Genomic DNA, 57,056 nt, shown 5'->3' with positions numbered 1-57,056 from the left:
CCGATCACGACCCGAAGGAGCCCACATGTCTCGTCGAGCTCTCCTCCCGACTCCTCGCCTCGCCGGCGCCCTGGTCGCAGGCGCCGTGCTGATCGCCTCGGCGGTCGCAGGGCCGGCCAGGGCCCAGGCCACCACGCCCGTCGCCGACAACGAGGCCACCGTGCTGCGCATCGGCGGGTCCGCCGTGTCCGGTGCGAACAGCATCTCGGCGAACAGGACCCTGACGCCGGTCCGCCTGACGACGTCGGACCCCGCCACCTCCGTCGCTGACGGGACGACCCTCCACGGGCCGGTTCCCGAGGTCCGCACCAGTCGTTTCGTCCTGCCGGCCGTGCCGGCCGAAGAGGTCACGTTCCGCATCGACGGCGTCACGGTGGCGACGAGCGTCCCCCAGATGAGGCCCGCCTGGCTGCAGACCGACGCCGGCCAGGTTCCCGGCGCGCTGTTCACCGCCGGCGGCACGTCCTACCTGATCCCTCGGGTCCCGATCACCGGCGTGACCCGCACCGTGGCCCCGTCCACGGTCAACACCGCCCCCATCAACGGCCTGACCACCTACTGGTACGGCCTGCTGCCTGTGGGGGCCCAGCCCCGCATCGGCACCGCTTTCCGGCAGGCCACCTCGGGCACGACGGTCACGGGCTCGGGGACCGGTCAGCACACGGTCTACGACGCGGACGCCGTCCGCGGCAACGCCGACGCCCCAGCCGAGGAGCTCGTGCTGATCGGCCGACCCCCGACGACGATCAACACGTCCCGTCTCGACACCCCCGGCACCGAGGTCCTGGCCACGGTGACGCTGCGCAGCGGAGCCACGACGACCGTCCAGGGCATCCGCTACCGGACCGAGCGGAGCTACGGGCTGGGCGAGACGACCTGGGTCTTCGACCGCGCCGCACTCGCCGCCGCCGGCGCCACGATCACCGACGTGACCGGCGTCGTCTCGTTCACCGCGACCGACCACGACCTCACCTGGCAGGACCTCGGGTTCGACCTGGTCTGACCTGTCCTGACGTCATCGAGGGGGCCACCGCGAGGTGGCCCCCTCGAGTGGCGAGGCGACACCCCGATCGGATCGACCCGCACCGTGGTCGCCAGGCGTACGGGCCTGCCTCGGTCGCCGAGTTGTCCTGGGGGGCTCCGACCGGTAGGACTCGCGAGAGCCAGCCCACCAGGAAGGTCCCACCGTGATCACAGAAACCGGCCGCAGGCGTCCTACCGCGACGGCCCCCGGCGGCACGCTCGGCCGCCCCCGCGGGCGCTTGCGCACCAGGGTCGGGAGGGTGGCGACGTCGCTGACGGTGTTGCTGGTCCTCGTCGGCTGCGGCGTGCAGGAGAACGGGCTGCCGGAGGTCGCCGGCTCCCCGGCCGCGGCGGTGGAGGCTCCGCCGCGGCCCGAGCCGACCGTCACGGTGACCGCTTCGGTGGCCCCGGAACCGTCGGTCGCCGACGCGTCCGCTGCGGCCGCACCCGCTACGCCGGACCCACCCGACGACGCCGAGCCGGCCGAGGAGGCGGCGGCCGCCCCGCTGCCGGCGCCGGAGAACGCGGCGGACGAGCAGATCAGCCATTCCTTCCCGGGGGTGGGCGGTACGGTCCTGGAGGCCATGGACGCCGACGGTCTGGCGTTCGAGGCCAAGGGCTCGGGGGAGAACTCGTTCATCACCGCGGTCGGCGGCCGTGAGGCCGACGACTCGGCCCGGGAGTACTGGGCCCTGTACGTGAACGGCACCTACGCACAGCTCGGAGCCGGCAGCCAGCAGGCGTCGGCCGAGGACACGATCACCTGGCGACTGGAGAAGTACTGATGCGGAAGTACCTGGTGGTCGGAGCCGTCGCGCTCCTGGCCGTGCTGTGGCGGATGTACAACGCCGAGACGTACGCCATGCCCAACCTGGAGCTGGTCACGGCGACGGCCCTGGCCTCGGCGCTCCTGCTTCCCGCGAGCCGGGCGTGGATCGCCCCGCTCGCGGTCATCGCGGTGACCGACGCGCTCATCGGCAACAGCATGATCTTCCTGTTCACCTGGTCGGCCTGGCTGGTGACGGCCGCGTTCGCGCTCGGCCTGCGCCGCTTCAGCGGCAAGCGCATGGTGCTGGTCGGGACCGGGATGGGGACCATCGCGTCCACGTGGTTCTTCCTGTGGACCAACGGCGGCGTGTGGCTGATGGGCGACGGCACCATGTACGCACGCAGCTGGGAGGGTCTCATCCAGTGCTACGTGGCCGGCATCCCGTTCTACCGCAACATGCTTGTCGGCAACCTCGTCCTCGTGCCCGTGGTGCTGGGTTGCATCGAATGGCTGCGGCACCGCGGCCGGCTCAGCGGCGGCAGCGTCCGCCGCCAGGCCACCGAGGTGCTCACGCGTGGCGACCTGGACCGCGCGGCCTGATCACGTCCGCCACGCTGAACCCCACCGTCCTGCAGGTCGGTGGGGTTCAGCTGTATCCGGACGGGCGGCGGGGCGCTACGTTGTGCGGGCACCACCCCTTGTGCGGGGAAGTCGGTGAGATTCCGACGCTGTCCCGCAACCGTGAAGAGGCAGTCCCTCCAGCCGGGTTACCGCACCAGGGGCTCGCGGATCTGCTGCCGGTGGAGCAGCGGTGACCTCACGACCCGCAGAGAGACAACACCCCTGTGCGCAGAAGCATGTACGTGGTGAGCGGCAGCGTCATCACGCTGGCCCTCGCAGGCCTATCCGTCCCAGGCGCGGCGGCGGCTCCGGTCGGAGCCCCCTGCACCTCCCCCAACGGGGTGACCGTCGTGGTGGACTTCACCCAGTCCGGGGGTGGCAGCGACCAGCAGATCGGGTGCGCCCCGGCCGGCACGGACTTCTCCTCCTACCGTGCGGTGCTGGCCGCGGCCGGCTTCGACGTCGTCGGCGGCGACTTCCCCACCCGCATCGACGGGTTCCCCGTGACGCCGGACCCGACCTACAGCGAGTACTGGTCGTTCTTCGAGTCCGGGCCCGCGGCGACGTCCTGGACGATGGACCGGTCGCCCGGTGTCTCGCCCGGCAACGTCCTCGGCCTCAGCTACGACGTCGACGTCCCGGCGTGGAACGACCCGGCGTACCCCTCCTTCGTCTTCGACCCGCCCCGGATCACCCCGGCGGCGGCGGTCGCGTTCGACGGTGAGCCCGCCCCGGACCCGACCCCGGACCCCGCCCCGGAGACACCGGCTCCCGCGCCGTCGGCCAACAGCCTCACCCTGACGCCGGACGCGTTCGGCAGCTGGGCCACCGGCTACGAGGACTACGAGGTCGGTGCCGGCGTGGACGCCACCTGGCGGACCCCCGACAACGCGGTGGGCCCGTACGGCACCGACCTCGTGGTGCTGGGCGACAGCGGGTCCATCACGCTGACGTTCGACCAGGGCATCGAGAACGCAGCCGGTGAGGACTTCGGCGTCTTCGAGAACGGCTTCGGCACGGCCGCGTCGGCGTTCCTCGAGTTCGCCGAGGTCACCGCCATCGCCGCCGACGGGACCGAGTACGACTTCCCGTCGCTGACCACCCGCACCACCCCGGTCGGGCCGTACGAGACCGTCGCCCAGGCCGACTACCGAGGCCTGGCCGGCATCGCCCTCGGCGGGTTCGCCACCGGGTTCGACCTGACCTCGGCCGGCGTGCCCGCCGGTGGGTCCGTCACGGCGATCCGCCTCGACGACGTCCTCGGTGACGGCTCGGTGCTGGACAGCGCCGGCAACCCGGTCTACGACCCGACGCCAGGCGTGGGGTCGGCCGGGTTCGACCTGCGAGCCGTCGGCGTCCTCAACCCGGGCACGGGCGTCCCCTCCCCGGGCGACGGCGACGAGCAGACCGGTGACGTCGAGGTGCGCGTCGGCATCACCCAGCAGGCCAGCGGCGGTCTGGCCCTGTCGCTGTCCGGCAACGTGGCCGACCTCGGCGTCGCCACGTTGTCCCCGGACCTGACGGCCCTGGTCGCCGAGGGCGAGTTCCCGGTCGCGACGGTCGCGGACACCCGCACCATCAACCCCGGCTGGACCCTCACCGCGAGCTCCACCGACTTCACCGGCTTCACCACCATCCCCGGTGCGGTGCTCGGCATCACCCCCGAGGTCGTGTCGGCGGACGAGAGCGTGAGCGTCACCCCGGGCCCGGCGGTTCCGGCCGGGACCGGCTTCACCGCAGGGACGACCCTCGCGACGGCTCCGGCCGGCCGCGGGACCGGCACGGCGCGCGTCGGTGCGGACCTGCTCTTCGAGGCCCCGACGGCGACGCCTCCGGGCGCCTACGTGTCGACCGTCACCGTCACGGTGTTCTGACGCTGCCGCAGCACCTCAGGAGGGCCCACGGCTTCGGTCGTGGGCCCTCCGGCCGTCCGGAGGAGGACTGATGGTCAGCACGACGAGGGTGATCCTGGTCGCGCTCGCGATGGTGGCGCTGGCCGCGCCCGCCTCCGCCTCGGGCGTGACGGACGCGTCGGGGACGGAGCAGCCGGAGACGGAGCAGCCGGAGACGGGTCAGTCGTGGCTGATCAGCCCGGCGACCGAGGAGGGCGTGGTCGACGGCCGACCGTTCTACACCTACACGGTCGACCCGGGCGAGACCATCACGGACCACCTACGCATCAAGAGCCTCGCCGAGGCCACCCAGGTCCTGACGCTGTACCCGTCCGAGGCCGGCAACGCCGCCAACGGCGACCTGGTCCTGGCCGACCGCGAGACCGCGCCGGAGGGCCTGAGCGCGTGGACGTCGCTGGACGTGCAGGCCCTCGAGCTCCCGCCCGACGGCGAGCAGCTGGTCCGCTTCGAGATCCAGGTGCCCGGCGACGCCGAGCCGGGCGACTACACCCAGGGCATCGTCACCAGCCAGACCCAGCAGGTCGAGCAGGACGACGGCCAGCTGGTCAACCTCGACTCCCGGCTGGCGGCCCGCGTCTACGTGCGGGTCAACGGCGACCTGGCCCCCCAGGTGGAGTTCACCGGCCTGACCGACACCTACGAGCGCGCGTGGTGGAACCCGTTCGGCACGACCGAGCTGTCGTACTCGGTCCGCAACACCGGCAACGTGCGACTGCGGGCCAGCGACGCGGTGACGGCCGAGGGCCCGTTCGGCATCGACCTGGGCGGGCCGGCGTCCGGGCCGGAGATCCTGGACCTGCTACCCGGCTCCGAGGTGGTGTCCCAGCCGGTCGAGATACCCCGTGTCCTCGCACTGCTCCAGCTGACGCAGTCGGTCGAGCTCAGCCCCTACGCGGTGAACCAGGGCGACCTGCCTGTCGCCCCCGTCGAGGCGTCGTCCACACGGTGGGCGCCCTACTGGCCCGCCGTCGTGCTGCTGGCTCTCGGGCTGCTGACCTGGCTGGTGCGGTGGCGTCGACGACGCCGGCTCCCTGGGCCGCCAGCCTCACGCGAGCAAGCGACTGCCCGCACGCCGACAGCCACGGTCTCGTCGCCCGAGGCGTCCCCCGACGAGGACGAGCGGCCGCCGCGGAGCGGTTAGGGACCGATGGGGTGCGGCGGTGCCGGGTCGCCCGCGACTTCGAGCAGACCGACCGCCAAGGCCCGTTCGAGTCCGTCGAGGAGCAGGTCGAGGCCGAGCTCGAAAGAGCTCTCGTTGCTCGGGTGCTCCAGGTGCCAGTGCACGTGCGCCACCAGCTCCGGGTAGGTGTCGAGGCCGGGTCGCGTCAGGAAGTCCGCCGCCGCGTGCTCGAGGTCCCGACCTAGCCCGCTGGTCTGGGCCGCGAAGGTCACCGCCTGCACGGCATGGCCCAGGACGTGGTTCTGGATGATGTGGAAGGCGCGGTCCAGCAGCGACGGCGGGAACCCAGCGGCCCGCAGGGTCGCGAGCGAGGCGTCCATCTGTCCCATCCGTGCCGGGCCGACACCCGAGGTCTGCGTGACCCAGAGCATCGCGGCCCACGGGTGCCGCAACAGCGCCGCGTGGGTCTCGACCGCACGGTGGCGCAGCTGCTCCTTCCACGGGGCGTCGAGCGGCGGGTCGTCGACCTCCGCGGCCACCTGGTCCGCGAGCGCGTCCAGCAGGTCCGACTTGTTGGCCACGTGGTGGTACAGCGCCATCGCCTCGACCCCGAGCTCGGCGCCGAGGCGCCGCATGGTCAACCGGTCGAGGCCGGCGGTGTCGGCGACGGTCATGGCGGCTCGCAGCACCCTCTGACGGGACAACGGGGTCCGGGCATTGACAGTCACGGTCGCCGATCGTACTTTACAACGTACGTTCTTACGACGTAAAGGAGAAGCAGGATGAAGGCTCTGGTGCAGGCTCGGTACGGCTGGCCGACCGATGTCCTCGACCTGGAGGACGAGCCGGAGCCGTCGGTGGGCGAGCACGACGTCCTGATCCGGGTGGAGGCGGCCTCGGTCAACGCGGCGGACTGGCACCTGGTCCGAGGGTTGCCGCTGTTCGTGCGTGCCGGGATGGGCCTGCGCCGTCCCCGGCAGACGAGGGTCGGCTCCGACGCGGCCGGGCGGGTGGAGGCCGTCGGGCGTGCGGTCACGCGCTTCGCGCCCGGGGACGACGTGGTGGCCTGGGGCGTCGGGGCGTTCGCCGAGCTCATGGTCACCAGCGAGGAGCACGTGGTGCGTCGCCCCGAGGGCCTCGACGCCGTGGCCGCGGCCACGATCCCGCTGGCCGGGACCACCGCCCTGCAAGGGCTCCGGGACAAGGCCCGGGTCGGCGAGGGCAGCCGCGTCCTCGTCACCGGGGCCTCCGGGGGTGTGGGCTCGTTCGCCGTCCAGCTCGCCGTCAGGGCCGGCGCCACGGTGACAGCGAGCTGCAGCACGGGCAACGTCGACATGGTCCGCTCGCTCGGGGCCGAGCGCGCCCTGGACTACACCCGCGACCGCGTGCCCGGACCTGGACCCTTCGACACCGTGCTCCACCTCGCCGGGCCCACCTCGGTGCGCGAGATGTTCCGCTCCCTGACCCCGCAGGGCAGCCTGGTCATGGCCAACGGGGAGGGCGGGCGTTGGCTCGGCCCGCTGCCCGCCATGGGCCGCGCCGCCGCCAGGTCGGCCGTGTCGTCCCGGCGTGCCGCGTGCTACGTCGCGAGGACGACCCGCGACGACGTGCAAGAGCTGGTCGACCTGGCCGCCGCCGGGACGCTGCGCACCGTGATCGGCCGGACCTACGACCTGTCGCAGGCGGCCGAGGCCGTGGCCCACGTCGCCGAGGGGCACCCCCGCGGCAAGGTCGTGGTCACCGTCTGATGCGCGGACCTGCCGCAGCGCGCAGCCGACGGTTCAGACGCGCGACGCGTCGCTGCGACGTCGCGGCCAGACGTTCTCGACCTGGGCGTCCTCCTCCGGGGTGGCGGGTCGGAACGGCGGGTCGGTCGGGGCGGGCAGGGCGTGGCTGTCCTGGCCGCGGGTGCGCCACAGGCTCGCGCCGACGGCGCCGGCGATGAGGAGGGCGATGACCGACAGGGAGATCTCGGTGGGGATCTTGTAGACGTCGACCTGCAGGGCCATCTTGATGCCGACCCAGACCAGCACCAGCGCCAGGCCCAGCTTGAGGTAGACGAAGCGGTGCATCAGGTCGGCGAGCAGGAAGTACATCGCGCGCAGGCCCAGCAGCGCGAACGCGTTGGCCGTGAACACGAGGAACGGCTCCGACGTCACCGCGAAGATGGCGGGGATGGAGTCGACCGCGAAGATGACGTCGGTGACCTCGACCATCACCAGGACCAGCAGCAGCGGGGTGGCCAGCAGCACGCCTCCGCGGCGGACCAGGAAGCGCTGCCCGTGGAAGGTGTCGGTCATCGGGACCGCCCGCCGGAACCAGCGGACGACCCGGGACTGCGAGGGGTCGATGTGGCTGTTGCGGGTGCGGATCATCTGCACTCCGGTCCACAGCAGGAACGCGGCGAACACGTAGAGGACCGCGGAGAACGTGTCGATGATCGCGGCGCCGGCGGCGATGAACGCGCCGCGCAGCACCAGCGCCCCGACCACGCCGAGGAACAGGACCCGGTGCTGCAGCTCCCGCGGGACGGCGAAGAACGTGAAGATGATCGCCCAGACGAACACGTTGTCCACGGCCAGGGACTTCTCGATCAGGTAGCCGGCGAAGTACTGCTGGCCCAGCTCTGCGCCGTAGACCTGCCAGATGCCGACGCCGAAACCGACGCCGATCGCCACCCAGATCGCGGACCACGCGGCGGCCTCGCGGACACCGATGACGTGGGCGTGACGGTGGGCGAAGAGGTCGACGGCGAGCATGGCGACGATGCCGGCGAGCACGGCGAACCACAGCCACAGGGGGACGTCCATCACGGGGGAACCTTCCGGTCGAAGCTGACCGAAGGTCTCCCCCGACCGCGAGTGACGCGGCCCACCGCGCCGAGCGCCGGGAGGCGCTGTACTGACGACACGGATGAGGTGGGGTACTCCCCTTCACGAACCCGGCGATGATGCGGGAGCCCGCCAGGTGCTGTCAAGAGCTATGCCGGCGGTGTCCGTTCGCCGTTGAGGCGTCCCCCCCTGTGACCAGCACTCTCACCACTACGCCGAGGCGTCCAGACAGCGACGAGAGTCAGCGGCACGGATGGCAGCGATGAGGCACCGGAGGTGTTCAGGTGCCTGCCGACGTTCGTGGGGCCAGGACGACCTCACCCTTCCGTGCCGTACGCAGCGTGGTCAGGTCGGCATGCGTGATGCGGCCTTCGAGCGGTACATCGCCGCATCCGCTCGGCGCAGCGCGTCGTCAAGGTCCTCCTCGGGAGCCACCACGACGGACCCGGTGCTCGCGCGGACCGTCACCGGCCTGCCGTCGGCCATGACCGTGACCGGCAGCATGGACGCGAGCCGGGCTTCCAGCCGGTGCATGACCAACGGTCCCTCGACCGGGGCACAGAGGACCACGAACTCGTCACCACCCATGCGGCACACCGTGTCGTCGTCCCGCATGACCCCCCGCAACCGTCGACCCGTCTCGACCAGGACGCGGTCGCCGACATCGTGGCCGTAGGTGTCGTTGACCGTCTTGAAGTCGTCGAGGTCGACGTACAGCAGGCCTACCCCGCTGCCGTCGCGTTCCTGGCGGCGCTGTGCCTCGTCCAGTTCCTCGCTCAACGCTCGGCGGTTGGCCAGTCCCGTCAGCGGGTCCTCCGTCGCAGCGGCGCGCAGCTCCTGCTCGAGGGCATGCCGGGCCGTGAGGTCGACGACCTGGACGATGAGGTGCAGAGGCGTGCCATCGTTGTCGCGCACCACCGCCACGGACAGCTGGCAGGAGAGCCAGCCCCCGGACACGTGAGGCAGACGGCGATCGATCACATGTCGTTCGCGAGATCCCGACAACCACGTGGCGAGCAAATCGCCGTCGTGGTCCCGCTCGTCGGGATGCGCGGCCCACTGCAGCCCGTCGGCCATCAGGTGCGCCTCGGTGACCCCGAGCAGGTCGCACAGAGCGGTGTTGGCCTCGAGCAGGCTGCCGTCCGGGCGCAGGATCGCGATACCGATCGGTGCGTGGTCGAACGTCAGGCGCAGGGACCGCTCGGCGACCGTCAGTCGGTGACGTGCCTCCTGCTGCTCCGTGATGTCGTCGACCGTGACAACGGTGCCTATGGCGCCGCCGCTCAGGACGACGGGGGCGGCCCGGGTCCGGTACCAGGCGTACCCCCCGGTCGGCAGCCCGTAGCCTTGAATCGCCTCCCGTTCCGCTACGTCGCGGATCGCCGACACGACCGGAAGCGCTGCCACCTCGTGCGGTCGGCCGGCCTCATCCACTACCTGCACATGGTCCATCAGGCTGCTGGGCGAGCTGTAGATGGCATCCACCCCGACTCCCAGCCGCTGGAGGAAGCGCTCGCCACCGGGGTTGATGTGCAGCAACGTGCCGTCCGGCGCGCGCAGCATCACCGCGATCGGCAGCCCGTCCAGGATGGTCACCAGGTGGGCGTGCTGCGACTCGCTCGTGCTGATCACCGAACGGGAACCTCCACAGCCCTACATCGACAACGACGCGATGTCCTTGAGCGAGACCGTAGCGATGGCTGCGACAGCGGTCACGGCTCGGGTGCCCGCCCCCAGCGACTGGGTTCGCGGCGGGCCAGGTTGTAGGTGTTCTGCGGATGCTGACGTTCGGCAGGTCGCCCAGGGCGGCCGCAGCCTGGTCAGGAAGGACGCGCAGCGCTGCAGGTCCACCGGCACCTGCGACGCGACCGGCCCGCACCAGTGCGTCTACGGCCCGTCGTTGCGCGTCGGTCAGCGGGGTCACGGCCATGGCAGGTCCCCCACGACCGGAACGAGAGCACCCGAGCGAACCTGGGTGAGGAAGCCGCTGGATGCCTCCAGCTCCTGCGGGGTCATGATCGTGGGGTTGACCTCGCGGTGGACCTGGTCGGACACGCGCCGGCAGGCGTCGTAGACCGCCATCACCTCAGGAGTGCCGACAACCATCTACGTCGACGTCCGTCGGTGCCGCCCCACGCTCCCCGCAGAGACGCCCCGCGAAGAAAGCGAACAGGAGACGGACGCCACGCCGGGCGCGTCAGACAGCTTGGCTCAGGAATCCAGGACGTCGGCGCAGGGGCGCTGCACTGAATATCCTGACGTCGTGGTGCGACGGTGGTCTCAGGCGACAGCGCAACAGTCTTGGATGACGGGACATCTGCGAGCCCTGCACCAGGAGCCCGAGGTTGGGCTCCTGCTTCCAGACACCCATGCCTACCTCGCCGATGCGATCCGGACGCTGGGGCTCGAGCCAGAAGTTCATCCCGCTGCCGGGATCAGCGTCGAGGTACCAGGCACCACCGCGGGACGGCCCGTGGTGCTGCGCGCAGACATGGACGCACTGCCAATCACGGAGCGCAGCGGCGTCGGCCACCCGTCACGTCGCGATGGAGCGATGCACGCCTGCGGGCACGACCTCCACATGGCGATGCTGCTCGGGGCGCTCGCCTGTCTGGTGGAGGAGCCACCCGCACGGCGGACGGTAGTGGTTTTCCAGCCGGGCGAGGAGACGGATCGTGGGGCGGTCCAGACCCTTGCGCGGCACGCCACCCTGGCGCTCGACGACGCGGAGGCCTTCGCCATCCACGTCCACGCGACGTTGCCGCCGCACTCTGTGCACCTGCGCCCCGGGACCTTCATGGCCTTTGGGGACTGGTTCCAGGTCGACTATCGCGGCCCCGGCGCCCACGCGAGCCAACCCCATCTGGCGGGCAACCCGATCGTGGCAGCAAGCGACCTGGTCAGACGGCTGGGGACGTCCGTAGACGACCTCGCTCGCACAGAGCACCTCGTCGCCACCGTCACCGAGTCGCTGATCGGCAACACCGTCAACGTCATCCCCACCGACGGTCGGCTGCGCGGCACACTCCGATCCCTCTCGGCTGGCCGACGTGATGCCCTGATTGCCCAGCTCGAGCACCTGGCACGCACCACCGCCACCGCGTACGGCATCGAGGCCCGTGTGTCGATCACGGAGGGCTACCCCTCGGTAGTCAACGACCCGGACTACGTCAACCGGGTCCGGCTCGCGGTCGGGGACCGCGCCGAGGTCGTCGAGATGCGCGAGCCGTCCATGGTGATCGAGGACTTCGCCTACTTCCTACAGCGCTGGCCAGGGGCGATGGTCTACCTGGGCGCCCAGGTCCCGGGCCGCGACGCCTTCAACCACGCCGCAGACGCCGTCTTCGACTCTGAGGTCCTGCAGACAGGTGCCGCACTCCACCTGCTGGCCGCCGACGGTCTGCCCGCGGCCTGACCCCGCCAGGACGAACTCGTCGCCGCTCAGGGACCGCGTGGAGAATCCTGGGCCCCCGGGCCGACGAGTTGCCCACCGTCCACGCGGATCCGTGCCCCCGGGTGGACGGTGCTGGCGGCAGCCACGGTGTTGGCCGAGCGCACCGCGTCGACCAGGCCGGTGCCGCGAGCGAGCTCCCGGGCGAGACAGCCGCAGAACACGTCCCCGGCACCGCTGGCGTCGCGAGTCGCCGTGAGTATCCCCGGCACGCTGACCGGCGTGGCCCCCGGCTCGAAGCAGAGCGCGCCCTCGGCGCCGAGCGTGACCACGACGCTACCGGTGTGACCGAGTGCCGCGACGCAGTCCGCGACCTCGGCTGCGTTCGTCGGCTGGTCCCGTCCGGCCAGGCGTCCGAGCTCACTTCGGTTGGGCACGAGTACGTCGACGAGGGACAGGGTCTTCCGGACAACCTCGGGGTCCACGGGCATCGGCGCCGGGTTGAGCACGACGAGGGCATCACCGGCCGCTCGGGCGGCCGCTGTCACTGCTTCAAAGGGCACCTCCAGCTGCAGCAGCAGCACCGTGGGCTCTGCAGCGGCCACCGCCTCGGAGACCTGCTGGGCGGTCAGCGAGTTGTTGGCTCCCGGGTCGACGACGATGGTGTTCTCGCCCTCGGTGTCGACGGTGATGACGGCGATGCCGGTACCGACGTCGTCCCTCACCGCGACCGCAGTCACGTCGACCCCGACGGTGCGCAGTGCGGCAAGCGACTTCTTCCCCGGCTCGTCGTCACCGACTGCCCCCACCATGGCGACCCGCGCCCCGAGGACCGCGGCGGCCGCGGCCTGGTTCGCTCCCTTTCCGCCTGGTGAGGTGAGGCGCGGACTTCGAGTCAGGGTGGTCTCGCCGGGCGAGGGCAGTGCGGGAACCGTCAGAGTGGTGTCGTCATTGAGGGACCCCACCACGCATACGAGCCCGGTCATGCCGATCCGAGACGGTCCAGCGCGGCCAGGACCAGGTCCCAGTAGCGCTCGGCGTCGAGCTCCATGGCGACCGAGGCATTGGGCGCGTGGTCGGGCAGCCGGTCGAACAGGTCGACGACCGTGGTTCCACGGGTCCAGGTCCCCTTGAGCTCCACGCCCAAGAAGCAGTCGCGCCAGCGGATCACGTCAGGGTCCAGCAGCGCCGCGATGGTGCACGGGTCGTGCACCGGTGGGGCCGCGAACTCCCAGATGCGCTCGTAGGAGTCACCAAAGAATCCCATCCACGCCGCACACGTCCGGCCCACGTCGTGCGGCATCGCTGCCATGCGCGCCACGACCGCGGGGGTGGCGAGGGCCTGGTGGGTCAGGTTGAGTCCGACCATCCGCACGGGGACGCCGGCTCTGAGCACCACGTCGAGCGCCTCGGGATCGGCGAAGGTGTTGAACTCCGCTGTGGGGGTGTGGTTGCCCCGCTCGGTCGAGCCACCCATGAAGACGATCTGACGGATGTGCGCCGTGAGACCGGGCTCCTCCGACAGGAGAATCCCGAGGTTGGTCATGGGCCCGGTCACCACGACTGTGACCGGGTCGGGAGAGTCCACCAGCATGCGCCGCAGCAACTCGGTGGCCGGCTCGTCGACCGGTTGGACAGTCGGCTCCGGGAGCTCGGGACCGTCGAGTCCGCTGACCCCGTGTACGTAGTTGCCCAGCTCGGTCTCCCCGCGCATCGGCCCTGCGGCACCTGCGGCCACGGGAATGTCCTCGCGGCCCGCCAGCGCGAGAACCCGTTGGGCGTTGCGGGTGGCGTCCTCGACCGCGCAGTTGCCGAAGCAGGTGGTGATCCCCAGCAGACGCACGCTCGGCGATCCCAGGGCGAGGAGGATGGCGACGGCGTCGTCGTGCCCTGGGTCGCAGTCGAGCAGGATCGGGGTGGGCGCGATGCCGCTCATCGTGCGACCAGCCAGCGCAGCATCCCACCGACGAGCGGGGCGAAGCCGTCCCAGGCCAGGAAGTCCTCCGGGCACCAGTGGGGGCCGATGTCGGAGGTCCAGACGAGCGACCGGCCCTCCCCGACCTCGCGAGTGGCGATGAGAACGTCGCCTCCTACGGATGCGACGACTGTGGCGTCCTCGCGGGGCCGGACGAGGTTGTAGCCGAGCAGCGTCGGTGCGGAGGCGACCGCCTCACGCCAACCCGCCGCCACGGGGTGGGTGGGCTCTTCGAGGGCAATGGGAGCGCCCTGGGGCGCTTCGACCCGGTCGTCGGATTCGAGCATCGTCACCGGGAGGACGTCCGCCACCGCGGTTCTGGCGAAGTTGGCGCGGGCCTGGAAGCCGGTGAAGCTGAGGTAACCGCCCGCCATCATCAGGCCGCCGCCCCTCTTGGTCCACTCGGCGAGTGCGAGCAGGGGGTTGTCCATGCGGCGTCCCTCGAGGAACACCTCCGGGGGGAGGAGGAAGCTGTTGGCGCCGATGTCCGACAGGATGACGGCGTCGTACGCGGACAACGACTCGACCGTGCGGGGGAAGGAGCCCGGAACGTCGTGGGCGTACATCTGCTCGACCTCGATGCCTTCGCTCGCGGCGGCTGCGATGAAGGCGTCCGCCCCGGTGTGGAACGTGGTGCTCGAGAACTGGTCGAACCCCTTCACGTGGGTTGCGGTCGAGATCCAGCTTTCGCCAGCCAGCAGGACGCGGGTCACGGTGTCTCCTCGGTGTGGTGTGTACCGCCGCCGAAGAGGCGGCGCGGGTTGTCAGTGATCAGCGACATGACCTGTTGCTCGCTCAGGCCGTGCCGGCGCAGACGAGGGGCGAAGTACTGCAGGACGTGCGCGTAGCCCGGTCCGCCGTGGCGGCGAAGGAGCGACTTGACGAAGACGTCCTGGCTCAGGAGCAGCTGCTCGGCGTAGCCCAGGTCGATCAGACGCACGAGGTGCGTGGCGTTCTCCGCGTCGGAGGGGCACTGCACTCCCTGATCGGCGTAGTAGACGTCCATTCCGAGCATGTCGTACTGGACCCAGGCGCCTCGGTCCATCACGGCCCGTTGGTAGTCGAGGTCCGGTCCCGACGGGCCCATGTGGCACAGCACGAGCCTGGAGAGGTCCGCACCCACGCTCTCGGCGAGGTCGAGGACGGTGTGAGCGAGACGGAACCAGCCGGGCAGGTGCACCTGCACCGGCAGCCCGCACTCGACCTGAGCCGCCAGAGCACCCCGCAGTCCCACTTGCTCGGCGACGGTGAAACCGGCGCTCACGCCGATCTCGCCGATGATGCCGGGCCGCACACCGTCCTCTCCGTCGCGGATGTCGGCCAGGATGCGGTCAGTCACTCCGTCGGGCCCGAGTGACACGAGGTCGACCGGGTGGGAGGCCTCGAGGTAGAACCCCGTGCCCGCCACTATGTGCACGCCCGTGCGCTCCGAGATCCGCCTCAGGCCGGCCAGGTCACGGCCGATCCCCCAGCCCGTGGTCTCGACGACGGTGCGGCCACCCAGTGCGACGAAGCGGCTCAGCTCGTCGCAGGCCACCTCGACGTCGTCCAGCCTCAGGTTCGCCCGGCTGCCAAAGGGGTCGTGGCGCAGGTCCCAGAGCACCGACTCCTCGACGGGAGCGTCGGCGAAGCCGTCAGGATCGAGCCCGACGGACGGGCTCCGACTCCACCACGACGAGACGTCGTTGAGCAGGTGCTCGTGGGTGAGGGTGATTCCGAGGTCATCGACGCCGATCGCCCCGCGCACCGTCTGGACGGTCGTCACCGGCTCACCCCGGTTGCCCGGAGATGCGGCCGAAGAGCTTGGCGTTGAGCAGGATCGCGACGATGAGAATCAGGCCCTGGGTGATAGGCACCCAGTAGACGTCCACCCGTAGCAGGACCAGCCCGTTGCTGATCACGCCGAGCGTCACCGCACCTATGGCCGAGCCGATGATGGATCCCTTGCCGCCCATCAGGGCCGTACCGCCGAGCACGACGGCGGTGATGACCTCCAGCTCGAAGAGAGTTCCGGAGTTCGCCGACCCGCTGGCCAGACGGCTGGCGGTCATCACGCCCGCCAGTCCCGCCGCCAGTCCGGTCAGCGTGAGCACGGCGAGCTGGATCCGTCGCACGTCGACCCCGGCGCGACGCAGCGACTCGGCGTTCGAGCCGACCGCGACCACGTACCGACCGAAGCGTGTGTGGTTGAAGACGTACCACCCCACGGCTACGACTACCAGCGCGATCCAGGTGGGCGTGTAGAGCCCCGCGAATTTGCCGTTCCCGATCGGCAGCAGGACCTCGGACGTGATGGGCGTGCTGTACCCGTCGGTGATGAGCAGCGCGAGACCTCGCACCGCGGTGAGAGCGGCCAGGGTGACGATGAAGGACTGGAGCTTCCCGTACGCCGTCAGCGCCCCGTTGATCATTCCGATTCCGAGCCCGAGCACCAGTACGAGCGCGAGCGCCACGAAGGGGTTGCGGCTCTCGGCGACGATGGCCAGGGCGGCCGCGGTAAGCCCCACGATCGATCCGACGGAGAGGTCGATGTTCCCGGTCGTGATGACGAAGGTCATCGCGACCGCGACGACGACAGTCGGGGCGATCTGCCGCGCGACGTTGACGAGATTGCTGGACGTTAGGAAGGCGTCCGTCTGCACGCTGAAAAAGACGAAGAGAACAGCAAGGACGGCCGATATCGACAGCACCCCGAAATTCTGGGACACGAAAGATTGGCTGGCACCACGCCGGGCGGCTGCACCGGTAGGGGCGGTCTGGGTGCTCACGTCGTCACTTGCCCATCATGGCGGTCACGAGACCGCCGAGGTCGGTCTCGGAAGGCTTCATCTGTCGGTGGTTGACGCCTTCGTAGAGGACCACGAACTGGTCGGCCACCTCGAAGAGGTCCTGAAGACGGTGAGTGATCAGCACGACACTGACCCCCCGGGCAGAGACGTCGCGAATCAGCTGAAGAGTCATCTCGACCTCACGCGCCGCGAGAGCGGCGGTCGGCTCGTCCAACACGAGCACCTTTGGCTCGAACGTGACAGCACGGGCGATCGCAATGGCCTGACGCTGTCCACCGGACATGTTGGCCACCAGCTGCTTGGTATCACTGATTCGAATGTGAAGGGTGGCGAGATCCCGCGCGGCTTCTTCATGCATTCGTTTCTGATCAAGCCGTCGGGTGAAGGGACGGTAGATCTCGCGGCCCAGGAAGAGGTTCCCGGCAACGTCGACGTCGTTGCAAAGCGCGAGGTCTTGATAGACCATCTCGATGCCCGCGGCCCGAGCCGCCCGCGGGCCGGAGCCCGCTATCGCCGCCCCGTCGACACGAACTTCCCCCTCGTCCGGGATGACAGCCCCGGCGAGCATCTTCATGAGGGTCGACTTGCCGGCGCCGTTGTCTCCGACCAATCCAACGACCTCACCCCGCCCGACGGTGAGGTCGACACCACGCAGCACGTCGAGCGCCCCGTAGCGCTTGCGGATGCCTATCATCTCGACGCGCGGCGTCGAGATGTCCCGGGACTCAGAGGTCACTCGAAGATCTCGCGGTACTCGTCGACGTTCTCCGAGGTGACGATGGCGATGGGCACATCGATGAAACCGGCCGGCTCCTCGCCGTCGAGGAGGGCGGCAAGCTCGTTGACGGCCTCCACGCCCTCCTGGCGCGGGTCCTGCTGCACGACAGCAGTGACTAGCCCGCTGTCGATACCCGCGATGACCTCTGCGGTCAGGTCCCAGCCGATGACCTTGTTGTCGCCGGTGGGATCGAGTGCGGCAACGGCTCCCACAGTGGCCGGTTCGCCTGTGGTGTAAACGAAATCGAGGTCGGGCTGGGCTGTCACCAAGTTCTGGGCGGCTGTGGCAGCCTGCTCCTGCACGTTCTCACCGTCGACCGCCTGGGTGAAGGTCGACCCCGATCCGTCCACGACCGCTCGGAAACTGTCCTCGCGCTGGTTCTGGATGAACGAGCTGCGGGCGTTCACCACGCCGTAGCTGGCCCCCTCGGCAAGCCCCTGGTCGACGACCCACTGACCCGCTTCCGCTCCGGCAGCCTCGTTGTCGACCCCGACGAAGGTGTCGACAGCCCCCTCCTCGAGCTCGGCATCGATGGCAACGGTCCGGATCCCCTGCGCGGTGGCCTGCTCCAGGGCAGGAAGCACGCCGTTGACGTCGATGGCCACCACGATGAGGCCGGTTACGCCTTGGGACACGAAGTTCTCGATGTCGCTGCTCTGCTTGGCTGAGTCGTTGTTGGCGTTGGCGATCTGCAGCTCGCACCCCGCCTCCTCGGCGGCCTCTTCCGCACCCTCGTTCATCTGGGTGAAGAAGGTGGCGGTCTGGTTGATCTGCGTCATGCCGATCACACACCCGTCGGCGGGCTCGCTGGTGCCGTCGGCGGCGGCAGCACCCGATTCACTGGTGTCGTCGGCGGCGTCGGCCGGCTCGTTGCCCGTGCTGCATGCGGCGAGCGTGAGGGTGGCGGCGGCCGCCCAGGCGGCCACGCGGAAGTGTCGGGTCATGGGGTCCTCGCTTCGTGGGAAATCGATTGCCGGGTTGGTGGGTGACTGTAGACACAGCACACCCGCTTAGTCGAGACTTAGCGGGAAATCGATGTCCGACCTTCACCGACCTGACAGGAGGCCGTCGTGCCGTCGACCCGCTCGGCCACGATGGCTGACGTCGCGCGGCTAGCAGGCGTGTCGGTGGCGACCGTCTCCCGGACCCTTAGCGGCACGCGGGCCGTGGACCCGGCCATGCAGCGCAGGGTGACGGAGGCCGCTGAGCAGTTGGGCTACCACGTCAACCTCGTCGGTCGGGCTCTGCGTCAGACCCGCACGTCGACCGTCGGGCTTGTCGTGCCCGACCTGGACAACCCGTACTTCTCCGCGCTGGCCCAGCAGCTGTCCCGCGCCTTCTCCGACCCCGGGATCGACCTGCTGGTGTTCAGCGCCGACGGGTCCTTGGAGATCGAAGCTCGAGGGGTCCGATCGTTCCTGGGCCGCCAGGTCGACGCGCTCGTGCTCATCCCCGTGCACGAGCAGCGCAGCGAGCCGACCGTCACCGCTGCGTCAGCCGCCGTGCACACCATCCAGCTCGACCGCCGAGTTCAGGGGACCGCGGCCTCTTACGTCGGCGTCAGCAACCGGGCGGGGATGCAACTCGTTTGCGATCATGTCGCCACCGCTGTCGACGTCAGCTCGCACCCAGTCGTCTACGTCGGCGCCACGCCGGACTCATCCTCCGCCCACGAACGCCTGGACGGGATGCGTCGCTGTTTCTCCCCTGAGGTTCCAACTCTGCTCGGCGACTTCTCCGCGGCCTGGGGTCGCGAGGCGGCGGCCCGCATCCTCGCTGACGGCTGGACCGGCGCCACGGTCGTCACCGCGGCCGACGTCATCGCACTGGGCGTCCTGACACACCTGCTTCACGAGGGCCGCTCAGTTCCCGCCGAGTTCCGTGTGGTCGGCTTCGACGGGATCGGAGCCGCGGCGTTCGCCCACCCGTCACTGACCACGGTCCGTCAGCCTGTTGAGGAGATGGCGCGCTCGATCCGATCGCTTGTGGAATCTGACGACGAGCCGTCGTCGCGGTGGTTCGAACCCGACTTGGTGATTGGGGCGAGCAGTCCTTCCTGAGCCGGTCCCGGCGACCCGCCGCAGACCACTCGGTCACCCGAGTTTGCCATCCGGAGGGTTGCCGACGCGGGTCATCGTGGTACTCGTGGTGGAGGTTGGTCTCGCGTTCCGTCCGCTGGTCCGTCGGGGCTGACGCGAGGCGGACGATCGACCCGGACGCGGGTGTTCCACCACCCCCCTCCCGTCCGCCACCCTGGCGTTCCCGTCAGTCCGGGTGGCGGACGTCCGGGCGAGCTCGGCATCGTGTCGGTGGCGGCGAGCTTCGCGTTCAAGGGCGGACCCACTGACCCTCGCGCGCAACGCCTTCCGGCTGCAGGGGGACGCCGGCTGCAACCTGGACGTCGCTACCTCAGCGATGCTCGCCCCCGTTGCGGCAGCTCCGGCCCGACGGCCGAACGAACCGAGGGCGTCAGCCTCGCCGTGGTCGCACTGCGCGGAGTGCTCAGCGCGGCCGGCATCCGCCTGGACGAACCCCGCACCGTGCTGGTCGAGGCGGGCGAGACCTGACAGTCGACGCCCCCGACCGGGCTACGTGCTTGTGGACAACTCACGAGACGGGTTGCCATGCCGGTTCGTCCAGCGCATCGTGTCCAGCGGAGGGCGTGGGATTCGAACCCACGAAACGTTGGTTAAACGTTCAACGGTTTTCAAGACCGTCTCCATCGGCCGCTCGGACAGCCCTCCAGAGGCCCAGTGTGCCGGATGCGTCAGGTCGGGGCAGGACCGTCGGGTTCGGCGACAGGCACCCCATGGCCGTCGTCGGCCACCGACGACGACGCTGGGGGTATGCCCGGTGTACTCCCAGCGCGCGAACCGTGCGTCAGAGGTGGGTGAAGGTCCAGGTCGTGGTCGTGCGCCCGACCTGGCCCGGGCGCAGGACCGCGGACGGGAAGCCGGGCTGGTTGGGTGCGTCCGGTGGCAGCTGGGTCTCCAGCGCGACCCCGGCGCCCTGCCGCAGCAGGCGTCCCGACCGCCCGACGGTCGTCCCGTCGAAGAAGTTGCCGGTGTAGACCTGGACGCCGGGGAGGTCGCTGCGGACCTGCAGGGCGCGGCCGGTGCCCGGGTGCTCGAGACGGGCCATCAACCGGAGCGCGGCGTCCGCGCCCTCGGCGGCAGCCGCACCGGCCTCCGCGCCCTCGACGTCGCCAGTACCGACGTCGCCAGCACCGACGTCACCAGCGCCGACGTCACCGCGCCACCCGTCGACCCGGTAGTCCAGGTCGATGCCCTTGGCCGCGGTGATCAGCGGGTGGACCGACCGGACGACGTCACGCAGCGGCCGTGCCGCCCTCAGGTCGAGCGGGGTGCCGTCGACGGGCAGCAGGCGCCCGGTGGGCAGCAGCTCGGGGTCGACCTCGGTGACGGAGGAGGCCGGGACCTGCAGCAGGTGGGCGTCCACCCCGTCGCCGCCCTCGCCCGAGAGGTCGAAGTGGCTGTGGTTGGTCAGGTTGACCACCGTCGGGGCGTCGCAGCGGTACTCGTAGCCGATGGAGACGACCGGACCGACGACACGGTAGGTGAGGAGCACGTCGAGCGTCCCGGGGAACCCCTGGTCGCCGTCCGGGCTGCTCAGCGACAACACCACCTCCGCCCCCGACGCCCGCACGGTCCGCCAGACCCGGCGGTCGAACCCGTCAGGGCCGCCGTGCAGCGCGGCGCCACCGTCGTTGGCGGGCACCTCGTGACGCGTGCCGTCCAGGGTGAACGTCCCGCCGCGGATGCGGTTGGCGTACCGCCCCACCGTCGCGCCCATGAAGTCGCGCTCGGCCACGTAGTCCGGCAGGCCCCCGTGGCCGAGCACGACGTCCTCCGGGCCGCGGCCGTCCAGCAGCCGAAGCCGGTGCACCGCGGCCCCGTACGTGCTCACGTGCAGACGGACGGGGCCCTCGCCGAGGACGTGCTCCTGCACCCCATGCGGGACCGTGGTCACGATCAGCGGACACCGGCCGAGTAGGCGGCCGCGTTCCAGCGCAGCTCCTGCGCGAACCCCCGCGGGGTCGTGGCGTCGTCGATGACCAGCAGCTCGGTGCGGGCGATCTCGGACAGGTCGTGCAGCTCGTCGGCGCCGACCGCGGTGGACAGCACCGTGTGGTGCGGGCCGCCGGCCATGATCCACGCCTCGGCCGAGGTGCCCAGGTCGGGGGCGGGTTCCCACACGGCGCACGCCACGGGCAGCGAGCGCAGCGGCTCGTCCGGCTCGACGAGCTCGATCTGGTTGGCCACCAGGCGGAACCGGTCGCCCATGTCGGCCATGCCGACGACCACGCCGGGGCCGGTGACGGCGGAGAACACCATCCGGACCGGGTCCTCGCGACCACCGATGCCCAGCGGGTGGATCTCGACCCGAGGGGTGCCGGCGGCGATGGACGGGCAGACCTCGAGCATGTGCGCACCGAGGATCCGGGGCCGGCCCGGGCCCAGGTGGTACGTGTAGTCCTCCATGAACGACGTCCCACCGGGCAGGCCCTCGCCGGCGACCTTGAGGATGCGCAGCAGGGCCGCGGTCTTCCAGTCGCCCTCGCCCGCGAAGCCGTAGCCGTCGGCCATCAGCCGCTGCACGGCCATGCCGGGCAGCTGGCGCAGCGAGGCCAGGTCCTCGAAGTTGGACGTGAACGCGTGCGCGCCGGTCTCGGTCAGCATCCGCCGCAGACCCAGCTCGATCTGCGCGGAGTACCGCAACGACTCGTGACGCTCACCACCACGACGGAGCTCGGGGACGACGTCGTAGGTCTCCTCGTACTCCTCGACCAGCAGGTCGACGTCGGAGTCGGCGCTGTCGTGGACCGCGGTGGCCAGGTCGGTGACGGCGTAGCCGTTGACCGTGACGCCCCAGCGCCACTGCGCCTCGGTGCGGTCCCCCTCGGTGACCGCGACGTCGCGCATGGTGTCGCCGAACCGGGCCAGGCGCAGCGAGCGGGCCTCGGCCCAGCCGCGGGCCGCGCGGGCCCAGGCCCCGATGCGTGACTGCACCCGGGGGTCGCTGACGTGCCCGGCGACGGTCTTGCGGACCACGCCCATCCGGGTCTGGATGTAGCCGAACTCCCGGTCGCCGTGCGCGGCCTGGTTGAGGTTCATGAAGTCCATGTCGATCGTCTGCCACGGCAGCGCGACGTTGGCCTGGGTGTGCAGGTGCAGCAGCGGTGTGCGCAGCGCGTCGAGGCCCGCGATCCACATCCGGGCCGGGCTGAACGTGTGCATCCAGGCGATGACGCCGACGCAGGCCCGGTCGGCGTTGGCCGCGAGCGCCATCCGCTCGATGGCGTCGGCGTCGGTCAGCACGGGCTTCCAGACGACCCTCACCCCCACGGCCCCGCTGGCCTCCAGCGCCTCGGAGATGGTGCGGGACTGCTCGGCGACCTGGTCCAGGGTCTCCGGGCCGTACAGGCCCTGGCTCCCGGTCAGGAACCAGACCTCTCGGTCCGGGGTCTGCAGCGGCGTGCTCATCGGTGGTCCTCCTGGTGGGTGCCTGACGGCTGCCCGTAGACGTTCTGGTAGCGCTCGTACAGCCGGTCGACGTCGGCCGGGTCGATGGGCACGGTAGGGCCGAGCACGCGGGCCAGGTGGACGGTACGCGCCACGTCCTCGCACATGACCGCGGCCTTGACCGCCTCCCGCGCGTCGGCACCGATGCTGAACACCCCGTGGTTCTGCATCAGGACCGCGGGCGAGCGGTGCCCGGACAGCGTGTCCACGATGCCGCGCCCGATGGAGTCGTCGCCGATCAGCGCGAACGGGCCCACCGGGATGTCCCCGCCGAACTCGTCGGCCATGGCGGTCAGCACGCACGGGACGGGCTCGGCCCGGGCGGCCCAGGCCGCGGCGTAGGTGGAGTGGGTGTGCACCACCCCGCCGACCTCGGGCATGTGGCGGTAGACGTAGGCGTGGGCGGCGGTGTCGCTGGACGGGCTCAGGTCGCCCTCGACGACGCGACCGTGCAGGTCGGTGACGATCATCGACTCGGGCGTCAGGTCGTCGTAGGACACCCCCGACGGCTTGATGACCATCAGGTCCTCACCGGGCACCCGGGCCGACACGTTGCCGGCGGTCCAGACCACCAGCTCGTAGCGGACCAGCTCGGCGTGCAGGTCCGACACCCGCCGACGCAGGGTGGCGACGGCCTCCGCCGCACGGTCGGGCACCACCGTCGGGACCGTCGCCCCGCCGCTCACCGGGCCACCGCCCGGGCCCGGATGGCGCGCAACCGCTTCATGACGTCGTCGCCGCCGCGCCCGAAGTGGTCGTGCAGGCCGCGGTACTGCTCGTACAGCTCGTCGTAGGCGTCGGCGCACGCCGCGTCGGGCTCGTAGGCGTTGCGCACCACCTTGCCCATGGCCGCCGAGGCCGCGTGCACGTCGGCGTAGGCACCCGCGGCCACGGCGGCGTGGATGGCCGAGCCCAGCGCCGGACCCTGCTCCGCGTCGAGCAGGCTGAGCGAGCGGCGGGTCACGTCGGAGTAGATCTGCATCAGCAGCCGGTTCTTGATCAGACCCCCGGCCACGACGAGCTCGGTGACCTCCACCCCCGAGGACTCGAACGCCTCGACGATGGTCCGGGTGCCGAACGCCGTGGCCTCCAGCAGCGCGCGGTAGGTGTCCTCCGGGCGGGTCTGCAGCGTCTGGCCGAGCACCACCCCGGACAGCGAGTGGTCCACCAGGGTGGAGCGGTTGCCGTTGTGCCAGTCCAGCGCGACGAGGCCGTGCTGGCCCACCTGCTGCCGCGCGGCCAGCGCCGTCAGGTGCTCGTGCAGGTCGAGCCCGGCCTCGCGCGCCGCGACGGCGTAGTCCTCCGGAACCGACGTACGGACGAACCAGCCGAAGATGTCGCCGACGCCGCTCTGCCCGGCCTCGTAGCCGTAGGCCCCTGCCGTGATGCCCCCGTCGACGACACCGCACATGCCGGGCACCTCGGCGAGCACGTCGGAGTTCATGACGTGGCAGGTGGAGGTGCCCATGATGAGCGTCATCTGACCGTTGCCGACCGACGCGGCCGCCGGCGGGGTGACGTGGGCGTCGACGTTGCCGACCGCCACCGCGATGCCCTCGGGCAGCCCGGTCCAGGCCGCGGCCGCGGCGGTCAGCCCGCCGACCCGGTCGCCGAGCTGGCCGATCGGGGCCTCGACCTTGTCGGCCACGAAGTCGGCGAAGTCCGGGTTCAGCGCGGCCAGGTACTCCCGCGACGGGTACCGCCCGTCCTGGTGGATGGCCTTGTAGCCGGTGGTGCACGCGTTGCGGACGTAGCGTCCCGACAGCTGCCAGACGATCCAGTCCGCCGCCTCGACCCAGTGCGCGGTCCGGTCGTAGACCTCGCGGTCCTCCTCCAGCAGCTCCAGGCCCTTGGCGAACTCCCACTCGCTGGAGATCTTGCCGCCGTAGCGGTTGATCCACGGCTCCCCGCGTTCGTGGGCCAGGGCGTTGATGCGGTCGGCGTGGGGCTGGGCGGCGTGGTGCTTCCACAGCTTGACGTAGGCGTGCGGCCGGTCGGCCAGGTCGGGCAGCTCGCACAGCGGGGTGCCGTCGGCGAGCGTGGGCAGCACGGTGCAGGCGGTGAAGTCGGTGGCGATGCCGATCACCCGGGACGGGTCCACGCCGCTGTCGGCGAGCGCCTTGGGCACGGCCTGACGCAGCACGTCGACGTAGTCCGACGGCACCTGCAGCGCCCAGTCCGGCGGCAGCGCCGCCCCCGTCGCGACCAGCTCGTCCTCCATCACGGCGTGGGCGTACGGCGTGACGGCGGTGCCCAGCTGGGCGCCGTCGGACACCCGGACGACGACGGCGCGCCCGCTGAGGGTGCCGTAGTCGACCCCGACGACGTAGGTCTCCTGGTCGGTACCCGTGGGTTGGTCGGTCATGGTGGCTGGTTCCTTCCGGTGCCGGTGATGGTGGGGTCGTGCTCGCGTCGTCCCGGCTAGCGCCGGCCGAGGCTCAGCGTGCGCTGGAGGACGACGAAGGCGAGCAGCAGGGCCCCGATGACGATGCGCGTCCACCAGGAGCTCAGGGTGCCCTCGAACGTGATGATGGTCTGGATCAGGCCGAGCTCGAGGACACCGAGCACCGAACCCAGGACGTACCCGCTGCCCCCGACGAGCAGCGTGCCACCGATGACGACCGCGGCGATGGCGTCCAGCTCGAGGCCGACACCCATCAGCGAGTAGCCCGAGCGGGAGGACGCGGCGAACAGGAACCCGCCGATCCCGGAGCAGGTGCCGCTGATGACGTAGACGGCGACCTTGGTCCGCGCGACGGCCAGGCCCATGAGCAGGGCCGAGCTCTCGCCGCCGCCGATGGCGTAGACCGTGCGCCCGAACCGGGTCAGGTGCAGGACGACCACGGCGACCGCGACCACCGCCAGCGCGATGATCACGCTCGGGGTGATGGCCCAGCCGTCCCCGAACGTGTACCGGGTGCCGGAGATCGAGACGATGGTCTCGTTCGTGATCGGGATGGCCGACAGGCTGATGACGTAGCAGAGACCGCGGGCCAGGAACATCGCCGCCAACGTCGCGATGAACGGCTGCACCTCGAAGTAGTGGACCATCACGCCGACCACGAGGCCGATGAACGAGCCGACGAGGACGACCAGCGGGATGACCACGAGGGCCGGCCAGCCGGCCTGGAACAGGTAGGCCGCGAGGATGCCCGACAGCGCGGCGACCGCCCCGACCGACAGGTCGATGCCGCCGGTCAGGATGACGAACGTCATGCCGACCGCGATGACGATGAGGAACGCGTTGTTGATGAACAGGTTCGACATGACCGCGCCGGACAGGAAGTTGTCGTAGCGCAGCCCGCCGATCAGCAGCATGGCGCCGAACACCAGCAGCGCGCCGGCCAGCGGGACGTAGCGGCGGTCGAGGCCGGGACGACGACGGAGGAACGCCGCTGCGGTCGGGCGCCTGCCGCCCCCGGCGCCGCCGTCGGCCGCGCCGGGACGGGTCCCGGGGGTGACGTGCTGGGTGACCATCAGGCCTTCACCTCGACTGCTGCGGGGGCGGGGGGACGGCGTCCGGGGTGGAGCCGGTCCCGCACCAGCGGCGCCTGCATGAGCACGACCGCGATGACGACGACGGCCTTGAACAGGGGGGTGACCGACGGCGGGACGCCGAGCACGGTGACGGTGATGGTGAGGGTCTGGATGACGAGGACCCCGACCAGCGTGCCGGACAGCGAGAACTTGCCGCCGGCCAGCGAGGTGCCGCCGATGACGACGGCCAGGATCGCGTCCAGCTCGATGAAGAGCCCGGCGTTGTTGGCGTCGGCCGCCATCGTGTTGGCGCTGATCATCAGGCCCGCGAGACCGGCGAAGGTGCCGGCGAGGGCGTAGACGAGCCAGATGATGCCGCGCGACCGCAGCCCCGCCAGGCGGCTGGCGGCCGGGTTGATGCCGACGGCCTCGATGAGCATGCCGAGCGCCGTCCGCCGGGTGAGCACCGCGACGACGACGAGGACGAGGACCGCGAACACCACCGACACGGGCAGCCCCAGCAGGTAGCCGGCGCCGATGTAGCGGTACGGCTCGCTGTTGAGGGTGGTGATCTGCCCGCCCGTGATCAGCATGGCCACCCCGCGACCGGCGGTCATCAGGACCAGCGTGGCGATGATGGGCTGGATCCCCACGACCGAGACCAGGAACCCGTTCCAGGTCCCCAGCACGAACGACAGCGCGACGGCGATGCTCACCCCCACCATGACGGTGACCGGCGAGGAGGGGTCGGGCGAGGACGCGATGAAGGACGTCGCCACCGCCCCGGAGATCGCCACGACCGCGCCGACGGACAGGTCGATGCCGCGGGTCGCGATCACCAGCGTCATGCCGAGCGCCACGAGCAGCAGCGGGGCGCCGTTGCGCAGGATGTCGATGCCCGCCCCGTACAGCTGGCCGTCCCGCACGGTGACCGCCAGGAAGCTGGGGGCACGCAGCGTGTTGGCCACCAGCAGGCCGACCAGGGCCGCGAGCGGCCAGAACAACCGGTGCCGGGTCAGGGCGACGACGGTGCTCATGCGGGCACCTCCGTCCCGGCGATCAGCTGGACCACGTCGTCGGCCGTGATGCCGTCGTTGGCGACCTCGGCCACCTTGCGCCGGTCACGCATGACGGTGATCCGGTGGCTGAGGCGGACGACCTCCTCCAGCTCGGCGGAGATGAAGACCACGGACATCCCTTCGGCGGCCAGGTTCGCGACCAGGCGCTGGATCTCGGCCTTGGCCCCGACGTCGATCCCGCGGGTCGGCTCGTCGAGGACCAGCAGGCGGGGCTCGGTCGCGAGCCAGCGGGCGAGCAGCACCTTCTGCTGGTTGCCGCCGGACAGGTTCTTGACCTGCGCCTCGGGGTCGGCCGGCCGGATGCCGAGGGCCTCGACGTAGCGGGCCACGACCTCGTCGGCCACCTTGCGGGGGATGCGCCGGGCCCACCCCCGTTCGGCCTGCATGGCCAGCACGATGTTCTCCCGGACGGTGAGGTCCCCGACGATGCCCTCCGTCTTGCGGCTCTCCGAGCTGAACGCGATGTCCTCGCCCAGGGCCACCCGGGGGGTGCGCAGCCGGACGGGGCGACCCTGCACGGTCGTGGTGCCGGAGTCGGGTCGGTCGGCGCCGGTCAGCAGGCGGGCCAGCTCGGTGCGGCCCGAGCCCAGCAGCCCGGCCAGGCCCACGATCTCGCCCGGGTGCACCTCGAGGTCGAACGGCTCCACCGAGCCCTTGCGACCGACCCCGACGGCGCGCAGGAACGGCTCGCCGCGGTCACGGACCTCGCTGCGCTTGGGCGCCTCCTGCAGCTGCTCGAGCACCTCCAGCGACGTGCCGATCATCTTGGACACCAGCTCCAGGCGGGGCAGCTCGGCCGTCCGGTACTCCCCGACCAGGCGGCCGTTGCGCAGGATGGTCATCCGGTCGCTGATCGCGTAGACCTGCTCGAGGAAGTGCGAGACGAACAGGATCGCGACGCCGCGGTCGCGCAGCGTGCGCATCACGGCGAACAGCTGCTGCACCTCGTCGGCGTCCAGGCTCGAGGTCGGCTCGTCGAGGACGAGAAGACGGGCGTCGACGACCATGGCCCGGGCGATGGCCACGAGCTGCTGCACCGCCAGGGAGTGCGACGACAGGGACGAGGCGGGGTCGATGTCCAGGTTGAGGGCCGCGAGGTGCTCCCTGGACCGGGCCCGGGTGGTGCGCCAGTCGACGAAGGGGCCGCGGCGGGCCTCGTGGCCGAGCATGATGTTCTCGGCCACCGACAGGTTCTCGCAGAGGTTGACCTCCTGGTAGACCGTGCTGATGCCGGCCGCCTGGGCCTGCGCCGGGGAGGTGAACACCTGCTCCTTCGTCCCGACGAGGATGGTCCCCGCGCTGAGACGGTTGACCCCGGTCAGCGCCTTGATCAGCGTCGACTTCCCGGCGCCGTTCTCGCCCATGAGCGCGTGCACCTCACCCGGGTGCAGCGTCAGGTCGACCTCCTGCAGGGCCTTGACCCCGGGGAACTCGACCGAGATGCCGCTCATCCGGACCACCGGTGCCCGGTCCGACGTCGTCGTCATGCCAGCCTTCTCTCGCCCGGTCGCGCCCCTGCCCGCCGGGGCGGAGGACGGGGGGTGGATCCCCCGGGGTGCGGCGGTGCATCACCGCACCCCGGGGTGACTCGGTGACCGGTCGGTGACCGGTCGGCCGGATCAGTACTGCCGGTCCGGGAGGGCCTCGATCGCGGCCTCCTGGTCGAACTCCTGGTCCTCGACGACGATCCGCTTCTCGACCTCCTCGCCGGCGACGACCGACTGGATGATCTCGGCCAGGTCCGGCCCGAGCAGCGGGTTGCACTCGACGATGAAGCTGATCTTGCCGTCGGCCAGCGCCTGCATCCCGTCACGCACCGCGTCGATGGTGACGATCTGGATGTCCTCGCCCGGCACCAGGCCGGCGGCCTCGATGGCCTCGATGGCCCCGAGGCCCATGTCGTCGTTGTGGGCGAAGAGGACGTCGATCTGGTCCTCGGACTGCAGGAAGCCCTCCATCACCTGGCGACCCTCGGCACGGGTGAAGTTGCCCGTCTGCGAGGCCGAGATGGTGACGTTGGGGTTGTCGGCGATCGCCGCCTCGAACCCCTCCTTGCGGTCGTTGGCCGGCGCCGAACCGGTCGTCCCCTGGAGCTCGACGACGTTGATGGGCTCGGTGCCGAGGTTCTCCGACACCCAGGCCCCGGCGCGCCGGCCCTCCTCGACGAAGTCCGAGCCGATGAAGGACACGTACAGGTCCTCGTCGGGGGTGTCGACCGCACGGTCGGTGAGGACGACCGGGATCTCGGCGGCCGCGGCCTCCTCGAGGACGGCGTCCCAGCCGGTCTCGACGACGGGCGAGAAGGCGATGACGTCGACGTCCTGCGCGATGTAGCTGCGGATGGCCTGGATCTGGTTCTCCTGCCGCTGCTGGGCGTCGGAGAAGCTGAGCTCGAAGCCGTTCTCCTCGGTCAGGGTCTCCTGGATCGAGGCGGTGTTGGCGGCGCGCCAGCCGCTCTCCGCGCCGACCTGCGAGAAGCCGACGGAGATGAGCTCGCCCTCCGCCGGGGCGTCACCGCCGCCCCCGGCCGCGGCGGAGCCGTCGTCGGTGGACCCGCCGCCGTCGCCGCACGCCGACAGGGCCAGCAACATGGCGCCGACCAGGGCACCCGTCCTGATGGTCCGCGGACCAGTGATGCGCTTCATGCACTCCTCCTCGAGATGCGTCCCGACCTCGGTGCCGGGGGACGGAACGGCTCTGGAGGACCCGGTCCGCGGTTGAGGTGATGTTAGCGTTAACACACATTCACTCGTCAAGACCCGACCCATGACGGACGGGTGTCGTCGAGCAGGGTCCGGCGCGACGTCCTCAGGTGCGGGCGGGCGGTGGGGCCGTGCTGGACCGCACCACCAGCACGGGGCGGATCAGCTCACGCGCGTGCACCTCGGGCTCGGCGCCGAGCGCGAGGAGCATCGAGGCCAGCGAACGCCGGCCGAGCTCGTCGAACGGCTGCCGCACCGTGGTCAGCGGAGGCATGAAGTGGGCCGCGCCCTGCACGTCGTCGACCCCCACCACCGACAGCTGCTCCGGCACCCGCACCCCGGCCTCCGCGCACGCGTGCAGCAGGCCCAGGGCCAGCTGGTCGTTCCCGGCGAACACCGCCGTCGGCCCGTCACCGCGCAGGACGGCCGCCGCGATGGCCCGCCCCTCCTCGTACCCCCGGTCGGCACCCCAGTCGCAGCGCAGCACCTCCGGGGCGGGCGCCCCGGCCTCGCGCAGGGTCTCGGCCCAGCCGACCTCCCGCTCGCGGGCGTCGAACCAGTCCGCCGGGCCGGCCAGGTGCGTGACCGTCCGGTGACCGAGGCCGAGCAGGTGCTCGGTGGCGAGGCGCGCGGCCAGGCGCTGGTCGACCGACACGCTGACGGTGGCGGCCCCGGGCGGGTGGGCGTCGGTGGTCTCGTGCGGCTCGCCGTCGGGCCGGGCGGAGATCATCACCACCGGCAGCGGCGCCCGGAACGCGTCCACGGCCTCGGCCACGGCGTCCTGCGGGGCGATGACGACGATGCCCTCGACCCCCTGGCTCATGAAGTGCTCGAGCACCCCGTCCATGGTGTCGGGGTCGAACTGGCGCAGCGTGGCCACGCTGACGAAGAACCCGGCCTGCCGGGCCGCCTCCTCCAGCGCCACCAGGGTGCTGATGGGCCCGTACAGCGCGGACCCCGTCGTGAGCACGCCGATCGTGCCGGTGCGGCGGGTGACCAGGGCCCGGGCGGCGCTGTTGCGCCGGTACCCGAGCTCGCGCACCGCGTCCAGGACCCGCTGCCGCGTCTCGGGCCGGACGCTGGGGTGGGAGTTGAGCACCCGGGAGACGGTCTGGTGGGAGACGCTCGCCACCACGGCCACGTCGGCCATCGACGGCGGGCGACGGGCCAGGTCCACCGGTCGAGGCTACTGGAACCCGACCCGCCGGCCTCCGGGATACCGTCGCCGCCATGACTGACGCGACGCTGCGGTTCGGCCTCTTCGTCCCCCAGGGCTGGCGCCTCGACCTGGTCGGGATCGACCCGGCGCAGCAGTGGGACGCCATGCGCGCCCTGGCCCTGCGCGCCGACTCCGGCCCGTGGGAGTCGCTGTGGGTCTACGACCACTTCCACACCGTGCCGGAGCCGACGCAGGAGGCCACCCACGAGGCCTGGACCCTGATGTCGGCGTTCGCGGCCGTCACCGACCGGGTGCGGCTGGGGCAGATGTGCTCGTGCATGGGCTACCGCAACCCCGCCTACCTGGCCAAGGTCGCCGCGACGATCGACGTGATCTCGGGCGGGCGGGTCGAGATGGGCATCGGCGCCGGTTGGTACGAGCACGAGTGGCGCGCCTACGGCTACGGGTTCCCCGGCGCGGGCGAGCGCCTCGCGATGCTGCGCGAGGGTGTCGAGATCATGCGCCAGCTGTGGACCGAGGGCACGTCCACCTACGCGGGTGAGCACTACCGCACCGACGGCGCGCTGTGCCGGCCGCTGCCGCTGCAGGAGGGCGGGATCCCGCTGTGGGTCGCCGGCGGCGGGGAGAGGAAGACCCTGCGGATCGCGGCCGAGCACGCGCAGTACACCAACTTCGACGGGACGCTCGAGGGCTTCACGCACAAGTCCGAGGTGCTCGCGGGCCACTGCCGGGACCTGGGCCGGGACTTCGGGAGCATCACGCGCAGCGCCAACTACAACGTCGTCATCGGCCGGGACGAGACCGAGGTGGCCGACCGCCTGGCGCAGCGACGCTCGCGGCTGCAGGGCCTCGTCCCGCCGGAGGCCCTGGAACGAGAGGTGGCCTCGAACGCACCCGACCTGCCGGCGGTGGGCACGCCGGAGCAGGTGGTGGAGAAGCTGCGCCCGCTCGTGGCGGCCGGCATGACGTACCCGATCCTCTACTTCCCCGAGGCGGCGTACGACACGAGCGGGATCGAGCTGTTCGAGCGCGAGGTCGTCCCCGCCCTCCGCGACTGAGCCCGAACTGGACAAACCGGGTCGAGTCGTCACGGTTCAACCGCCGCTCGGGTGAGTTGTGTAACGATCCGGTATCGACTGACCGATCGTTCGTGAAGTCCCGATAGAACTCCGTCCAGTGGCCCGCTCGGGGGTCGCCCGTCGGCGGAGGACCCATGCAGCTCAGCCCGTCCCACCAACGTCAGGCCCGTCGAGGGGCGGCCGTGGTCGCCGCCGCGCTGTCCACCGTGCTGCTGGCCACCCTCGCCGCCCCGGCCAACGCCCAGGGCACCGAGGTCGAGACCCCGGTGCTCACCGTCGCCGACGGGGTCACGCAGCCGGTCTTCGGCTACGACGACGCCATCCGCGAGAAGGTGTTCGTCACCTCCGACGTCGACAGCGACTCCGACGGCGTCCTCGACGTCGTGGCCTTCGACATCATGCGCCCGGCCGCGACCGAGGACGGGCACCTGGCGCCGGTCATCATGGACGCCAGCCCGTACTACGCCACCGTCGGCCGCGGCAACGAGGCCGAGCGGAAGGTCGACAGCGACGGTGACGGGCTGCTGGACCAGTGGCCGCTGTACTACGACAACTACTTCGTCCCCCGCGGCTACGCCGTGATGCTGCTGGACATGATCGGCACCGGCAGCAGCACCGGCTGCCCCACCACGGGCGGGGTCGCCGACAACGTGTCGGCGGTCGCGGCCATCGACTGGCTGAACGGGCGCCGACCCGGCCGGGACGCCGACGGCAACGCCGTCGTCGCCGACTGGCACAACGGCAGCACCGGCATGATCGGCAAGTCCTACGACGGCACGCTGGCCAACGCCGCGGCCGCCACGGGCGTCGAGGGCCTGGAGACGGTCGTCCCGATCTCGGCCATCTCGAACTGGTACCTGTACTCGCGCAGCAACGGCATCCGGTTCAACACCAACTACCCGGGCAGCCTGTCCAACACCGTCACCACACCCTCGCGACGGGCCTACTGCGCGCCCGTCCGCACCTGGCTCAACGAGAACGACGGCGACGAGTCGGGGGACTACACCCCGTTCTGGCACGAGCGGAACTACCTGCCCGACGCCGACAAGGTCACGGCCAGCGTCTTCGTCGTCCACGGCATCAACGACTGGAACGTCAAGACCGACCACCTGATCCAGTGGTGGGACCTGCTGGCCGAGAACGACGTCGAGCGCAAGCTGTGGCTGACCGGTACCGGGCACATCGACCCGTTCGACTTCCGCCGCGAGGAGTGGGTCGACACCCTGCACCGCTGGTTCGACCACGAGCTGTTCGACATCGACAACGGCATCATGGACGAGCCGATGGTCGACATCGAGCGCAACCCCGACGAGTGGGAGACCCACCCGACCTGGCCGCTGGCCGACGCCGCCCCGGTCGACGTGTTCCTCAGGCCCGGCGCCGACAACGGCACCGGCTCGCTCGGCACCACCCCCGGCCGCGGTGCCGCGTGGTCCACCTTCACCGACCGCCCGAGCACGTCGCGCAACCAGGCCATCGCCCCGCCCGCGGCGGCCGAGCCCAACCGGCTCGTCTACCGCTCCGCGCCGCTGACCGCACCGCTCCACATCTCGGGCAGCCCGTACGTCACGCTGCAGGCCAAGGTGAACGACGTCGACACCAACTTCGCGGCGGTCCTCGTCGACTACGGCACCCGGGAGCGGTTCAGCACCTCCGGCGACGGCATCCGCACCCTGGGCGCCGACTCGGAGACGTGCTGGGGCCTGTCGAGCGCGGCGGACGACGCCTGCTACCGCGAGACCGAGAAGACCCTGGCCAGCAACCCGCAGGAGATGGTCACCCAGGGCATCCAGGACGCCCTGAACCTGGACAGCATCACCGAGGCCACCCCGCTCGTCCCCGGCGCCGAGAACCGGTTCGACTTCGAGCTGCTGCCCGAGGACTACGTGTTCGAGACCGGTCACCGGATCGGGGTCGTCCTGCTCGGCTCCTACAGCGGGTACTCGAGCGTCGCGGACCAGAACCGGGCCGAGATCTCGATCGGCGCCCCGCGCAGCAGCATCACGCTGCCCGTGGTCGGGGGCCGGGCTGCCGCCCGCGCCGCCGGCCTCCGCTGACCCTCCCCCCGAGGCGTCGCTCCCCTCGACGCCGCCCCTGCCGCCGGCCGGGCCCGCACGGGCCCGGCCGGTCACCAACCCACGGCCTGCCCCGGTGGATCGCGTCCACCCACCGGGGCAGGCCGTGCCTGCGCGGTGGCTCAGGCCTGCGGCAGGTCGACCCGGTCGGTGCGGGTGTAGACGGTGAACCGGCCCCCGCGGCTGAACCCCACCAGCGTCATGCCGGCGTCGTCGGCCAGCTCGACGGCCAGCGAGGACGGCGCGGACACCGCCAGCAGGGCCGGGATGCCCGCCAGCCGCGCCTTCTGCACCAGCTCGAAGGAGGCCCGGCCGCTGACCTGGAGGACGTGGCCGACCATCGGCACCCGCCCCTCCCGCAGCGCCCAGCCGACGACCTTGTCGACCGCGTTGTGCCGACCGACGTCCTCGCGGACGACGACGAGCTCGCCGTCGGGGTCCACGAGACCGGCCGCGTGCAGCCCCCCGGTGGAGTCGAAGGCGGCCTGACGTCCGCGCAGCCGGTCGGGCAGACCGGCGATCAGGGCGGGGTCCAGGCGACGAGGGTCGACGGACACGTCGAAGCGGGCGACCTTGTCGACGGCCTCCAACGACGCGCTGCCGCACACCCCGCACGCGGACGAGGTGTACACGTGGCGCTCCAGCGACGGGTCGGGCGGCGGCACGTGAGGCGCCAGCACCACGTCGACGGCGGCGTCGAGCGAGCGGACGGTGACGACGTCCTCCGCGGCGCCGATGACGCCCTCGCCGACCAGGAACCCCAGGGCCAGGTCGATGTCGTGGCCGGGGGTGCGCATCGTGACGGTGAACGGCTTGCCGGACAGCCGCACCTCCAGGGGCTCCTCGACGGCGAGGGAGTCGGGGCGCTGGGTCGTCACGCCCGTGGTGGTGTCGTGGCGCAGCACTCGGCGTCGGCTCGTCATGGGCACCCGGGAAGTATGCGGTCCCGATGTGTGGGTACCCATACCGCGGGACCCCGGCGTGCACGGATGACCGTTCGTCGCTCCTGGGGTACCGCTCGTCGCAACACCCCGCCGAGGAGGAACCAGAAATTGCTTGCTCGTTGAACAACTTGTACACAGTTCTGTCACCCTCGCCGGGTGACTCCGTACCTGTCAGCCCCCTCCCGAGGAGCAACGATGCTCGCAGTTCTCGACCGTGAGCGGACCGTCGCCGGTCCCGGGTTCAACCGGTGGCTCGTGCCGCCGGCGGCCCTCGCCGTCCACCTGTCGATCGGCCAGGTCTACGCGTTCAGCGTGTTCAACGCCCCGCTGGAGACCCGGTTCGGCGTCGAGGCCACCCCGATCGCCGTGATCTTCTCGATCGCCATCGTCATGCTCGGCCTGTCGGCCGCGTTCGGCGGGACCTGGGTGGAGCGCAACGGCCCCCGCAAGGCGATGGCCCTGTCGGCCGCCTGCTGGAGCGTCGGGTTCCTCGTCGCCGCCGTCGGCATCGCCACCGGCCAGCTCTGGCTGGTCTACCTGGGCTACGGCTTCCTGGGCGGCATCGGTCTGGGCATCGGCTACATCTCGCCGGTCTCCACGCTCATCAAGTGGTTCCCGGACCGCCCGGGCCTGGCCACCGGTCTGGCGATCATGGGCTTCGGCGGCGGTGCCCTCGTGGCGTCCCCGCTGAGCAACCGGTTGCTCGGGGTGTTCGCCGAGAACCCGGAGGACGCCCTGGTCTCGGTCTTCGTCGTCCTGGGCGTCACCTACGCCGTCCTGATGAGCCTCGGCGCCTACGTCGTCCGCGTCCCGGCGCCGGGCTGGAAGCCCGAGGGCTGGACCCCGCCGGCGGCCTCGGGCGCCAGCTCCATGAAGACCACGGCCAACGTCAGCGCGAAGAACGCCATCCGGACCCCGCAGTTCTACCTGCTGTGGGTCGTCCTGTTCTGCAACGTCACCGCCGGCATCGGCATCCTCGCCCAGGCCTCGCCCATGATCCAGTCGTTCTTCGGCTCGGTCGGACCGGCCGAGGCCGCCGGCTACGTCGGGCTGCTCAGCCTGGCCAACATGGCCGGGCGCATCGTCTGGTCGTCGACCTCCGACGTCATCGGCCGCAAGAACACGTACATCATGTACCTGGGCGTCGGCGCGGTCCTGTACCTGCTGGTGACCCTGTTCGGGACGCTGTCGCTGCCGGTGTTCGTGCTGCTCACCGTGGTCATCCTCAGCTTCTACGGCGGCGGCTTCGCCACCATCCCCGCGTACCTCAAGGACATGTTCGGCGGTTACCAGGTCGGTGCCATCCACGGCCGGCTGCTCACCGCCTGGTCCGCCGCCGGCATCGCCGGCCCGATCATCGTCAGCTCGATCATCGACCTGCAGACGCGTCGCGGCGCCGAGGGCGCGGACCTGTACACGCTGTCGCTGGCCATCATGGTCGGCGTCCTGGTCGTCGGGTTCGCCGCCAACCTGCTCGTGCGTCCGGTGTCCAGCCGCTTCCACGAGCCGTCCACCGCCGCCGAGCCCGCCCTCGCGGGCGAGCGCTGAGCCACAGGAGACCCGCATGAACGACGACACCACCATCGCGACCTCGTCGCGGCAGCACTCCAGCACGTCCGAGGCCGCCGAGCGGACCGCCGCCATCGCCCTCTGGGTGCTGGTCGGCGCGGCCCTGCTCTACGGCGTCGGCGAGACCTCGATCCGCGTCGCAGCCCTGTTCGGCTGACCACGCACTCGAGGCACGGACCCGTTCGGCACACCCAGCACCGACCAGAGGAGAGCCCGTGGCCACCAAGGCCCCCCGCGAGGACTTCGACGACAGCGACCTGACCGTCGAGGAGCGCAAGGACTACGCCGGCGGTGTGCCTGCGGTCGCCAAGTCGCTGCAGCTGTCGTGGCAGCAGATGGGCACCGTCCGCACCGGGCGGACCCTGCTGCGACTGAACCAGAAGCACGGCTTCGACTGCCCGGGCTGCGCGTGGCCGGACCCCAAGGACCGCTCGCCCGCGGAGTTCTGCGAGAACGGCGCCAAGGCCGTCGCCGAGGAGGCGACGCTGCGCCGGGTGACGCCGGAGTTCTTCGCCGAGCACTCGCTGGCCGACCTCGAGGACAAGACCGACTGGTGGCTCGGCCAGCAGGGCCGCATCACGCACCCGGTGGTGAAGCGCGAGGGAGCGACACACTACGAGCCCATCGGCTGGGACGAGGCGTTCGACCTCGTGGCCGAGCACCTCAAGGGCCTGGGCTCCCCCGACGAGGCCGTGTTCTACACCTCGGGCCGCACGTCCAACGAGGCCGCGTTCCTCTACCAGCTGCTGGTCCGCGGCTACGGCACCAACAACCTGCCCGACTGCTCCAACATGTGCCACGAGTCCTCCGGCTCCGCGCTCGGCGAGACGATCGGCGTCGGCAAGGGCTCGGTCATGCTCGAGGACATCCACCACTCCGACCTGATCGTCGTCGCGGGCCAGAACCCGGGCACCAACCACCCGCGCATGCTGACGGCGCTGGAGAAGGCCAAGAAGAACGGCGCGGTGATCGTCACGGTCAACCCGCTGCCCGAGGCCGGCCTGCTGAAGTTCAAGAACCCCCAGAAGCCGGTCAGCCTGCTGGCCGGGACCGAGCTCGCCGACGACTTCGTCCAGGTCCGCGTCGGCGGCGACATGGCGCTGTTCCAGGCCGTCGGCCGGCTCCTGCTCGACAAGGAGCGCGAGAACCCCGGCAGCGTCGTCGACCGCTCCTTCGTCGAGGCCCACACGGCCGGGTACGAGGAGTACGCGGCGCAGCTGTCCGAGCTGGACTGGGACGACGTGCTGAAGGCGACCGGCCTCAGCCGGGAGGTCATCCAGGGCCTGGCCGACCGGTTCGCCGCGTCCAAGAGCACCGTCGTGTGCTGGGCGATGGGCCTGACCCAGCACAAGCACTCCGTGAAGACGCTCCGCGAGATCGTCAACCTGCTGCTGATCCAGGGCAACATCGGCCGTCCGGGCTCGGGCGTCTGCCCCGTCCGCGGGCACAGCAACGTCCAGGGCGACCGCACCATGGGCATCTTCGAGCGCATGCCGAGCTCGTTCCACGACGCGCTCGACAAGGAGTTCGCGTTCGAGTCCCCGCGCGAGCACGGCCTGGACACGGTCGCGGCCATCGAGGCGATGCGCGACGGCAAGGCCCGGTTCTTCATGGGCATGGGCGGCAACTTCGTCCGGGCGACGCCGGACACCGACGTCACCGAGGCCGCCCTGCGCGGCTGCGAGCTCACCGTGCAGGTGTCGACCAAGCTGAACCGCTCGCACGTGGTCACCGGAGGCACCGCCCTCATCTTCCCGACCAAGGGCCGCACCGAGGTCGACGTGCAGCGTTCCGGCGAGCAGGTCGTCACCGTCGAGGACTCGATGAGCGCCGTGCACGCCACCCGCGGTCGCCTCAAGCCCGCCTCGGAGCACCTGCTGTCCGAGGTCGCGATCGTCTGCCGGCTGGCCCGGCGGGTCCTCGGTGGTCGGCTGGACGCGGACTGGCAGGCGTTCGAGGACGACTACCGGACCATCCGGGCGCGCATCGAGCGCGTGGTGTCCGGCTTCGACGACTACGAGGCCAAGATCGCCCAGCCCGGTGGGTTCGTCCTGCCGCACGCCGCGCGTGAGCGTCGCTGGAACACCAAGACCGGCAAGGCCATGTTCACGGCCAACGAGCTCGAGTACCCGCACGTGCCGGCCGGTCGTCTGCTGCTGCAGACCCTGCGCAGCCACGACCAGTTCAACACCACCATCTACGGCCTGGACGACCGCTACCGCGGCATCACCGACGGTCGCCGCGTCGTGTTCGTCAACCCGGACGACATCCGCGAGCTGGGTCTGGTGGACGGCCAGCACGTCGACATCGTCAGCGAGTTCACCGACCACGACCGGGTCGCCGAGAACTTCCGCGTCGTGGCCTACTCCACGGCCCGGGGCTGCGCGGCGGCGTACTACCCGGAGACCAACGTGCTGGTGCCGCTGGGCCACAAGGCCGACATCAGCGGGACCCCGGCGAGCAAGTCGCTCGTCATCCGGCTGGTCGGCCGGACCGACGCGCCGGTGCCGGTGGCGCGCTGAGCTCCCGGCAGGCAGCTGACGCCCCGGCCGGCCCCGGCGGGTCGGCCGGACCGACGCGCCGGTGCCGGGGGCGCGCTGAGCTCCCGGCAGGCAGCTGCCGCCCCGGCCGGCCCCGGCGGGTCGGCCGGACCGACGCGCCGGTGCCGGGGGCGCGCTGAGCTCCTGGCAGGCAGCGGACGCCCCGGCCGGCCCCGACGGGTCGGCCGGGGCGGCCGGGTGGACCAGGGCGGTCGGTAGGGTCGGTCCCGTGCCGACGGGCGGACGGGACCACGGCCCCGGGGCCTCGGTCGAGCAGGCCCGCGACCGGGCGCGCCGGCTGGGCGCGTCGCGGCTGTTGCCGGCGACCGAGTCCTCCGTCGCGGCCGCGCCCGGGTCCGTCCTGGCCGAGCCGCTGCTGGCCCGCTCCGACGTCCCGGCCGCGGACGCGTCCGCCATGGACGGGTTCGCGGTGGCAGGACCCGGTCCGTGGCGAGTGCGCGGCCGCGTGCTGGCCGGTGGCGTCCCCGCCGCCCCGGTCGCCGCCGGGGACGCCGTCGAGGTGGCCACCGGCGCCCTCGTCCCCCTCGGCACCGAGCGCGTGCTGCCCGTCGAGGTGGTCGAGACCGCCGCGGGTGTCCTACGGCTGGTGGAGGAGGCGCCCGGGCGCCGTCATGTCCGCCCCCGCGGTGAGGAGTGCTCGGCCGGTGAGGTGCTGCTCGAGGCCGGACGGCTGGTCACCGCGTCGGTGGCGGGCCTGGCCGCGAGCACGGGCACCGACTCCCTGCTGGTGCGCCGCCCCCCGCAGGTCCGCGCCCTGGTGACCGGCGACGAGATCCTCACCTCTGGGCTGCCGGTGCCCGGCCAGGTCCGCGACGCCGTGGGGCCGCTGCTGCCCGACGCGGTACGTGTCCTCGGTGGTCGTCTCGGCGGCCTGGACCGCTGCGGGGACGGTGCGGGCGAGCTGGACGCCGCCCTGGACGGCATGCTCCGCAGCGACGCCGACGTGCTGCTCACCTGCGGGATGGCCGGGTCCGGCCCCGCCGACCGGTTGCGGCCGTGGCTGGCGCAGGTCGGGGCACGGCTGGTGGTCGACGGGGTCGCGGTGAGGCCCGGGCACCCGCAGGTGCTGGCCGAGCTGCCCGACGGCCGCCCGCTCGTCGGGCTGCCCGGCAACCCGTTGGCCGCGGTCGCGGCCCTGCTGGTCCTGCTGCGTCCGCTGCTCGCCGGGATGACGGGCACGGCCGAGCTCCAGCCGGCCCGGGCGCTGCTGGTCGGCTGGGAGCAGCGCGGCCGCCCCGTCAGCTCGCTGGTGCCCGTGCGCCACACGGGGGCCGGCCAGGTCGAGCCGTCCGGCCCGGCCGGCCCGGCGCAGCTGCGCGGCCTGGCCGCCGCCGACGCCGTCGCCCTCGTGCCGGCCGCCTGGGACCCGTCGACCCCCGTCGAGCTCCTCCCCCGCCCCTGACGGTCTGCTCCGCGGGTGGGCTCGCCTGGCGGGCTTGACCGAGCACCGGCGCGGCCCCGGACAATGCCTGATGCGCTGGCCGACCCTGGGGCTGCTCGCCGGCATCGGTGGGCTGACCGGCTACCTCCTCCTCGGTGGCCCCCGGTTGTCCGCGGACGTGAAGGCGGTCATCGATCGGGTCGTCCGCAGCGGGGACGTGAGCGGGGTCGTGACCGGGGACACCGGGTTCGCCACCTCAGGACAGGTGCGGATCTGGTACGAGAGCATCCCGCCACCCGGACAGGAACGAGGCGTGGTGCTGCTCAGCTCCGCGATGGCCGGGGACGCCCTCTTCTGGCCACCGCCGTTCATCCGAGCCCTGAGCGGCGCGGGGTACCGGGTGATCCGCTACGACCACCGCGGCACGGGAGCCTCGGACTGGATGGCCGACTGGGACCGGGCGGCCCCGTACTCCCTGCTCGACATGGCCGGTGACGCGGTGGCCGTCCTCGACGCGTCGTCGGTGGACCGAGCCCACCTCGTGGGTCTCTCGCTCGGAGGCTTCGTGGCCCAGGAGGTCGCCATCGCCCACCCGGACCGGGTGGCCTCCCTGACCCTGCTGTCCACGGCAGCAGACCCGACCGACGCCACCTTGCCGGGGCCCCGGACCAGCTTCCTGCTCTCCTCCGGCCTGCGCGGGCTGCCGCTCCTGCGGTACTGGGTCCTGGGCGGTGAGGTGAACCGGATCAGGGGGCTCGTCGCCAAGACCATGATCGCCGGTGTGGCGGCGAGCGATCTGGGCGAGGTGGGCGAGCTCGCCCGTACCGCCCTCTACGTCCTGCGCCGGCGACGAGGCATCAACCTCAAGGCCCTCCGGCAGCACCAGACCGCCGTGGCGGTCACACGCTCCCGCTACGACCTGCTCCCGCAGGTCACCTCGCCCACGCTGGTCGTGCACGGCACCGACGACCCGGTGCTCCCCCTGGCCCACGCCGAGAAGCTCGCGCAGCTGCTCCCTCACGCCCGTCACCTGTGGCTCGACGGGGTGGGTCACCAGTTCCCCTACCCCGACCCGGTCACCGTCCACGCGATCACCGCGCACATGGACCTGATCGACACCGACGGCTCCGGCGGTCCGGGCTGACGGATGGGGGCACGCGCCCCTGGAGGCCTCCGGCCCTGGCGGCGCGCGGCTAGGGGATGACGACGACGGACATCCGGCCGGTGCCGTAACGGGCGATGTCGATGCTGATGTCGTCGCGGGGGGCGGAGCGGACGGCGAGGTCGCGGACGTCGGGGCGCAGCGTCTCACCGGGGGCGAAGGTGGCGTAGAGCTTGAGGTGCGGGGCGCGCACCTGGTTGAACAACGACGCCATGATGTTGAGCACCTCGGTGCAGTTCTCCAGCAGGGTCACCGGCAGGCTGCCCTCGTCGACGGCGTCCTGGGCGCCGCCGGGCGGGACGAGGCCGAGGGCCGCACCGGTGTACGCGGCCAGCCGCAGGTCGAAGGCGATGACGGCGCGGTTCTTCAGCTCGGCGTCGACGTACAGCCCGACGACGGAGCCGGAGTCGCCGCCGACGGCGACCGGATCGGCCCCGGACGCCACCTCGATGTCCTTGCCGGTCAGGTCGCCCAGCAGGTCACGGACCCCCTTGAGCGTGGGCACGGGGACGACCAGCGGGGTGATGGTGAAGGCCATGGGGAGCTCCTGGTCCTGCTCAGCCCAGGATGGGGCTGAGCGTGTCGGCGAACGTGTCGGCGTTGAACGGCTTGGCGATGAGGAACAGCGCGCCGGCCCCGGAGGCCCGCTCGCGCATCTCCGGCGAGCCCTCCGAGGTGACGAACCCGAACGGGGTGTCGTCGCCGCGGGCGCGCAGGTGGGTGAGGAAGTCGATGCCCGTCATCTCGGGCATGTTCCAGTCCGACAGGACGATGTCGGGACGCTCCTGCTGCACCACGTCGAGGCCCTCCGCGCCGTTGGCGGCCTCGACGACGTCGACGCCCTCGAAACCCGCCTGGCGCAGGGTGCGGACCACGATCTGCCGCATGACGCGCGAGTCGTCCACGACGAGGACCTTCATGACGTGCCTCCGGGAGCTCGGTCGAGCGTGACGAGCAGGGTGTGCTCGCCCCACAGCAGGGTGGCCGACGCGACGGCGTCGTAGGGGTCGGTGGGGGCGACGGTGACCGACGGCAGCCCCAGGTGGTGCTCGCCGGCCAGCATCGCCTTGACGTTGCCGCCGATCATGTTGGCGATCTCGCCGGTGGCGTCGTGCACGTCGGCCTCGGCCACGGCCGAGGGGTCGATGTCGAACATGCGGGCGGCGGCAGCCGACGCGGCCGGCGCGGGCAGCGCCACGTTGACCCGGCCCGCCTGGGGACCGTGGATGGCGATGGTGCCCACGACCACCCCTTCCGCACCGGTCTGCAGCGGGGCGCCGTACAGGTCGACCAGGGGCAGCTCGGCGTCCACGAAGGACTCCCAGACGGCCTGCGTGAGCTCGGCCAGGACCTCGCCGTCGACGCTCATGCGTCGACCTCGGCGGGCACCTGGGCGGGGACCAGGCCCAGGTAGCGGAGCTTGTCGGCCATGGCGTCGGCGGTGAACGGCTTGATGAGGTACTCGTGGGCCCCGGCGGCCAGGGCGCGCACGATCTGACCGTGCTCGCTCTCGGTCGTGACCATCATCAGGGTCACGTCGCGCCAGCGGCGGTCGGCGCGGATGGCCGAGACCAGCTGCAGGCCGTCCATCACCGGCATGTTCCAGTCGATGCAGGCCAGCGCCGGTACGTCCCCCGCCGCGGTGAGCTGCTCGAGCTCGGCGAGGGCCGTGGCGCCGTTGTCGGCCTCCACGGTGCGGAAGTGCAGGTTGGTGAGGATCCCGGCGACGATGCGACGCATCGCCCGGGAGTCGTCCACGACAAGGGCGTGCATCAGCGACCTCCGAGGCTGTGGGTGTTCGGGTGGGGGCGCGGCGCGAACGAGGTGCTCGTCCGCGCTGGGGTGGGCAGAGGGGGCGGTGGGTCCGCGGCGCCCCGGGGGTACGGCCGCAGCGGGGGGACACCGACCGACGGGCGCACCGCGGGGGTCGACCCGGTGGCGACACCGGCCTGAGGACGCGGGACGGCCACGGGGGTCGCCCCCTCGGGCCGCAGCACCGACGTGCCGGCGGCCTGCTCGCGGAACCAGCCGACGTCCATGCCGAGGGCGGTCTCGGCGGCCCCCAGGAACAGGAACCCGTCGGGGCGCGTCACACCCCGCGTCCGGCGCAGGATGTCGGTCTTGGTGGCCGCGTCGAAGTAGATGAGGACGTTGCGCAGCATGACGACGTCGAACCGGCCCAGGTCGGTGAAGGGCAGCGCGAGGTTGCCCTCCCGGAACCTGGTCATGGCCCTCAGCTGCGGCGACACCTGCCAGTGCGAACCGTCGCGGACGAACCAGCGCACCAGGTGCGGGGCCGGCATGCCGCGGTTGACCTCCAGCTGGGAGTACCGTCCGGCCCGGGCGCGCTCGACCATCGCCGGGGACAGGTCGGTGCCGACGATCTCGACCGTCCAGCCCGCGGGCAGGACCTCAGTGCAGATCATGGCGATCGAGTACGCCTCCTGACCGGAGGAGCAGGCCGCCGACCAGATCCGGAGCCGGCGCTCGGCGGACCGCTCGCGGACCAGGGCCGGCAGGACCACGGTCCGGAGCGCCTCGAACGGGCCGTTGTCCCGGAACCACGACGTCTCGTTGGTGGTCATCGCGTCGACGATCAGCCCGGTGACGTGACGGTCGCCGGCGCGGGCCCGGGCGACGAGCTCGCCCACGCTGCTGTACCCGCCGCTGCGCACCAGGGGCGCGAGCCGGGTGTCGAGCAGGTACTGCTTGGACTCGTCGAGGACGATCGCGGACCGTCTCCGGACGAGGTCGCGCAGCCAGACGGCGTCGGCCGCGGTCATGGCGACGGGGCGGGACGGAGCGGCTCCGGCGGTGGTGCGCGGTTCAGGCACGGGACTCTCCGGTCGTGGGCACGGCAGCGGTGGGTACAGGGGTTGTGAGGGTCGTGACCCGCGCCGGGGGGGTCACGGCGTGGGCGAGCGCGGGCCCGACGGCAGGCAACGGCATGACGGCGCCGGCCAGACCGGCCCCGACCAGGCTCCCCGGCATGCCCCAGACGACGGACGTCGCCTCGTCCTGGGCCCAGAGGGTCGCGCCGGCGGCGGCCAGGTCGGCCGCGCCCGCGGTCCCGTCGGAGCCCATCCCGGTGAGGACGACGGCGAGCACGGTGCCGCCGACGGAGTGGGCGACGGAGCGGAACAGCACGTCGACGGAGGGGCGGCAGAAGTTCTCGGCGGGCGCGTCGGACAACCGCCCGACGAGCCGCCCGTGCTCGCGGACGACCTCCAGGTGCCGGCCACCGCGGGCGATGACGACCGTCCCCGCCTGCAGCGGCTCACCGTCCTCGGCGTGCCGGACCCGGACCGCGCAGGTGCGGTCGAGCCGTTCCGACAGCAGCTGGGTGAACTCCGCGGGCATGTGCTGCACCACCACCACCGGCACCGTGAGTGTCGCGGGCAGGGCCCCGAGCACCCGGGCGAGCGCCTCGGGGCCACCGGTGGACGAGCCGATCGCGAGCAGCGTGGGCCGCCGCGGGATGAGGGGCGTGCGCACGTTCGCCAGCCAGCGGTTGGCCCCGGTGGCCTGGGCGGGCACCGCGGTGCGGGCCGCGGCGGCGGCGCGGGCCGCCGCGAGGGCGCTGCGGGGCACGGCGGGCGGGCGGACCGGTCGGCCGGCCAGGGCGCGCACCTTGGGGATGAGCTCCGCGCGGACGGCCTCCAGGCCGTTGCCGACGGCCGAGGCCTGACCCGGCTTGGTGACGTAGTCCGTGGCCCCCGCGTCGAGGGCCTCGAACGTGGCTCGGGCCCCCCGCTCGGTCAAGGTCGAGAACATGATGATCGGGGTGCGGCGGTCGGTCGTGCGGATCTCGCGGACGGCGTCGATGCCGTTCATCACGGGCATCTCGATGTCCATGACGACGACGTCCGGCTTGAGGCGTCGGACCGCGTCCACCCCGAGCCGACCGTTGCTGCTGGTGGCGACGACCTCGATCTCGGGGTCGGACTGCAGCACGTCGGACAAGAGCCGGCGGACGACGACGGAGTCGTCGACCGACACGACCCTGATCCTGGGTCGGCCTTGAGCCACCGCGGTCCTCCACCTGCCTGACCGGCCGCACGGGCCGCTAGGTGATCAGATCGGCAGGTCGGGGCCGGAGTTGAGGGCCGTGCCGCCCAGACCCTCCAGCAGGTCGGCCGTGAGCACCGTCCAGCTGTCGGCCGCGAGGACGTCGGCGACGACGTGGGCCTGCACGGCGGCGCTGCAGGTGTTCCACACCCCGGACAGGCAGGTCGCGGCGTCCACCCCCGCCACGTCCAGGCAGCGCAGCAGGTCCAGCTGGGCGGCGGCGGCCAGCCGGGTCCGACCGGTCGTCTCGACCGCCCACGCGGCCTCGTGCATGTGCTGGGCCCAGACGTGCGGCGCCGGCCCGTGGGCCGGCAGCAGGTCCAGCGGGTCCGGCACGCCCGCGATGCGCTGGAGCAGCTCGGCCGTCCGACGCATCACCGGTGACTGCCCCGGCAGGGCCCGGCCCGGGGCCGGCGCGGGGGGCAGCGCGGGCAGCAGGTCGGCCCCGGGGTCCAGGCGCTGCGACAGGGCGCGGGCCAGCACGGGTGCGGCGGGGTCGTCGCGGTGCCGGACCACGGCGGCGAGGACGGCGTCCGCCAGCACCTGGCCCCGCTCCACCTGCAGGGCGTCGACCAGCCGCAGCGACGGCTCGGACGAGGACGCGCCCTGCGGCGACACGCCCTCCGGCGACAGGCCCCCGGGCAGCCCCGCGGCCAGGGTCATCAGGTCGCCCACCGTCCCGAACGACACCGCGCCCAGCCGGCGCAGCATCCGGCGCAGGGTGCGGGTCAGCTCGTCGGGGTCCTCCTCGGGCTCCTCACCGGTGGTGAGGTCGACCACGGTGGGTCCCTGCGGCCCGGCCAGGGTGAGCGCCCGCACCCTGGCCACGGCCAGGTCGGCGGGACCCCGGACCGGCGGGGAGGACGGGTCGGCGCCGGCCGGCGACAGCAGGCCTCGCAGCAGCACGCCCGCGACCTCGACGCCGCCCGGGGTGCGGACGAGGTCGAGGCCGAGGGCGCTGGCGTTGGTCAGGCTGTAGACCACCCGGTCATCGTGACGGGCCAGGTCCTGGGAGGCACTGCCCGGCGGCGCGGTTCACGCCACCGGGTCAGCGCGGTCCCGGACCGTGAGCCCCCGCGCTCACAGGGTGAAGCGGGCGACGGTCGCGTTCAGCTGCTCGCTGAGGGTGCTCAGGCCGCGGGTGTGCTCGGCACTGGTCTGTGCCTGGGCCGAGGACTCCTCGGCCGCGGCCGCCACGGCGGTGATTCCGGCACCGATCTCGCCCGACCCCGCCGCGGCCTCGGACAGCGAGCGGCCCATCTCCGACGTGGTGGCGGTCTGCTCCTCGACGGCCGACGCGATCGTGGTCTGGATGTCGTGGATCCGGGCGATGGTCGACTCGATCTTCTCGATGGCGACGACGACGTCGGAGGAGTCCGACTGGATCGCGGTGACCCGGCGGCCGATGTCCTCGGTCGCCTTGCCGGTCTGGGTCGCGAGCTCCTTGACCTCGGTCGCGACGACCGCGAAGCCCTTGCCGGCCTCACCGGCGCGGGCGGCCTCGATGGTGGCGTTGAGGGCCAGCAGGTTGGTCTGCTCGGCGATCGAGGTGATGACGCGGACGACCTCACCGATGAGCTGGCTGGACTCGCCGAGACGGCTGACGATCTCGTTGGCCTCGCCGGCCACCGAGACGGCGTCACCGGCGACCGAGGCGGCCTCCTGCGCGTTCTGGGCGATCTCGCGGATGGACTGGCCCATCTCCTCGACCCCGGCGGCGACGGTCTGCACGTTGCGGGTGACCTGCTCGGCGGCGGCGGCCACCACGTTGGCCTGCTGGCTGGACTCCTCGGCCGCGGCGGCCACCTCGGTGGAGGCCCCCGACAGCTGCTCCGAGGAGCTCAGCAGCTCACCGGCGCCGGCCTGGACCTCGCCGAGGGACTGCCGCAGCGTGGCGGCGAGACCGTCGACGGCGGTGCCGATCCGGCCGACCTCGTCGGTGCGGCCCAGCTCCGCCTTGACCCGCAGGTCGCCCTGGGCCAGCGTCTCCAGCGCCTTGACCGTGGACAGCAGCGGCGGGGCGGTGAGCCGGTAGAGCAGGAACGCGGCGAGCCCGACGAGCAGCGTGCCGACGGCGACGCTGGTCCACAGCACCAGGCTGGTGGTACCGGCCATGGAGGACGCGCGGGTGTCGGTGTCGACCAGGGCGGCGGTGATGACCTCGGTGGTGGCGTCGATGGAGTCGTCGATGCCGCCCTCGGCCTCGAGCACCGTGGGCCACAGCTCGGAGGCCTGCGCCGGGTCGGCCTCGACCGTGTCGAGGTAGCCGCCGACCGCCGCGGTGTAGGTGGCGAAGTCGGCGCGGAGGCTGTCGACCAGCGCCTGCTGCTCGGCCGGGAACCCGAGGGCGTCGAGCTCGGCGAACAGCTCGTCCACCGTCCCGCTGTCCTCGACCAGGTCCGTCTGCGCCTTCTCGATGTCACCGCTGAGCGCGACGAGGTAGGCGCCGGCCTTGATCTCCGAGGCACGGTTGGACAGCAGCAGCACCTCGCCCTCGGCGTCGGCGATGGTGCGGAACTCCGCGTTGGCGTCGGAGCGGATGTCGCTCATGTACTGGTTGGAGGCGGCGATGCCGCCGAGGACCAGGACGGAGACGGCGGCGACCACGGCGATCTTGACCGCGAGGCTCCAGTTGGCGACGGACCGGGTGCGGGGTCTGCGGACGGCGGTGGTCGTGCTCACGAGGTGCTCCTAGGGGTCTGACGGGGGCAGGGACGGGGGTGGTGAGGATCGGGGAGGTTCAGCGGGCGGGGTCGGTGGCGTTGCGGAACGTGGTGACACGAGCGACGTCGAGGATCAGCAGCAGCGACGACTCCAGCGGGCAGGTGGCCTTCAGGTGCTCGCGGGCGACGCCGGCCAGCGTGGTCGGCACCGCCTCGTGACCGGCCCGGGGCACCTGGACCACGTCGGCGATCCTGTCCACGAGCAGGCTGGCCGAGCCGTCGCCGGTCCGGACGACGACGTTCATCCGCCGTTCGGTCGGGGTCCGGCCGAGCCGGGCGCCCAGGTCGACGGCCGTGACGATCTGGCCACGCAGGTTGATGAGGCCGCGGACGGCGGGCGGGGCCAGCGGGACCGGGGTGAGGCCCGGGTTGCGCAGCACCTCCTGCACGGTCAGCGCGTCGATGCCGAGGTACAGCTCGTCCACCCAGAAGGTGCAGTACTGGATGACGTCGGTGCTCAGGGGGTCGGCGGCGTCCGCCGGGGCCTCGGTGGGGGCGACCGACAGCAGGTCAGCGGGCACAGGAGGCCTCCTCGGCCGTGAAGGGGGCGGCCAGCGCCGCGACGTCGAGGACGTCGGTGATGTGGCCGTTGACGACGAGCGAGCCGAGGCTGCCGCTGCGGGCGCCGATCGGGGACAGCACCAGGGGGACCTCGACGATGTCGACGATCTCCTGCACGCGCAGGCCGACCAGGCGCTCGCCGTGCTGGTAGACGACGAGGGTGACGGTGGGGACGTGACCGATCGACTCCTCGGCCGGCGGGCCGCCCTGGCTGGGCACGAAGCCCCCGCCCCAGCCGCTGTCCACCTCCACGACGGGGAGCAGGTCACCGCGGTACTGCACGACGGTGGTGGAGCCGACGTGCTCCAGGGCGGTGGCCGGCACCTCCTCCAGGCGCGCCACGTGCTCCAGGGGGACGGCGACGTTGCGGGCGCCGTCGGTCCGGACCACGAGCAGGCTGCGCAGGTCGGACTCCTCGGCGACGAGGCCGGCGGCCTCCTGCATGGTGGAGGTGATGCTGGCCGCGGAGTGCGACACCCGCCCCGCCCCGGCCAGACCGAGGACGTCCAGGATCAGGGCGATCCGGCCGTCGCCCATCACCGCGGCGCCCGCGAAGAGCGGCAGCGCCGTCAGGGCGGCCCCGAGGGGCTTGACCACGATCTCCTGGGTCTCCAGCACCTCGTCGACGACGAGACCGAACTCGTTGTTGTCGCTGCGCAGGACCGCGATGGTGGCCTCCGCGCGTCGTTCGGAGTCCGCGCCGAGCTGCTCCCCCAGGTCCAGCAGCGGGAGCAGACGACCACGCAGCCGGTGCACCGGGACGCCCGCGACGTACTCGACGCCCTTGGTCGGGTCGTCGGGGTTCATCCGGACGAGCTCGAGCAGGTTGGCCTGCGGGATGGCGTAGCGCTCCTCACCCTGGCGGACGATCAGCGCCGGGATGATGGCGAGGGTCAGCGGGATCGTCACCCGCATGACGGTGCCGTGGCCGGGGGTGCTGGTGAGGTCGACGCTGCCGCCGATCTTCTCGATGTTGGTGCGGACCACGTCCATGCCGACGCCGCGCCCGGACACGTTGGTCACGGAGTCGGCGGTGGAGAACCCCGGTCGGAAGATCAGGTCGAGGACGGCGCGGCGGCTCATGGCCGCCAGCTCGTCCGCGCTGACCAGGCCCTTCTCGACCGCCTTGCGGCCGATCACGTCGGGGCTGATGCCCTTGCCGTCGTCACCGATCTCCATGATGACCTGGCCCGACTCGTGGTAGGCCCGCAGGGTCAGGGTGCCGCGCCGCGCCTTGCCGGCGGCCTCGCGCGCCTCGGGGGTCTCGATGCCGTGGTCGACGGAGTTGCGCACCAGGTGGGTCAGCGGGTCCTTGACGGCGTCGAGCAGGGTGCGGTCCAGCTCGGTCTCGCGGCCGTGCATGACCAGGTCGAGCTCCTTGCCGCACTGCGCGGACAGGTCGCGGACGACACGCGGGAGCTTGGCCCACAGGTAGTCCATCGGCTGCATCCGCGTCTTCATCACGGCCTCCTGCAGCGAGGAGGAGATCAGGTCGAGCCGGTGCGCCGACCGCACGAGGTCCGCGTCGGAGGAGTCCGCGGCCAGCTGCAGCACCTGGTTGCGCGACAGCACGAGCTCGCCGACCAGCTGCATGAGGTTCTCGAGGACGTCGACGTCGACACGGATGGACGACTCGACCGCGGAGCGCTTCTTGCTCTGCTCGCCCAGCGCCCGGCTGACCTGCTCCTGGGAGACGACCTCGGCCTCGGCCAGGATCTCGCCCAGCGACCGGGGGTCGCCGGCGACCTGGGCGCCCAGCGCCGCGCCGATGACCTCGGGGGCCACCACGCCCTCGTCGACGAGGATCTCGCCGAGGGACGACCGTTCGGGGTCACGCTGCATCTCGGGCTCCGGCTCCTGCGGGTCGGCGACCGGTGTCTCGAGGATCGCCCGCACGGCCTCGACGGTGTCGCTCACGTCGCACGCGGCGTCGACGCCCGTGGACTCGATCTCGGCCAGGACGGCGCGGACCGCGTCGACCATCAGCAGCAGGACGTCGGTGGTCGCCGCGTCCAGGGTGCGGTCGCCGTCACGCAGCTTGGCCAGCAGGTTCTCCCCGACGTGGGTGACCTTCTCGAGGTTGCCGAAGCCCAGGAAACCGCTGGTGCCCTTGATGGTGTGGATCGTGCGGAACACGCTGGCGAGCTGGTCGCGCGAGTGCGGGTCCTGCTCGAGCTCCACGAAGTCCCGGTCGAGCTGGTCCAGGTTCTCGTGGCTCTCCACCAGGAACTCCTGGACGATCTCGTCCATCCCGTCCATGCCGTCCGCGCCGCTCGTCGTGCCGCTCACTGCGCCCCCATCGAGGTCGGGACGCGGTCACGGTGACCACGTCCCATCGATGATCGGCGCGGCGGGGCCGGACCTTAGCGGGAGCCGCAGGGAGGGGCCGCGCGCACGCCGAACGGCCCGGAGCGGGCGCTCCGGGCCGTTCGGGTGGACGAGGGTGCTGGGGTGCTGCTCAGCCCTTGACGCTGCCCGCGAGCAGGCCGCGGACGAAGTAGCGCTGCAGGGACAGGAAGACCACGAGCGGGACGATGATCGTGATGAACGCGCCCGCGGTGAGCAGGTGCCACTCGGTGCCGCGGGAGCCGACCATCTCGGCCAGGCGCACGGTCAGCGGCGCCGTGGTCTGCGAGCTGCCGAAGGTCAGGGCGACGAGCAGGTCGTTCCAGACCCACAGGAACTGGAACACGCCGAAGGCCGCGATGGCGGGCGTGAGCAGCGGCAGCAGGACCTGGAAGAAGATCTTGACGTGCCCGGCACCGTCGACGCGGGCCGCCTCGATCAGCGACTTGGGGATGTCCCGCATGAAGTTGTGCAGCAGGAACACCGCCAGCGGCAGGGCGAAGATCGAGTGCGACAGCCAGATGGGCCAGAACGACCCGTTGAGGCCCCAGTCGACGTAGTCGCGCAGCAGCGGGATGAGCGTGACCTGGATGGGCACGATCTGCAGGGCGAACACCGCGACGAAGAGCCAGTCCCGGCCGGGGAACTCGATCCACGCGAACGCGTAGGCCGCCAGCAGGGCGAGCGTGATCGGGATGACCACCGCCGGCAGGGTGATGACGAGGGAGTTGATGAAGAACGAGCTGAAGTTGTTCTGACCGCCGTACAGCACGAGGTTGTAGTTGTTGACGGTGAACTCGGGGTTGGCGAACCAGGTCCACCAGCCCGTGGTCTTGATGTTGGTCTCCGAACGGAACGACGACAGCACCAGGCCGAACGTCGGGATCGTCCACAGCACGGCGAGCACGATGGCGATGAGCGAGGCCCACGGGTTCGTCAGGCCCTTGCGGACCTTGCGCGCGCGGGGCGTCAGGTCGCCCTTGGCGGCCGTCTTGCCCGCGACGAAGTCGCTCTGCTTCTCGCCGGGGGCCGACGCCGCGGTCGGCTGGAACCCTGGGTCGCGGTCGGTGGTGCTCATCGGACCTCCTCCGAAAGCCGCATCTGCCTCACGTTGTAGACCACGATCGGGATGACGAGGACGAACAGGATCACCGCGAGGGCGGCGCCCAGGCCGATGTTCGACTGCCGGAACGCCTGCGTGTAGAACTCGTTCGCCACGACCGAGGTGCCGAACTGGCCACCGGTCATCGTCCGGACGATGTCGAACACCTTGAGCGTGCCGATGGCGATGGTGGTGAGCACGACCACCAGGGCGGGGCGGATGCCGGGGACGGTCACGTAGCGGAACATCTGGCCGCCGCTGACGCCGTCGAGGCGGGCGGCCTCGGTGATCTCGTCCGGGATGGCCTTGATGGCCGCCGACAGGATCGTCATCGCGAAGCCGGTCTGCACCCAGATGAACACGACGATCAGGAAGAACGTGTTCCACGGGCCGTTGAGCAGGAACTGGTAGGGCTCGAACCCCAGCCAGACCAGCACCTGGTTGGCCAGGCCGATCTGCTGGTTGGCGCCGATGTCGGCGCGGTACTCGTAGATGAACCGCCAGATGATGCTGGCCCCGACGAGCGAGATGGCCATCGGCAGGAAGATCAGGGCCTTGGCCAGCGCCTCGACGGGGGACTTGTCCACGACGACCGCGTACAGCAGCCCGAGGAACGTGGCGGCGACGGGGACGATGAGCACCCAGATGACGGTGTTCACCAGCACCGTCCGCAGGTCGTTGGACGTGAAGAGGGTGACGAAGTTGCCGAAGCCGACGAAGTTGGCGCCGGTCCGGTCGAAGAACGACTGGTAGATGGTGATGATCGCCGGCCGGATCAGGCCGAAGATCAGCAGCGCGGCGGACGGGCCGACGAAGGCCACGAAGGCCAACCAGTTCGGCATGTTCTTGGGCCGGTCCACGGCGAAGAGCAGGATGCCCATGACGGCGACGAAGAGCGCGATCGCCACCAGCATGACGAGCAGCTTCTCCGGCGCCGTGCCGGCATTGATCAGGAAGTCCATGTCCGCGCATCTCCTCGTCGTGATGTCGGAAGGGCGATCAGGGTGGTGCGGGGGTTGGCGCAGGTGGGACGGGCGAGACGCTACTCGCGCGCCCCCCGACCTGGAAGGTCCGCGGCGCCCCCGTTCGGGGGGCGCCGCGGACCGTCAGGGTGTCACTGGGGCCAGGAGGCCTCGATGGCGTCGAGGACGTCGGCGTCGGCCTTGTCCTCGGCGATCCACGCCGTCATCTCCGTCCAGAAGGAGCCGGCGCCGACGGCACCGGGCATCAGGTCGGAGGCGTCGAAGCGGAACGTGGTGTCCTCGCTGGTGAGCAGCTCGGCCGACAGCGTGTCGATCGGGTTGGTCAGGTTGCCCGTGTCCAGCTCGCTGTGCGGCGGGATGAACTGGCCACCCTGCGCACGGAGGTTGATGAAGTCCGAGGACGTCATGTACAGCTGGAACGCCTGGACCTCGGGGCGGTCGTCGAAGGCGCCGACGAACTCACCGGCACCGAGGATCGGCTCGCCGGCCTCCTCCTCGATCGGGGGCAGGTAGAACGCGAAGACGTCGCCGTCCTCGGCCACGTTCGTGCCCTCGGGCCAGTTGGCCGCGTAGAACGAGGCCTGGCGGTGCATGAAGCAGGAGCCGTCGAGGACCGGCAGGCCGCCGTCCTGGAACGTGGTGGAGGCGATGGACTGCACGCCGCCGATGCCGCCGTTGACGTAGTCCTCGTTCTTGAGGATGCCGCCCACGGTCTCCAGCGCCGTGGCCACGGCCGGGTCGTTGAAGGGGATCTCGTGGTTGGTCCACTGGTCGTAGACGTCGGCGCCCGCGGTGCGGAGCATGACGTCCTCCATCCAGTCCGTGGCCGTCCAGCCGGTGGCGTCACCGGAGCCGATGCCGGCGCACCAGGGCTTGATCTCGCCGCCGGGGTTGTCGGCCACGATCTGGTCGGAGAGGGCGAGCATGTCGTCCCACGTCTCGGGGACCTCGTAGCCGTTCTCCTCGAAGGCGCTCGGGGAGTACCAGACGAACGACTTCACGTTCGCGCTGTTGGGCGCGGCGTAGAACTCGTCGTCGACGGTGCCGTAGGCCTTCCAGTCCGGGCCGTAGAACTCGTCGACGGCGGCCTCGACCTGGTCGGGGGCGGGCACGACGGTGCCGGTGTCGCGGACGATGGTCTGGAGCAGGCCGGGCTGCGGGAACAGCGCGATGTCGGGCGGGTTGCCGCCCTGGACGCGGACGAGCAGCTGCGCCTCGAACTCGGCGGAGCCCTCGTAGTTCACCGTGACACCGGTGCACTCCGTGAAGGGCTGGAAGGCGTCGATGTAGGGCTGGTCCTCGGGAGCGAGGATCGAGGTGTAGAGCGACACGGTGGTGCCGTCGATCTCACCGAACTCCTCGTAGGGGGCGCAGTCGATCTCCGTCGCGGTGTCGACACCGGCGTCGGGGTCACCGCTGGCGTCACCCCCGCTCTCGATCGCGTCCGCGCCGCACGCGGCCAGCAGCAGCGTGACGCCGATGCCGGCGCTCGCTGCGACCGCGACACGCCTGTTCAGGCGGTTGCGCATGGGTGTGCCTCCTCGTTGATGGCTCTCGTCCGGCCGCACCTGTGCGGACCTGGTTCGACGTACGGGTCATGTAAACGCTTGCACCTCGCGAGATACAAGGGCTTCGTGTCACGCCGCCGTAACGATCCGGCAACATGACGGACCGGCAGACCAGAACGGTCCGTTGCGTCCTGTTCGTCCCGTTCTGTGGGTGGTGGGCACGTTCCCATCACCCCTTCGCGGCAGTCGTCCCCCGCACCACGAGACGGGTCTGGAGCAGCTCGACCCCCCGGTCGGGCACCTGGTCCCCGCCACCCTCCAGCGCCCCCAGCAACCAGCGGGTCGCCAGCTCGGCCTGCTCGGCGACCGGCTGGGCGATGGTCGTCAGGTCGTGCAGCACCGCGTGGGGGTGGTCGTCGACCCCGATGACGGACACCTGCCCCGGGACGTCCACCCCCGCCACACGGAGCTCGTGCAGCACGCCGATGGCGACCTCGTCGGAGGCGCACACCAGCGCCGAGGGCAGCCGGCGCCGGCGCAGCAGGTCACGGCCGACCCGGCGGCCGTCCGCGACGGTCAGGTCGGCGCTCACGACCTCCTGCTCCACCAGCCCGTTGGCGGCGATCCCGGCCTGGTACCCCCGGAACCGCTCCTGCGGCGGGGCCCAGTCGCCCGGTGACAGCGAGCCGCCGACGAAGGTGATCTCCTCGTGCCCCAGGTCCACCAGGTGCTGCGTCGCGGCGCGCCCCACGGCCACGTCGTCGATGCCGACCGAGCGCAGCCCGGGCACCACGCCGCCGACGTAGACGAGGTCGTGGCCCAGGCCCTGCAGCGTCACCAGCTCCTGCGGGACCAGCGGCAGGGTCAGCACGATGGTGGCGTCGACCCGCTTGCGGAGCAGGTCGCCCTCCAGCATCGGCCGTGAGGGAGGCAGGGTGCGGGCCGGGCCGGGCGTCGTGCGCCCCCCCGGCGGCAGGATGACGAGCAGCACGTCGTAGCCGTGGGTCCGCAGCACGGCCTCGACCGTCTCGATGCACACGGCGAAGAACCACCGCGAGACGTGCGGCGTGAGCACCCCGATGGCCCTGGTGCGTCCGCTGGCCAGGCTCGCCGCGGCGGCCGAGGGCACGTAGCCCAACGACTGCGCGGCCTGCTGCACCCGGGCGCGGGTGGGCTCGGCCACCGAGGCCAGGCCACGGAGCGCCCGCGACACCGTCGCGGTCGAGACACCCGTGGCTCGGGCCACGTCCTCGATCGACGCCAACGTCAAGCCTCCTCGCCTGTGATCACGGATTGTGCACCGTGCCGGGCGAGAAGTGAACGCGGGAGGGCTCCGGTCGGTGCCGGTTCCCCTCCCGCGGTGGCGCTCCGGGTCGTCCCCGGGCCCCTCAGCCGACGGGCTGGGCCCCCGCCTTGGCCCGCTCCATCGCGAGACGGACCACGTTGACCAGGGCCTGCTTGGTCGCCGCCCGGGAGCGGGCGTCGGTGTAGAGCAGCGGGACGTGGGCCGGCACCTGCAGCGCCTCGCGGACGTCCTCGAGGTGGTGCTTGGCCACGCCGTCGAAGCAGTTCACCGCGACGACGAAGGGGATGCCCCGGGACTCGAAGTAGTCCACGGCGGGGAAGCACTGCTCGAGCCGGTCGGTGTCGACGAGGACGACGGCGCCGATGGCACCCAGCACCAGGTCGTCCCACATGAACAGGAACCGGTCCTGCCCCGGGGTGCCGAACAGGTACAGCCACAGGTTGCCCGGCAGACCGATGCGGCCGAAGTCCATGGCCACGGTCGTCGTGGTCTTGCGG

Annotated in this window: 51 protein-coding genes, 1 tRNA gene and 1 riboswitch (1 of these 53 only partly in view); of the genes, 15 read left to right on the top strand and 37 right to left on the bottom strand. The window is 71.6% G+C overall.

Annotated elements, in window-relative coordinates; genetic code table 11:
- The first annotated feature begins 25 nt into the window (after positions 1–25).
- The 5 genes from ACR80Q_RS01385 to ACR80Q_RS01365 all read left to right on the top strand — a co-directional run bounded on the left by ACR80Q_RS01385 (position 26) and on the right by ACR80Q_RS01365 (position 5,467).
- Positions 26–1,003: a hypothetical protein gene (locus tag ACR80Q_RS01385; protein ID WP_435375747.1), complete on the top strand. Its 978-nt coding sequence runs from the start codon at positions 26–28 to the stop codon at positions 1,001–1,003.
- 280 nt (positions 1,004–1,283) lie between these two features.
- Positions 1,284–1,808, top strand: a complete 525-nt coding sequence (locus ACR80Q_RS01380; RefSeq protein WP_435375746.1) for a DUF4430 domain-containing protein — start codon at positions 1,284–1,286, stop codon at positions 1,806–1,808.
- The gene (locus ACR80Q_RS01375) at positions 1,808–2,392 is read left to right on the top strand and encodes a DUF6580 family putative transport protein (protein ID WP_435375745.1); all 585 of its coding nucleotides are present in this window, start codon (positions 1,808–1,810) and stop codon (positions 2,390–2,392) included. The genes ACR80Q_RS01380 and ACR80Q_RS01375 overlap by 1 nt, the downstream gene beginning before the upstream one ends.
- A gap of 94 nt (positions 2,393–2,486) precedes the next feature.
- Positions 2,487–2,574, top strand: a riboswitch (adenosylcobalamin (AdoCbl) riboswitch).
- Between the two features lie 180 nt (positions 2,575–2,754).
- Positions 2,755–4,287: a WxL domain-containing protein gene (locus ACR80Q_RS01370; RefSeq protein WP_435375744.1), complete on the top strand. Its 1,533-nt coding sequence runs from the start codon at positions 2,755–2,757 to the stop codon at positions 4,285–4,287.
- A 70-nt stretch (positions 4,288–4,357) separates the two neighbouring features.
- On the top strand, positions 4,358–5,467 hold the full coding sequence (locus tag ACR80Q_RS01365) for a hypothetical protein (RefSeq protein WP_435375743.1): 1,110 nt from the start codon (positions 4,358–4,360) through the stop codon (positions 5,465–5,467).
- On the opposite strand, the gene ACR80Q_RS01360 is transcribed toward ACR80Q_RS01365, so the two are convergent.
- Positions 5,464–6,120, bottom strand: a complete 657-nt coding sequence (locus ACR80Q_RS01360; protein ID WP_435375742.1) for a TetR/AcrR family transcriptional regulator C-terminal domain-containing protein — start codon at positions 6,118–6,120, stop codon at positions 5,464–5,466. The genes ACR80Q_RS01365 and ACR80Q_RS01360 overlap by 4 nt on opposite strands.
- 108 nt (positions 6,121–6,228) lie before the next feature.
- Between ACR80Q_RS01360 and ACR80Q_RS01355 the strand changes: the two genes are divergently transcribed.
- The gene (locus tag ACR80Q_RS01355; protein WP_435375741.1) at positions 6,229–7,194 is read left to right on the top strand and encodes an NAD(P)-dependent alcohol dehydrogenase; all 966 of its coding nucleotides are present in this window, start codon (positions 6,229–6,231) and stop codon (positions 7,192–7,194) included.
- Positions 7,195–7,227: 33 nt separating this feature from the next.
- Here the strand turns inward: ACR80Q_RS01355 and ACR80Q_RS01350 are convergent, their stop codons facing one another.
- The 3 genes from ACR80Q_RS01350 to ACR80Q_RS01340 form a co-directional block, all read right to left on the bottom strand.
- Positions 7,228–8,256: a TerC family protein gene (locus tag ACR80Q_RS01350; protein ID WP_435375740.1), complete on the bottom strand. Its 1,029-nt coding sequence runs from the start codon at positions 8,254–8,256 to the stop codon at positions 7,228–7,230.
- 366 nt (positions 8,257–8,622) lie between these two features.
- Positions 8,623–9,909, bottom strand: coding sequence for a diguanylate cyclase domain-containing protein (locus ACR80Q_RS01345; protein WP_435375739.1), 1,287 nt, complete (start codon positions 9,907–9,909; stop codon positions 8,623–8,625).
- A 288-nt stretch (positions 9,910–10,197) separates the two neighbouring features.
- Positions 10,198–10,383: a hypothetical protein gene (locus tag ACR80Q_RS01340; RefSeq protein WP_435375738.1), complete on the bottom strand. Its 186-nt coding sequence runs from the start codon at positions 10,381–10,383 to the stop codon at positions 10,198–10,200.
- Positions 10,384–10,582: 199 nt separating this feature from the next.
- Between ACR80Q_RS01340 and ACR80Q_RS01335 the strand changes: the two genes are divergently transcribed.
- Positions 10,583–11,692: a M20 metallopeptidase family protein gene (locus ACR80Q_RS01335; RefSeq protein ID WP_435375737.1), complete on the top strand. Its 1,110-nt coding sequence runs from the start codon at positions 10,583–10,585 to the stop codon at positions 11,690–11,692.
- A 26-nt stretch (positions 11,693–11,718) separates the two neighbouring features.
- Here the strand turns inward: ACR80Q_RS01335 and ACR80Q_RS01330 are convergent, their stop codons facing one another.
- Genes ACR80Q_RS01330 through ACR80Q_RS01300 form a run of 7 tightly spaced genes read right to left on the bottom strand, consistent with a single transcriptional unit; the run spans position 11,719 to position 18,154 of the window.
- The gene (locus ACR80Q_RS01330) at positions 11,719–12,654 is read right to left on the bottom strand and encodes a ribokinase (protein ID WP_435375736.1); all 936 of its coding nucleotides are present in this window, start codon (positions 12,652–12,654) and stop codon (positions 11,719–11,721) included.
- A complete protein-coding gene (locus ACR80Q_RS01325) occupies positions 12,651–13,604 on the bottom strand; it encodes a nucleoside hydrolase (RefSeq protein ID WP_435375735.1) in 954 nt (317 codons plus the stop codon). Before ACR80Q_RS01325 ends, ACR80Q_RS01330 begins: the two co-directional genes overlap by 4 nt.
- On the bottom strand, positions 13,601–14,356 hold the full coding sequence (locus tag ACR80Q_RS01320) for a glutamine amidotransferase (protein WP_435375734.1): 756 nt from the start codon (positions 14,354–14,356) through the stop codon (positions 13,601–13,603). The genes ACR80Q_RS01325 and ACR80Q_RS01320 overlap by 4 nt, the downstream gene beginning before the upstream one ends.
- On the bottom strand, positions 14,353–15,408 hold the full coding sequence (locus ACR80Q_RS01315) for a phosphotriesterase family protein (RefSeq protein WP_435375733.1): 1,056 nt from the start codon (positions 15,406–15,408) through the stop codon (positions 14,353–14,355). Before ACR80Q_RS01315 ends, ACR80Q_RS01320 begins: the two co-directional genes overlap by 4 nt.
- Positions 15,409–15,412: 4 nt before the next feature.
- Entirely contained in the window at positions 15,413–16,411 is a 999-nt protein-coding gene (locus ACR80Q_RS01310) for an ABC transporter permease (RefSeq protein WP_435375732.1), read from the bottom strand.
- Between the two features lie 4 nt (positions 16,412–16,415).
- Complete coding sequence (locus ACR80Q_RS01305; protein WP_435375731.1) at positions 16,416–17,168, bottom strand: ATP-binding cassette domain-containing protein; 753 nt, start codon at positions 17,166–17,168, stop codon at positions 16,416–16,418.
- A complete protein-coding gene (locus tag ACR80Q_RS01300) occupies positions 17,165–18,154 on the bottom strand; it encodes a substrate-binding domain-containing protein (RefSeq protein WP_435375730.1) in 990 nt (329 codons plus the stop codon). Before ACR80Q_RS01300 ends, ACR80Q_RS01305 begins: the two co-directional genes overlap by 4 nt.
- Positions 18,155–18,280: 126 nt before the next feature.
- Here ACR80Q_RS01300 and ACR80Q_RS01295 point away from each other — a divergent pair, with 126 nt between their 5' ends.
- Positions 18,281–19,270, top strand: a complete 990-nt coding sequence (locus ACR80Q_RS01295) for a LacI family DNA-binding transcriptional regulator (protein ID WP_435375729.1) — start codon at positions 18,281–18,283, stop codon at positions 19,268–19,270.
- Positions 19,271–19,864: 594 nt separating this feature from the next.
- On the opposite strand, the gene ACR80Q_RS01290 is transcribed toward ACR80Q_RS01295, so the two are convergent.
- From ACR80Q_RS01290 to ACR80Q_RS01245, 10 genes are all read right to left on the bottom strand, one after another.
- Positions 19,865–19,954 (bottom strand) — tRNA-Ser (locus tag ACR80Q_RS01290).
- Between the two features lie 136 nt (positions 19,955–20,090).
- Entirely contained in the window at positions 20,091–21,200 is a 1,110-nt protein-coding gene (locus tag ACR80Q_RS01285; RefSeq protein WP_435375728.1) for an aldose epimerase family protein, read from the bottom strand.
- A gap of 2 nt (positions 21,201–21,202) precedes the next feature.
- Complete coding sequence (gene araA, locus ACR80Q_RS01280) at positions 21,203–22,714, bottom strand: L-arabinose isomerase (RefSeq protein WP_435375727.1); 1,512 nt, start codon at positions 22,712–22,714, stop codon at positions 21,203–21,205.
- Complete coding sequence (locus ACR80Q_RS01275; RefSeq protein WP_435375726.1) at positions 22,711–23,439, bottom strand: L-ribulose-5-phosphate 4-epimerase; 729 nt, start codon at positions 23,437–23,439, stop codon at positions 22,711–22,713. The genes araA and ACR80Q_RS01275 overlap by 4 nt, the downstream gene beginning before the upstream one ends.
- Positions 23,436–25,118 (bottom strand): ribulokinase, encoded by a 1,683-nt coding sequence (araB, locus tag ACR80Q_RS01270; protein WP_435375725.1) that lies wholly within the window; start codon positions 25,116–25,118, stop codon positions 23,436–23,438. The genes ACR80Q_RS01275 and araB overlap by 4 nt, the downstream gene beginning before the upstream one ends.
- Before the next feature lie 56 nt (positions 25,119–25,174).
- Positions 25,175–26,230, bottom strand: a complete 1,056-nt coding sequence (gene yjfF / locus ACR80Q_RS01265; RefSeq protein WP_435375724.1) for a galactofuranose ABC transporter, permease protein YjfF — start codon at positions 26,228–26,230, stop codon at positions 25,175–25,177.
- Complete coding sequence (locus ACR80Q_RS01260; RefSeq protein WP_435375723.1) at positions 26,230–27,267, bottom strand: ABC transporter permease; 1,038 nt, start codon at positions 27,265–27,267, stop codon at positions 26,230–26,232. Before ACR80Q_RS01260 ends, yjfF begins: the two co-directional genes overlap by 1 nt.
- Positions 27,264–28,796 carry a sugar ABC transporter ATP-binding protein gene (locus tag ACR80Q_RS01255; RefSeq protein ID WP_435375722.1) on the bottom strand — a complete coding sequence of 511 codons (1,533 nt, stop codon included), beginning with the start codon at positions 28,794–28,796 and terminating at the stop codon, positions 27,264–27,266. Before ACR80Q_RS01255 ends, ACR80Q_RS01260 begins: the two co-directional genes overlap by 4 nt.
- A 132-nt stretch (positions 28,797–28,928) precedes the next feature.
- Positions 28,929–29,954: an ABC transporter substrate-binding protein gene (locus ACR80Q_RS01250; RefSeq protein WP_435375721.1), complete on the bottom strand. Its 1,026-nt coding sequence runs from the start codon at positions 29,952–29,954 to the stop codon at positions 28,929–28,931.
- A gap of 163 nt (positions 29,955–30,117) precedes the next feature.
- A complete protein-coding gene (locus ACR80Q_RS01245) occupies positions 30,118–31,188 on the bottom strand; it encodes a LacI family DNA-binding transcriptional regulator (protein WP_435375720.1) in 1,071 nt (356 codons plus the stop codon).
- A 68-nt stretch (positions 31,189–31,256) separates the two neighbouring features.
- Here ACR80Q_RS01245 and ACR80Q_RS01240 point away from each other — a divergent pair, with 68 nt between their 5' ends.
- Complete coding sequence (locus ACR80Q_RS01240) at positions 31,257–32,249, top strand: LLM class F420-dependent oxidoreductase (protein WP_435376035.1); 993 nt, start codon at positions 31,257–31,259, stop codon at positions 32,247–32,249.
- A 155-nt stretch (positions 32,250–32,404) separates the two neighbouring features.
- On the top strand, positions 32,405–34,327 hold the full coding sequence (locus ACR80Q_RS01235; RefSeq protein ID WP_435375719.1) for a Xaa-Pro dipeptidyl-peptidase: 1,923 nt from the start codon (positions 32,405–32,407) through the stop codon (positions 34,325–34,327).
- A 140-nt stretch (positions 34,328–34,467) separates the two neighbouring features.
- Here the strand turns inward: ACR80Q_RS01235 and fdhD are convergent, their stop codons facing one another.
- On the bottom strand, positions 34,468–35,268 hold the full coding sequence (gene fdhD / locus ACR80Q_RS01230; protein WP_435376034.1) for a formate dehydrogenase accessory sulfurtransferase FdhD: 801 nt from the start codon (positions 35,266–35,268) through the stop codon (positions 34,468–34,470).
- A gap of 216 nt (positions 35,269–35,484) precedes the next feature.
- On the opposite strand from fdhD, the gene ACR80Q_RS01225 reads away from it, so the two are divergent.
- The 5 genes from ACR80Q_RS01225 to ACR80Q_RS01205 all read left to right on the top strand — a co-directional run bounded on the left by ACR80Q_RS01225 (position 35,485) and on the right by ACR80Q_RS01205 (position 41,944).
- The gene (locus ACR80Q_RS01225) at positions 35,485–36,837 is read left to right on the top strand and encodes an L-lactate MFS transporter (RefSeq protein WP_435375718.1); all 1,353 of its coding nucleotides are present in this window, start codon (positions 35,485–35,487) and stop codon (positions 36,835–36,837) included.
- A gap of 16 nt (positions 36,838–36,853) precedes the next feature.
- Positions 36,854–37,015, top strand: coding sequence for an MFS transporter small subunit (locus ACR80Q_RS01220; protein WP_435375717.1), 162 nt, complete (start codon positions 36,854–36,856; stop codon positions 37,013–37,015).
- A gap of 58 nt (positions 37,016–37,073) precedes the next feature.
- A complete protein-coding gene (locus ACR80Q_RS01215; RefSeq protein WP_435375716.1) occupies positions 37,074–39,380 on the top strand; it encodes an FdhF/YdeP family oxidoreductase in 2,307 nt (768 codons plus the stop codon).
- 247 nt (positions 39,381–39,627) lie between these two features.
- Complete coding sequence (locus ACR80Q_RS01210; RefSeq protein ID WP_435375715.1) at positions 39,628–40,821, top strand: molybdopterin molybdotransferase MoeA; 1,194 nt, start codon at positions 39,628–39,630, stop codon at positions 40,819–40,821.
- 70 nt (positions 40,822–40,891) lie between these two features.
- On the top strand, positions 40,892–41,944 hold the full coding sequence (locus ACR80Q_RS01205; protein ID WP_435375714.1) for an alpha/beta fold hydrolase: 1,053 nt from the start codon (positions 40,892–40,894) through the stop codon (positions 41,942–41,944).
- Between the two features lie 49 nt (positions 41,945–41,993).
- On the opposite strand, the gene ACR80Q_RS01200 is transcribed toward ACR80Q_RS01205, so the two are convergent.
- From ACR80Q_RS01200 to ACR80Q_RS01130, 15 genes are all read right to left on the bottom strand, one after another.
- The gene (locus ACR80Q_RS01200) at positions 41,994–42,500 is read right to left on the bottom strand and encodes a hypothetical protein (RefSeq protein ID WP_435375713.1); all 507 of its coding nucleotides are present in this window, start codon (positions 42,498–42,500) and stop codon (positions 41,994–41,996) included.
- 19 nt (positions 42,501–42,519) lie between these two features.
- Positions 42,520–42,882: a response regulator gene (locus tag ACR80Q_RS01195; protein ID WP_435375712.1), complete on the bottom strand. Its 363-nt coding sequence runs from the start codon at positions 42,880–42,882 to the stop codon at positions 42,520–42,522.
- Positions 42,879–43,331: a chemotaxis protein CheX gene (locus tag ACR80Q_RS01190; RefSeq protein ID WP_435375710.1), complete on the bottom strand. Its 453-nt coding sequence runs from the start codon at positions 43,329–43,331 to the stop codon at positions 42,879–42,881. The genes ACR80Q_RS01195 and ACR80Q_RS01190 overlap by 4 nt, the downstream gene beginning before the upstream one ends.
- Complete coding sequence (locus tag ACR80Q_RS01185) at positions 43,328–43,735, bottom strand: response regulator (RefSeq protein WP_435375709.1); 408 nt, start codon at positions 43,733–43,735, stop codon at positions 43,328–43,330. The genes ACR80Q_RS01190 and ACR80Q_RS01185 overlap by 4 nt, the downstream gene beginning before the upstream one ends.
- Positions 43,735–44,796, bottom strand: a complete 1,062-nt coding sequence (locus ACR80Q_RS01180) for a CheR family methyltransferase (RefSeq protein ID WP_435375708.1) — start codon at positions 44,794–44,796, stop codon at positions 43,735–43,737. The genes ACR80Q_RS01185 and ACR80Q_RS01180 overlap by 1 nt, the downstream gene beginning before the upstream one ends.
- Positions 44,789–45,961, bottom strand: a complete 1,173-nt coding sequence (locus ACR80Q_RS01175) for a protein-glutamate methylesterase/protein-glutamine glutaminase (protein WP_435375707.1) — start codon at positions 45,959–45,961, stop codon at positions 44,789–44,791. The genes ACR80Q_RS01180 and ACR80Q_RS01175 overlap by 8 nt, the downstream gene beginning before the upstream one ends.
- Positions 45,962–46,036: 75 nt before the next feature.
- On the bottom strand, positions 46,037–47,014 hold the full coding sequence (locus tag ACR80Q_RS01170) for a hypothetical protein (protein WP_435375706.1): 978 nt from the start codon (positions 47,012–47,014) through the stop codon (positions 46,037–46,039).
- 96 nt (positions 47,015–47,110) lie between these two features.
- Complete coding sequence (locus ACR80Q_RS01165; RefSeq protein ID WP_435375705.1) at positions 47,111–48,712, bottom strand: methyl-accepting chemotaxis protein; 1,602 nt, start codon at positions 48,710–48,712, stop codon at positions 47,111–47,113.
- A 58-nt stretch (positions 48,713–48,770) separates the two neighbouring features.
- On the bottom strand, positions 48,771–49,274 hold the full coding sequence (locus ACR80Q_RS01160) for a chemotaxis protein CheW (protein ID WP_435375704.1): 504 nt from the start codon (positions 49,272–49,274) through the stop codon (positions 48,771–48,773).
- Entirely contained in the window at positions 49,264–51,603 is a 2,340-nt protein-coding gene (locus ACR80Q_RS01155; protein ID WP_435375703.1) for a chemotaxis protein CheA, read from the bottom strand. Before ACR80Q_RS01155 ends, ACR80Q_RS01160 begins: the two co-directional genes overlap by 11 nt.
- A gap of 169 nt (positions 51,604–51,772) precedes the next feature.
- Entirely contained in the window at positions 51,773–52,738 is a 966-nt protein-coding gene (locus ACR80Q_RS01150; RefSeq protein ID WP_435375702.1) for a carbohydrate ABC transporter permease, read from the bottom strand.
- Positions 52,735–53,724 (bottom strand): carbohydrate ABC transporter permease, encoded by a 990-nt coding sequence (locus ACR80Q_RS01145; protein ID WP_435375701.1) that lies wholly within the window; start codon positions 53,722–53,724, stop codon positions 52,735–52,737. The genes ACR80Q_RS01150 and ACR80Q_RS01145 overlap by 4 nt, the downstream gene beginning before the upstream one ends.
- Before the next feature lie 152 nt (positions 53,725–53,876).
- Positions 53,877–55,274 carry an ABC transporter substrate-binding protein gene (locus ACR80Q_RS01140; RefSeq protein ID WP_435375700.1) on the bottom strand — a complete coding sequence of 466 codons (1,398 nt, stop codon included), beginning with the start codon at positions 55,272–55,274 and terminating at the stop codon, positions 53,877–53,879.
- Between the two features lie 208 nt (positions 55,275–55,482).
- Entirely contained in the window at positions 55,483–56,523 is a 1,041-nt protein-coding gene (locus tag ACR80Q_RS01135) for a LacI family DNA-binding transcriptional regulator (RefSeq protein ID WP_435375699.1), read from the bottom strand.
- 118 nt (positions 56,524–56,641) lie between these two features.
- On the bottom strand, positions 56,642–57,056 hold the 3' portion of the coding sequence (locus ACR80Q_RS01130) for a GTP-binding protein (protein WP_435375698.1). 212 nt of this gene lie beyond the right edge of the window; the window shows 415 of its 627 coding nt (coding positions 213–627); the start codon falls outside the window, past its right edge; it ends in the stop codon at positions 56,642–56,644.

The organism is Aquipuribacter aurantiacus (genome assembly GCF_051216895.1).
Taxonomy (GTDB): domain Bacteria; phylum Actinomycetota; class Actinomycetes; order Actinomycetales; family JBBAYJ01; genus Aquipuribacter.
This window is presented reverse-complemented; position numbering and strand designations above follow the sequence as displayed.

Excerpts from the sequence above, each read along its gene's own strand:
- ACR80Q_RS01385 (WP_435375747.1), top strand. The coding sequence starts at position 26 with ATGTCTCGTCGAGCTCTCCTCCCGACTCCTCGCCTCGCCGGCGCCCTG.
- ACR80Q_RS01375 (WP_435375745.1), top strand. The coding sequence starts at position 1,808 with ATGCGGAAGTACCTGGTGGTCGGAGCCGTCGCGCTCCTGGCCGTGCTG.
- ACR80Q_RS01365 (WP_435375743.1), top strand. The coding sequence starts at position 4,358 with ATGGTCAGCACGACGAGGGTGATCCTGGTCGCGCTCGCGATGGTGGCG.
- ACR80Q_RS01360 (WP_435375742.1), bottom strand. The coding sequence starts at position 6,120 with ATGACCGTCGCCGACACCGCCGGCCTCGACCGGTTGACCATGCGGCGC.
- ACR80Q_RS01355 (WP_435375741.1), top strand. The coding sequence starts at position 6,229 with ATGAAGGCTCTGGTGCAGGCTCGGTACGGCTGGCCGACCGATGTCCTC.
- ACR80Q_RS01350 (WP_435375740.1), bottom strand. The coding sequence starts at position 8,256 with ATGGACGTCCCCCTGTGGCTGTGGTTCGCCGTGCTCGCCGGCATCGTC.
- ACR80Q_RS01340 (WP_435375738.1), bottom strand. The coding sequence starts at position 10,383 with ATGGTTGTCGGCACTCCTGAGGTGATGGCGGTCTACGACGCCTGCCGG.
- ACR80Q_RS01335 (WP_435375737.1), top strand. The coding sequence starts at position 10,583 with ATGACGGGACATCTGCGAGCCCTGCACCAGGAGCCCGAGGTTGGGCTC.
- ACR80Q_RS01330 (WP_435375736.1), bottom strand. The coding sequence starts at position 12,654 with ATGACCGGGCTCGTATGCGTGGTGGGGTCCCTCAATGACGACACCACT.
- ACR80Q_RS01325 (WP_435375735.1), bottom strand. The coding sequence starts at position 13,604 with ATGAGCGGCATCGCGCCCACCCCGATCCTGCTCGACTGCGACCCAGGG.
- ACR80Q_RS01300 (WP_435375730.1), bottom strand. The coding sequence starts at position 18,154 with ATGACCCGACACTTCCGCGTGGCCGCCTGGGCGGCCGCCGCCACCCTC.
- araA (WP_435375727.1), bottom strand. The coding sequence starts at position 22,714 with ATGAGCACGCCGCTGCAGACCCCGGACCGAGAGGTCTGGTTCCTGACC.
- araB (WP_435375725.1), bottom strand. The coding sequence starts at position 25,118 with ATGACCGACCAACCCACGGGTACCGACCAGGAGACCTACGTCGTCGGG.
- yjfF (WP_435375724.1), bottom strand. The coding sequence starts at position 26,230 with ATGGTCACCCAGCACGTCACCCCCGGGACCCGTCCCGGCGCGGCCGAC.
- ACR80Q_RS01260 (WP_435375723.1), bottom strand. The coding sequence starts at position 27,267 with ATGAGCACCGTCGTCGCCCTGACCCGGCACCGGTTGTTCTGGCCGCTC.
- ACR80Q_RS01255 (WP_435375722.1), bottom strand. The coding sequence starts at position 28,796 with ATGACGACGACGTCGGACCGGGCACCGGTGGTCCGGATGAGCGGCATC.
- ACR80Q_RS01250 (WP_435375721.1), bottom strand. The coding sequence starts at position 29,954 with ATGAAGCGCATCACTGGTCCGCGGACCATCAGGACGGGTGCCCTGGTC.
- ACR80Q_RS01235 (WP_435375719.1), top strand. The coding sequence starts at position 32,405 with ATGCAGCTCAGCCCGTCCCACCAACGTCAGGCCCGTCGAGGGGCGGCC.
- fdhD (WP_435376034.1), bottom strand. The coding sequence starts at position 35,268 with ATGACGAGCCGACGCCGAGTGCTGCGCCACGACACCACCACGGGCGTG.
- ACR80Q_RS01225 (WP_435375718.1), top strand. The coding sequence starts at position 35,485 with ATGCTCGCAGTTCTCGACCGTGAGCGGACCGTCGCCGGTCCCGGGTTC.
- ACR80Q_RS01220 (WP_435375717.1), top strand. The coding sequence starts at position 36,854 with ATGAACGACGACACCACCATCGCGACCTCGTCGCGGCAGCACTCCAGC.
- ACR80Q_RS01205 (WP_435375714.1), top strand. The coding sequence starts at position 40,892 with ATGCGCTGGCCGACCCTGGGGCTGCTCGCCGGCATCGGTGGGCTGACC.
- ACR80Q_RS01200 (WP_435375713.1), bottom strand. The coding sequence starts at position 42,500 with ATGGCCTTCACCATCACCCCGCTGGTCGTCCCCGTGCCCACGCTCAAG.
- ACR80Q_RS01195 (WP_435375712.1), bottom strand. The coding sequence starts at position 42,882 with ATGAAGGTCCTCGTCGTGGACGACTCGCGCGTCATGCGGCAGATCGTG.
- ACR80Q_RS01190 (WP_435375710.1), bottom strand. The coding sequence starts at position 43,331 with ATGAGCGTCGACGGCGAGGTCCTGGCCGAGCTCACGCAGGCCGTCTGG.
- ACR80Q_RS01185 (WP_435375709.1), bottom strand. The coding sequence starts at position 43,735 with ATGCACGCCCTTGTCGTGGACGACTCCCGGGCGATGCGTCGCATCGTC.
- ACR80Q_RS01150 (WP_435375702.1), bottom strand. The coding sequence starts at position 52,738 with ATGAGCACCACCGACCGCGACCCAGGGTTCCAGCCGACCGCGGCGTCG.
- ACR80Q_RS01145 (WP_435375701.1), bottom strand. The coding sequence starts at position 53,724 with ATGGACTTCCTGATCAATGCCGGCACGGCGCCGGAGAAGCTGCTCGTC.
- ACR80Q_RS01140 (WP_435375700.1), bottom strand. The coding sequence starts at position 55,274 with ATGCGCAACCGCCTGAACAGGCGTGTCGCGGTCGCAGCGAGCGCCGGC.